Origin of the sequence: Leifsonia sp. 563, assembly GCF_040545055.1 — a bacterium.
Taxonomy (GTDB): Bacteria; Actinomycetota; Actinomycetes; order Actinomycetales; family Microbacteriaceae; genus Leifsonia.
This window is the reverse complement of sequence record NZ_JBEPLE010000001.1, coordinates 1,343,283-1,400,299: the sequence shown is the minus strand read 5'-3', so window position 1 is coordinate 1,400,299 and position 57,017 is coordinate 1,343,283. Positions and strand designations below refer to the sequence as shown.

55 protein-coding genes and 3 tRNA genes (1 of these 58 only partly in view) are annotated in these 57,017 nt (G+C 67.1%); 32 read left to right on the top strand and 26 right to left on the bottom strand.

Annotated elements, in window-relative coordinates; translation table 11 throughout:
• Positions 1-487, top strand: the 3' portion of a protein-coding gene (locus ABIC47_RS06815; RefSeq protein ID WP_354478572.1) for a hypothetical protein. It extends 83 nt beyond the left edge of the window; the window shows 487 of its 570 coding nt (coding positions 84-570); the start codon falls outside the window, past its left edge; it ends in the stop codon at positions 485-487.
• A 71-nt stretch (positions 488-558) separates the two neighbouring features.
• Here the strand turns inward: ABIC47_RS06815 and ABIC47_RS06810 are convergent, their stop codons facing one another.
• A complete protein-coding gene (locus ABIC47_RS06810; RefSeq protein ID WP_354478569.1) occupies positions 559-2,340 on the bottom strand; it encodes a glycoside hydrolase family 3 protein in 1,782 nt (593 codons plus the stop codon).
• Complete coding sequence (locus ABIC47_RS06805; protein ID WP_020076163.1) at positions 2,337-3,641, bottom strand: MFS transporter; 1,305 nt, start codon at positions 3,639-3,641, stop codon at positions 2,337-2,339. The genes ABIC47_RS06810 and ABIC47_RS06805 overlap by 4 nt, the downstream gene beginning before the upstream one ends.
• Before the next feature lie 121 nt (positions 3,642-3,762).
• Between ABIC47_RS06805 and ABIC47_RS06800 the strand changes: the two genes are divergently transcribed.
• Complete coding sequence (locus ABIC47_RS06800) at positions 3,763-5,031, top strand: TetR/AcrR family transcriptional regulator (RefSeq protein WP_502910221.1); 1,269 nt, start codon at positions 3,763-3,765, stop codon at positions 5,029-5,031.
• 73 nt (positions 5,032-5,104) lie between these two features.
• Here the strand turns inward: ABIC47_RS06800 and ABIC47_RS06795 are convergent.
• A tRNA-Leu gene (locus tag ABIC47_RS06795) sits at positions 5,105-5,188 on the bottom strand.
• 142 nt (positions 5,189-5,330) lie between these two features.
• On the opposite strand from ABIC47_RS06795, the gene ABIC47_RS06790 reads away from it, so the two are divergent.
• The 7 genes from ABIC47_RS06790 to pknB all read left to right on the top strand — a co-directional run bounded on the left by ABIC47_RS06790 (position 5,331) and on the right by pknB (position 14,270).
• Positions 5,331-6,068 (top strand): FHA domain-containing protein, encoded by a 738-nt coding sequence (locus ABIC47_RS06790; protein WP_354478562.1) that lies wholly within the window; start codon positions 5,331-5,333, stop codon positions 6,066-6,068.
• Positions 6,065-6,655 (top strand): FHA domain-containing protein FhaB/FipA, encoded by a 591-nt coding sequence (locus tag ABIC47_RS06785; protein ID WP_018189057.1) that lies wholly within the window; start codon positions 6,065-6,067, stop codon positions 6,653-6,655. The genes ABIC47_RS06790 and ABIC47_RS06785 overlap by 4 nt, the downstream gene beginning before the upstream one ends.
• Before the next feature lie 3 nt (positions 6,656-6,658).
• On the top strand, positions 6,659-7,909 hold the full coding sequence (locus ABIC47_RS06780) for a Stp1/IreP family PP2C-type Ser/Thr phosphatase (protein ID WP_018189056.1): 1,251 nt from the start codon (positions 6,659-6,661) through the stop codon (positions 7,907-7,909).
• Entirely contained in the window at positions 7,893-9,299 is a 1,407-nt protein-coding gene (locus ABIC47_RS06775; protein ID WP_018189055.1) for an FtsW/RodA/SpoVE family cell cycle protein, read from the top strand. The genes ABIC47_RS06780 and ABIC47_RS06775 overlap by 17 nt, the downstream gene beginning before the upstream one ends.
• 1 nt (position 9,300) lies before the next feature.
• Entirely contained in the window at positions 9,301-10,755 is a 1,455-nt protein-coding gene (locus ABIC47_RS06770; RefSeq protein WP_354478557.1) for a peptidoglycan D,D-transpeptidase FtsI family protein, read from the top strand.
• On the top strand, positions 10,752-12,497 hold the full coding sequence (locus ABIC47_RS06765; RefSeq protein ID WP_354478554.1) for a serine/threonine-protein kinase: 1,746 nt from the start codon (positions 10,752-10,754) through the stop codon (positions 12,495-12,497). Before ABIC47_RS06770 ends, ABIC47_RS06765 begins: the two co-directional genes overlap by 4 nt.
• Before the next feature lie 78 nt (positions 12,498-12,575).
• Entirely contained in the window at positions 12,576-14,270 is a 1,695-nt protein-coding gene (gene pknB, locus ABIC47_RS06760) for a Stk1 family PASTA domain-containing Ser/Thr kinase (RefSeq protein ID WP_354478551.1), read from the top strand.
• 48 nt (positions 14,271-14,318) lie between these two features.
• Here the strand turns inward: pknB and ABIC47_RS06755 are convergent, their stop codons facing one another.
• Genes ABIC47_RS06755 through ABIC47_RS06745 form a run of 3 tightly spaced genes read right to left on the bottom strand, consistent with a single transcriptional unit; the run spans position 14,319 to position 15,875 of the window.
• Entirely contained in the window at positions 14,319-14,957 is a 639-nt protein-coding gene (locus ABIC47_RS06755) for an anthranilate synthase component II (RefSeq protein WP_354478548.1), read from the bottom strand.
• A complete protein-coding gene (locus ABIC47_RS06750; protein WP_018189050.1) occupies positions 14,954-15,112 on the bottom strand; it encodes a hypothetical protein in 159 nt (52 codons plus the stop codon). The genes ABIC47_RS06755 and ABIC47_RS06750 overlap by 4 nt, the downstream gene beginning before the upstream one ends.
• 1 nt (position 15,113) lies before the next feature.
• On the bottom strand, positions 15,114-15,875 hold the full coding sequence (locus tag ABIC47_RS06745) for a class E sortase (protein ID WP_231371155.1): 762 nt from the start codon (positions 15,873-15,875) through the stop codon (positions 15,114-15,116).
• A 109-nt stretch (positions 15,876-15,984) separates the two neighbouring features.
• Here ABIC47_RS06745 and ABIC47_RS06740 point away from each other — a divergent pair, with 109 nt between their 5' ends.
• Positions 15,985-16,245: a cell division protein CrgA gene (locus ABIC47_RS06740; RefSeq protein WP_018189048.1), complete on the top strand. Its 261-nt coding sequence runs from the start codon at positions 15,985-15,987 to the stop codon at positions 16,243-16,245.
• 212 nt (positions 16,246-16,457) lie between these two features.
• Here the strand turns inward: ABIC47_RS06740 and ABIC47_RS06735 are convergent, their stop codons facing one another.
• On the bottom strand, positions 16,458-17,315 hold the full coding sequence (locus tag ABIC47_RS06735; protein ID WP_354478543.1) for a rhomboid family intramembrane serine protease: 858 nt from the start codon (positions 17,313-17,315) through the stop codon (positions 16,458-16,460).
• Between the two features lie 23 nt (positions 17,316-17,338).
• Complete coding sequence (locus ABIC47_RS06730) at positions 17,339-17,878, bottom strand: peptidylprolyl isomerase (RefSeq protein WP_018189046.1); 540 nt, start codon at positions 17,876-17,878, stop codon at positions 17,339-17,341.
• A 121-nt stretch (positions 17,879-17,999) separates the two neighbouring features.
• Here ABIC47_RS06730 and ABIC47_RS06725 point away from each other — a divergent pair, with 121 nt between their 5' ends.
• A complete protein-coding gene (locus ABIC47_RS06725) occupies positions 18,000-18,578 on the top strand; it encodes a hypothetical protein (protein ID WP_354478540.1) in 579 nt (192 codons plus the stop codon).
• 78 nt (positions 18,579-18,656) lie between these two features.
• The gene (locus ABIC47_RS06720; protein ID WP_029042900.1) at positions 18,657-18,860 is read left to right on the top strand and encodes a PspC domain-containing protein; all 204 of its coding nucleotides are present in this window, start codon (positions 18,657-18,659) and stop codon (positions 18,858-18,860) included.
• On the opposite strand, the gene ABIC47_RS06715 is transcribed toward ABIC47_RS06720, so the two are convergent.
• Positions 18,857-19,282 carry an NUDIX hydrolase gene (locus tag ABIC47_RS06715; RefSeq protein ID WP_354478537.1) on the bottom strand — a complete coding sequence of 142 codons (426 nt, stop codon included), beginning with the start codon at positions 19,280-19,282 and terminating at the stop codon, positions 18,857-18,859. The genes ABIC47_RS06720 and ABIC47_RS06715 overlap by 4 nt on opposite strands.
• 48 nt (positions 19,283-19,330) lie before the next feature.
• Between ABIC47_RS06715 and ABIC47_RS06710 the strand changes: the two genes are divergently transcribed.
• Positions 19,331-20,194, top strand: coding sequence for an Fpg/Nei family DNA glycosylase (locus ABIC47_RS06710; protein WP_354478534.1), 864 nt, complete (start codon positions 19,331-19,333; stop codon positions 20,192-20,194).
• Positions 20,195-20,200: 6 nt separating this feature from the next.
• Here the strand turns inward: ABIC47_RS06710 and ABIC47_RS06705 are convergent, their stop codons facing one another.
• A complete protein-coding gene (locus ABIC47_RS06705) occupies positions 20,201-20,623 on the bottom strand; it encodes a rhodanese-like domain-containing protein (RefSeq protein ID WP_354478721.1) in 423 nt (140 codons plus the stop codon).
• Between the two features lie 101 nt (positions 20,624-20,724).
• On the opposite strand from ABIC47_RS06705, the gene ABIC47_RS06700 reads away from it, so the two are divergent.
• Positions 20,725-21,189, top strand: a complete 465-nt coding sequence (locus tag ABIC47_RS06700) for an Lrp/AsnC family transcriptional regulator (protein WP_089879431.1) — start codon at positions 20,725-20,727, stop codon at positions 21,187-21,189.
• Between the two features lie 21 nt (positions 21,190-21,210).
• On the opposite strand, the gene ABIC47_RS06695 is transcribed toward ABIC47_RS06700, so the two are convergent.
• From ABIC47_RS06695 to dnaA, 10 genes are all read right to left on the bottom strand, one after another.
• A tRNA-Ala gene (locus ABIC47_RS06695) sits at positions 21,211-21,283 on the bottom strand.
• 11 nt (positions 21,284-21,294) lie between these two features.
• Positions 21,295-21,371 (bottom strand) — tRNA-Ile (locus ABIC47_RS06690).
• Between the two features lie 50 nt (positions 21,372-21,421).
• On the bottom strand, positions 21,422-21,835 hold the full coding sequence (locus ABIC47_RS06685) for a DUF3566 domain-containing protein (protein ID WP_018189039.1): 414 nt from the start codon (positions 21,833-21,835) through the stop codon (positions 21,422-21,424).
• Positions 21,825-24,377, bottom strand: a complete 2,553-nt coding sequence (gene gyrA / locus ABIC47_RS06680) for a DNA gyrase subunit A (RefSeq protein WP_354478530.1) — start codon at positions 24,375-24,377, stop codon at positions 21,825-21,827. Before gyrA ends, ABIC47_RS06685 begins: the two co-directional genes overlap by 11 nt.
• A gap of 47 nt (positions 24,378-24,424) precedes the next feature.
• The gene (gene gyrB, locus ABIC47_RS06675) at positions 24,425-26,425 is read right to left on the bottom strand and encodes a DNA topoisomerase (ATP-hydrolyzing) subunit B (RefSeq protein ID WP_018189037.1); all 2,001 of its coding nucleotides are present in this window, start codon (positions 26,423-26,425) and stop codon (positions 24,425-24,427) included.
• Positions 26,426-26,548: 123 nt separating this feature from the next.
• Complete coding sequence (locus tag ABIC47_RS06670; protein ID WP_354478527.1) at positions 26,549-27,058, bottom strand: DciA family protein; 510 nt, start codon at positions 27,056-27,058, stop codon at positions 26,549-26,551.
• Positions 27,051-28,217: a DNA replication/repair protein RecF gene (gene recF, locus ABIC47_RS06665; RefSeq protein WP_354478524.1), complete on the bottom strand. Its 1,167-nt coding sequence runs from the start codon at positions 28,215-28,217 to the stop codon at positions 27,051-27,053. Before recF ends, ABIC47_RS06670 begins: the two co-directional genes overlap by 8 nt.
• 21 nt (positions 28,218-28,238) lie before the next feature.
• Entirely contained in the window at positions 28,239-29,126 is an 888-nt protein-coding gene (gene gnd / locus ABIC47_RS06660) for a phosphogluconate dehydrogenase (NAD(+)-dependent, decarboxylating) (RefSeq protein ID WP_018189034.1), read from the bottom strand.
• A 38-nt stretch (positions 29,127-29,164) separates the two neighbouring features.
• On the bottom strand, positions 29,165-30,310 hold the full coding sequence (dnaN, locus tag ABIC47_RS06655) for a DNA polymerase III subunit beta (protein WP_020076179.1): 1,146 nt from the start codon (positions 30,308-30,310) through the stop codon (positions 29,165-29,167).
• 413 nt (positions 30,311-30,723) lie between these two features.
• Entirely contained in the window at positions 30,724-32,154 is a 1,431-nt protein-coding gene (dnaA, locus tag ABIC47_RS06650) for a chromosomal replication initiator protein DnaA (RefSeq protein WP_020076180.1), read from the bottom strand.
• 447 nt (positions 32,155-32,601) lie between these two features.
• Here dnaA and rpmH point away from each other — a divergent pair, with 447 nt between their 5' ends.
• The 8 genes from rpmH (at position 32,602) to ABIC47_RS06610 (ending at position 40,360) form a co-directional block, all read left to right on the top strand.
• Complete coding sequence (rpmH, locus tag ABIC47_RS06645; protein WP_018189031.1) at positions 32,602-32,739, top strand: 50S ribosomal protein L34; 138 nt, start codon at positions 32,602-32,604, stop codon at positions 32,737-32,739.
• A gap of 9 nt (positions 32,740-32,748) precedes the next feature.
• Entirely contained in the window at positions 32,749-33,135 is a 387-nt protein-coding gene (gene rnpA / locus ABIC47_RS06640) for a ribonuclease P protein component (protein ID WP_354478519.1), read from the top strand.
• Positions 33,132-33,461, top strand: a complete 330-nt coding sequence (yidD, locus tag ABIC47_RS06635) for a membrane protein insertion efficiency factor YidD (RefSeq protein ID WP_018189030.1) — start codon at positions 33,132-33,134, stop codon at positions 33,459-33,461. The genes rnpA and yidD overlap by 4 nt, the downstream gene beginning before the upstream one ends.
• A 9-nt stretch (positions 33,462-33,470) precedes the next feature.
• Positions 33,471-34,433, top strand: coding sequence for a membrane protein insertase YidC (yidC, locus tag ABIC47_RS06630; RefSeq protein ID WP_018189029.1), 963 nt, complete (start codon positions 33,471-33,473; stop codon positions 34,431-34,433).
• Between the two features lie 16 nt (positions 34,434-34,449).
• Complete coding sequence (locus ABIC47_RS06625; RefSeq protein WP_354478515.1) at positions 34,450-35,007, top strand: Jag family protein; 558 nt, start codon at positions 34,450-34,452, stop codon at positions 35,005-35,007.
• Between the two features lie 14 nt (positions 35,008-35,021).
• A complete protein-coding gene (rsmG, locus tag ABIC47_RS06620) occupies positions 35,022-35,648 on the top strand; it encodes a 16S rRNA (guanine(527)-N(7))-methyltransferase RsmG (protein WP_354478513.1) in 627 nt (208 codons plus the stop codon).
• Positions 35,649-38,396: 2,748 nt separating this feature from the next.
• Positions 38,397-39,383, top strand: coding sequence for a ParA family protein (locus tag ABIC47_RS06615; RefSeq protein WP_089879398.1), 987 nt, complete (start codon positions 38,397-38,399; stop codon positions 39,381-39,383).
• Positions 39,383-40,360, top strand: a complete 978-nt coding sequence (locus ABIC47_RS06610) for a ParB/RepB/Spo0J family partition protein (RefSeq protein ID WP_354478508.1) — start codon at positions 39,383-39,385, stop codon at positions 40,358-40,360. The genes ABIC47_RS06615 and ABIC47_RS06610 overlap by 1 nt, the downstream gene beginning before the upstream one ends.
• Here ABIC47_RS06610 and ABIC47_RS06605 read toward each other — a convergent pair.
• The 6 genes from ABIC47_RS06605 to ABIC47_RS06580 all read right to left on the bottom strand — a co-directional run bounded on the left by ABIC47_RS06605 (position 40,351) and on the right by ABIC47_RS06580 (position 48,083).
• A complete protein-coding gene (locus ABIC47_RS06605) occupies positions 40,351-41,316 on the bottom strand; it encodes a D-alanine--D-alanine ligase family protein (RefSeq protein WP_020076185.1) in 966 nt (321 codons plus the stop codon). The two genes, ABIC47_RS06610 and ABIC47_RS06605, sit on opposite strands and share 10 nt — an antisense overlap.
• Before the next feature lie 14 nt (positions 41,317-41,330).
• The gene (locus tag ABIC47_RS06600; RefSeq protein ID WP_354478505.1) at positions 41,331-42,656 is read right to left on the bottom strand and encodes an aminotransferase-like domain-containing protein; all 1,326 of its coding nucleotides are present in this window, start codon (positions 42,654-42,656) and stop codon (positions 41,331-41,333) included.
• A 135-nt stretch (positions 42,657-42,791) separates the two neighbouring features.
• On the bottom strand, positions 42,792-43,136 hold the full coding sequence (gene trxA / locus ABIC47_RS06595; RefSeq protein ID WP_481299496.1) for a thioredoxin: 345 nt from the start codon (positions 43,134-43,136) through the stop codon (positions 42,792-42,794).
• The gene (gene trxB, locus ABIC47_RS06590; protein WP_018189021.1) at positions 43,133-44,119 is read right to left on the bottom strand and encodes a thioredoxin-disulfide reductase; all 987 of its coding nucleotides are present in this window, start codon (positions 44,117-44,119) and stop codon (positions 43,133-43,135) included. The genes trxA and trxB overlap by 4 nt, the downstream gene beginning before the upstream one ends.
• An 84-nt stretch (positions 44,120-44,203) precedes the next feature.
• Entirely contained in the window at positions 44,204-45,811 is a 1,608-nt protein-coding gene (gene murJ / locus ABIC47_RS06585) for a murein biosynthesis integral membrane protein MurJ (RefSeq protein WP_354478500.1), read from the bottom strand.
• Positions 45,804-48,083, bottom strand: coding sequence for a DUF6049 family protein (locus ABIC47_RS06580; RefSeq protein ID WP_354478497.1), 2,280 nt, complete (start codon positions 48,081-48,083; stop codon positions 45,804-45,806). The genes murJ and ABIC47_RS06580 overlap by 8 nt, the downstream gene beginning before the upstream one ends.
• Positions 48,084-48,178: 95 nt before the next feature.
• Here ABIC47_RS06580 and ABIC47_RS06575 point away from each other — a divergent pair, with 95 nt between their 5' ends.
• From ABIC47_RS06575 to ABIC47_RS06530, 10 genes are all read left to right on the top strand, one after another.
• Positions 48,179-49,603 (top strand): CCA tRNA nucleotidyltransferase, encoded by a 1,425-nt coding sequence (locus ABIC47_RS06575; protein WP_354478494.1) that lies wholly within the window; start codon positions 48,179-48,181, stop codon positions 49,601-49,603.
• Positions 49,588-50,490, top strand: a complete 903-nt coding sequence (locus ABIC47_RS06570; protein ID WP_354478491.1) for a carbohydrate ABC transporter permease — start codon at positions 49,588-49,590, stop codon at positions 50,488-50,490. Before ABIC47_RS06575 ends, ABIC47_RS06570 begins: the two co-directional genes overlap by 16 nt.
• Positions 50,477-51,310 (top strand): carbohydrate ABC transporter permease, encoded by an 834-nt coding sequence (locus ABIC47_RS06565; RefSeq protein ID WP_354478488.1) that lies wholly within the window; start codon positions 50,477-50,479, stop codon positions 51,308-51,310. The genes ABIC47_RS06570 and ABIC47_RS06565 overlap by 14 nt, the downstream gene beginning before the upstream one ends.
• 13 nt (positions 51,311-51,323) lie before the next feature.
• Positions 51,324-52,661, top strand: coding sequence for an ABC transporter substrate-binding protein (locus ABIC47_RS06560; protein WP_354478485.1), 1,338 nt, complete (start codon positions 51,324-51,326; stop codon positions 52,659-52,661).
• A 242-nt stretch (positions 52,662-52,903) separates the two neighbouring features.
• Complete coding sequence (gene rpsF, locus ABIC47_RS06555) at positions 52,904-53,275, top strand: 30S ribosomal protein S6 (RefSeq protein ID WP_018189014.1); 372 nt, start codon at positions 52,904-52,906, stop codon at positions 53,273-53,275.
• A gap of 4 nt (positions 53,276-53,279) precedes the next feature.
• Positions 53,280-53,792, top strand: coding sequence for a single-stranded DNA-binding protein (locus ABIC47_RS06550; protein WP_018189013.1), 513 nt, complete (start codon positions 53,280-53,282; stop codon positions 53,790-53,792).
• An 81-nt stretch (positions 53,793-53,873) separates the two neighbouring features.
• Entirely contained in the window at positions 53,874-54,137 is a 264-nt protein-coding gene (gene rpsR, locus ABIC47_RS06545) for a 30S ribosomal protein S18 (protein ID WP_018189012.1), read from the top strand.
• An 11-nt stretch (positions 54,138-54,148) separates the two neighbouring features.
• Positions 54,149-54,601, top strand: a complete 453-nt coding sequence (gene rplI / locus ABIC47_RS06540; RefSeq protein WP_018189011.1) for a 50S ribosomal protein L9 — start codon at positions 54,149-54,151, stop codon at positions 54,599-54,601.
• Positions 54,602-55,062: 461 nt separating this feature from the next.
• Positions 55,063-56,436: a replicative DNA helicase gene (gene dnaB / locus ABIC47_RS06535; protein WP_018189010.1), complete on the top strand. Its 1,374-nt coding sequence runs from the start codon at positions 55,063-55,065 to the stop codon at positions 56,434-56,436.
• Between the two features lie 75 nt (positions 56,437-56,511).
• Positions 56,512-57,003, top strand: a complete 492-nt coding sequence (locus tag ABIC47_RS06530; protein ID WP_354478478.1) for a hypothetical protein — start codon at positions 56,512-56,514, stop codon at positions 57,001-57,003.
• The last annotated feature ends 14 nt before the right edge of the window (positions 57,004-57,017 follow it).

Genomic DNA, 57,017 nt, shown 5'->3' with positions numbered 1-57,017 from the left:
CGCGCCCGCTGCCGCTGCCGAGCCACCCGCGCAGTCCTGCTCATACGACCTGGGCACGCGCACGCTGGTGTGTGTGGATGCCGGCGAGGATCTCAACCGGGCCGTGCTGGAGCAGACCCACCTGCTGGTGGTCACGCCGCCGAGCTGGCCGGTCGCCGCCACCGACGCCGCACCCGCCGCCCGCCTCCTTCCCGAGGGTGTGCGCGCCACCTTCGTGCAGAGCCAGCTCTTCGACGACGCCGGGTACGGCGGTTCCTTCTTCCAGGTCACCAACTCGAGCGCCTGCAACGGAAGCACCACCTGGTACTTCGGCCCGCTCGGGAACGTCGGCTGGTCGGGCCGGGTCAGCTCGTTCAAGAGCTTCTCCGGATGCACCACCAAGCTGTGGCAGGGCACGGCGTACACGGGTGCGTCCTACGGCTACGCCGTCAACGCGTCGTCGCTCGGCAGCATGAACGACCAGGCCAACTCGGTGACCCTCCGGTAGCCCGGCACACGAAAGCGGGACCCCCGGGAAGATGGGGGTCCCGCTCGGGCAGGGCGTGCGACGCGGTCGCGTCAGTAACGCAGCCCGTCGCCGAACCGGAACAGCGGATCGGCGGTGTCGAACGGCACATCAGGTCGCGACTCCTCCACGGCGCGCATCGAGCGCGGCAGGTCGAACGGCAGCGACCCCTGCGGCGAGAACCGGCCGGTGAGCACATCGAGCAGCGCTTCGGCGCTTGCGCCCCAGTTGACGGTCAGAGCGCTGGCCGCATCCACCAGGGACTCGAGGATCGCCGGCCGGTCGGCGTATACGTCGACGATCGTCGGCGCGTGCTCGGCGAGTTCCCGCACATGGTCGACGACCTCGGCGGGGAACTCCAGTGACCCCGAGTGGAACAGGCTCTCGAACACCGTCGGACGCTCCTCGTACGGCGCCTGCAGCCGCACCACGATCACGTCGGCGTCGTCAGGCGTCGCGACGACATCGCCATAGGCTGCAGCGCGTTCAGCGTCGATGCCCTCGACGTAGAGCCGCGGCCGCCCGCGCAGCGGCAGCACCGGCTCACCATCGTGACCGTTGACCAGCAGGGTGATGGATGCGCGCTGCGCCTTCTCACCCTCGGCACGGAAGTCGTCCTTCCCGACGATCGCGTCGGCGGCCTCCGCGTCGACCAGGCTCGATTCGAAGAGTCCGAGCGCGAACTTCTCACGCAGGATGCGCCGCGCCGACTCGTCGATCCGCGACTCGGGGACATCGCCGGACTCGACCAGGTCGATCAGCAGCTCCGGGCACGCCTCTCCCCCGAACTGGTCGGCGCCGGCGTCGATGATCTTCTTCATCCGCTCGCGCGGCGTCAGGTGCTCCACACCCCAGGCCCGCGCGGGGAACGGCTGGCCGAAGATCTCGGCATCGGTGATCAGTCCCCAGTCCGTGCACACGAGCCCGTCGAATCCCAAGCGCTCGCGGAGCAGACCGGTGATGACCGACCGGTTGAAGCCGAATCCCACCTCTTCGTACGCGGTCCCGACCGGCATCCCGTAATAGGGCATCATCTGGCGCGTGCCCGCCTCGATGAGCGCCTCGAACGGCCGGAGGTGCAGCTCGAAGGCGTCGCCGGGATAGACCTGCTCGCGTCCGTGGGCGAAATGCGGGTCCTCCCCGTCCTTCTGCGGACCGCCGCCCGGGAAGTGCTTCGTCATGGTCGACACGGATCCTGCGCCGAACGATCGGCCCTGGAAACCGCGGACGTATGCGGCGCCCAGGCGGGAGGTGAGCTCGGCATCCTCGCCGAAGGTCGCCGCCTGGCGCGACCAGCGCGGTTCCGTGGCCAGGTCGACCTGCGGGTGGAGTGCCACGCGGAGCCCGACCGCCAGGTACTCCTGGCGTGCGATGTCCGCGAAACGCTCGACCGTGTCCTCGTCGCGGATCGCCGCGAGCCCGAGCGGCTCCGGCCACTGCGAGAACGGCCCGGACAGCATCGCGGTCCCGGGGTTGTCGGTGAAGGAGTGCCGCGGGTCCGTGGACAGGGTCACGGGGATCCCGAGCCGAGTGGATGCGGCCAGCCGCTGCAGAGCGTTGTGCCATTCCGCGATCTCCCGCCCGGTCGGCGCGACGCCGAGCAGGTTGAAGTGCGACATGTGCCGGCGCTCCACATACTCCACCGCGGAGGGGAGCGAGAACGTCGGGTTCGGCTCGTCGAGCGGTCCCATCCCGATCATGGTGTGGAAGAAGAGGCCGGCCTTCTCCTCGAGGGTCATCTCGGCGAGCAGCAGCTCCACGCGCTCGGCGACGGGACGCTGCGCGTCCAGCCAAGGGCGGGTGGCGATGGCGGTGTCCGTGGCGGTGTCGGTCATTTCACTCCTTTGATCCGGTAGACGAGCACGGCGCCGAGCAGTGCGATGAGGGCGCCGAAGAGGTACCACACCGAGTAACCGCCGATCGCGGTGGCCGAGCCGAGGGCGATGATCCCCGGTGCGATGGCGGGAGCGATCGACTGCGGAAGGGCGTTGGCGATGTTGAGCACGCCGAGATCCTTGGCCGTGTCGTCGGGGCTCGGCAGCACCTGGGTGGCGAGGGCGAGGTCGACGGAGAAGAACGACCCGGCTCCGAGGCCGATCACGGCCTGCGCGAGGATGACGATCGCCACCGTCGGCGCGAACGCGAGAACGACCAGTCCGACGACCATGATGACGCCCGCCGCCGCGACGAACGGGCGGCGCTTGCCGAGCCGGTCGGAGAGGTAGCCGCCGATGGGGCTGGAGATCACCATGCCGACGGTGGAGGCCAGGTTCGCCAGCAGGATCGTCGAGATGGCGCCCTGCTCGTCGAGGTGGAACTTCTCGGTCAGATAGAAGGGGAGGAAGGTCGCGATGCCCGCGTAGCCGAACATCACGAAGAACTTGGTCAGCCACGTCCAGCCGAAGTCGCGGTGCTTGACCGGATTGAAGACGAATGAGCCGAAGAACTGCCCGACGGTGAACTTCTGCCGCGGCTTCTCGGTGAGGCGGCGGTCCTTGAGGACGGCGACGAAGATCACCGCGAGCACGAGTGCGATGAGGCCGGGGATGAGGAAGCGCAGGAGGTCGTCGCCGATGAAGTTGATGAGGAAGCTGCCCGCGAGGATCGCAAGAGGAGTGGTCACGCCGACGAGGCCCGAGACCTTGCCGCGGCTGGCCGCGGGAACCTGATCGGGAAGCGTCGCGTTGGCGGCTGCTAGGACAGCGTTGAGCGACGCCTGCACCAGGCACCATCCGATGAGCACGACCCAGATGGACGTCGCCGCACCGATCAGCAGGAACGCGCCGACGCCGACGATGCTGCCGCCGAGGATCCACGGGCGACGCATCCCGTACCGGGAGGTGGTGCGGTCCGACAGCCGGCCTGCGAGCGGGTTCGCCACCAGCGCGAACAGGGCTCCGACGCCGAGCACGAGCCCGAGCTGCGCCGTCGCCTCCTCCGTGGATGCGCTGAGGTGCTGCACCTTGAAGGCCATCGACACGAGCACCGGCGTGAGGAGCGCCAGGAGGACGCCGAAGTTCACGGCCGAGAGCGCCGGCGTGTAGCCGCGGGGAGTTCGCGCCGGCGTGGTGCCGGGCGTCTTGATACCGGTGGTCCCGGTTGCCGCCGCTGTCGCGGCGGGAGACAGCTCTGTCATTTCTCGAGTCCTTTCGTACCGTCGTCTTTGACGATGGCGGCCAGCATACACACAAAAGCGACCGTGTGGTAACTGAAATCCGACGCTACGGTAACCTGGCTACGATGATGAGGTCGGGGAGGTGCACGTGACGTCGGTCATCGATGGGACACGGTTCGCCCGCGCCGCCGCGACACGGCAGGCGATCCTCGACGCCGCCACCGATCTGTTCTGCCGCAACGGCTACCGGTTCGTGTCGCTGCGCGACATCGCGGCGGAGGCCGGCATCACGCATCCCGCGCTGTTGAAGCACTTCGCCGGTAAAGAGGAGCTGCTGGGCCAGGTCGCCCGCCGACTCGATGCCTCCGCAGCAGCAGCGGCGACCCCGTCCGACGCGCTGCCGTTCGCCGCCACAGCGCACCGACAGGACGCCGTCCGGGGTCACGCACCTCTCTTCGCCGCACTGACCGGCGAGGCCTCAGCACCCTCGCATCCCCTGCACGAATGGATGCGCGACCGCGCCTCCGAGCTGCGAGCCCGGCGCGCAGAGGCCCTCACCGCGGGCGTCGGCAGCGGTCTCGTCGCGGCCGACCGTTCGGTCGAGGACGAGGCGCTGCGCCTGACCGCAGCTTGGGACGGCCTGCGGATGCTGCAGCAGTACCTTCCGGACCGCGTCGATGTCGCCGCCACCCTGGACCGCCATCAGGAGCTGATCGCGCGTCCACTCGGCTGGCGGGAGCCTGGAACGCACCCGGCGACGCATCCGCTTCCGCCTGCGCCCCCGCTCCCCCCGATCGCCGAGGAGCCGTCCGCCGCTGAGACGGGCTACCGCACCGGACGGGAGCGCCGAGCGAAGATCGTCGACGGCGCCATGGCCTTGTTCGCGCGGGAGGGCTACGGCGACACCAGCCTCCTCGACATCGCCACACGTGTCGGCGTCTCGAAGTCGGCGCTGTACCACCACTTCTCCTCGAAGGACGCCCTGCTGCACGAGGTCATGCGGGAGCGCGACCGCCGCATCGACGACCGCGGTACGCCGGACGCGGGGGCATCCGCCGCCGATGTCCTCCGCAGCTTCGCCGACGGAGCCGCCACCAACGAGGCGGAGCAGCCCGGACTGATCGAGCTCTACGCCGTCATCTCCTCCGAGGCGACACCGCGCACCCACGACGCGCACGCCTACTTCGAGCACCGCTTCGCCGTCGCGCTCGACGGCTTCGCGACCCTTCTCCGGGCCGCCGCGGACGACGGCGTCCTCCCGCCTCACCGCGATCCCGACCACGAAGCGCTCTGGCTCCTCGCCCTCTGGGACGGCCTGCAGTACCAGTGGCTCTACGACCACGACACCGTCGATGTGGCTGCCCAGCTGCGCGCACACTTCGCGGACATCCTGCCCGAAACGCGAAGCTGACCGGTTTCGCGCACGCCTGCCGGACATGCGGAAAGGGCCGGATCGATGTCTCGATCCGGCCCTTTCACGTCCGTGCGCGAGGGGGGACTTGAACCCCCACGCCCTTGCGGGCACTGGCACCTGAAGCCAGCGCGTCTGCCAATTCCGCCACTCGCGCGAACCCAGGAACTCTAACACGACGCCGGGATCGTTCACGAATCCGGGCGTCCTCCGCAGGGCTGATCTTCACCGTATAGCCAGTCCCTTTTCCAGGGTTCCGACTAACATGCATGTAGTCATCGAGCCGGAAGCGGGAGACTGTGGGCATTCTGGACAACTTCGAGCGGGGGCTCGAGCGCGCCGTCAACGGCGCGTTCGCGAAGACCTTCCGCTCCGGGCTGCAGCCGGTCGAGCTCACCAGCGCGCTCCGCAAGGAACTCGACACGAAGGCCGCCGTGGTCGCGCGCGACCGCGTCCTCGCCCCCAACAGCTTCGTGCTGCGGATGTCGTCCGCCGACTACGCGCGCATGCGATCGATGGGCGCCGCCCTCACCGACGAGCTGATCGACTTCGTTCAGAAGCACGCGGCGAGCCAGCACTACGCGTTCGCCGGCGGCATCTCCATCGACCTCGCGGAAGACCCGGACCTGTCGGTCGGGATGCTCCAGGTCGAGTCCGAGAACGTGAAGGGCGACGTCGCCTGGACCCCGGTCCTCGACATCAACGGCAAGCACTACCCGCTCACCCACTCCCGCACCGTCGTCGGGCGCGGGGCGGACGCCGACATCACGGTCGACGACACCGGCATCTCCCGTCGCCACGTCATGATCACGTGGGATGGCCGCCGCGCCCAGGTGGAGGACCTCGGCTCGACCAACGGAACCAAGCTCGACGGAGAGCCCCTGCGCAAGGCGATCCTGGAGCCCGAATCCGTCGTGACCCTCGGCCGCACCCGCATCGTGTTCCGCGTGCTCCCCCAGGCGGCGCCCACCCCGCGTGGCCGTGCGGAGGATGCCACCCGGCGGCACGACGTCGGCAACTTCTGGAGCCCATCGTGAACCCGAGCGAGCTGACCCTGCTGGTGCTGCGGTTCGGCTTCCTGCTGGTCCTCTGGCTCTTCGTCTTCGGCATCGTCTACGCACTCCGCAGCGACATGTTCGGCCAGCGTGTCCGCAAGCTGCCCGAATCGGCGCAGCCCGCACCCGCCTCGCCGTTCCCGGCCGGAGCCGCGGCGAGCGCCCCCGCTGCCGCTGCACCCGCCGGCCCGACCGAGCCGGTGATGAAGTCCGCACCGGTCTCGTCCCTGCCGTCGGGCGCCAACCGCGCGGGCGGCCACACGAACGCCAGTGTCCAGAGCGCGCACCGCCTCGTCATCACCTCCGGACCGCGCGCCGGCACCGAGCTCGCCCTCGGCCGCGATCCCATCACCATCGGCCGCTCCGGCGAGTCGAACCTCGTCATCCGCGACGACTACACCTCCACCCACCACGCCCGCCTGCTCCTCTGGAACGACGAGTGGATGATCCAGGATCTCGACTCCACCAACGGCACGTTCCTCGACGGCCGCCGGGTGACCGTCCCGACCCAGGTCCCGCTCGACACGCCGATCAAGATCGGCACGACCACGTTCGAGTTGCGGCGGTAGACGGTGGCGGCGAACAAGGCGGCGGCCCTCTCCCACGTCGGGAAGATCCGCTCGAACAACCAGGATTCGGGCTACGCCGGCCGGGATCTGTTCGTCGTCGCCGACGGCATGGGCGGTCACGCCGGCGGTGACGTCGCCTCGGCGATCGCGGTCACCCGCATCCGCGAGGCCGACCGTGAGTACGCCTCCGCCTCCGAAGCCGAGTTCGCCCTGCAGTCCGCGTTGATCGCCGCCAACTCGCTCCTCGCCGAGACCGTGTTCGAGCATCCCGAACTCACCGGGATGGGCACCACCGTCAGTGCGATGGTGCGCGTCGGCGACCAGATCGCGTTCGCCCACATCGGCGACTCCCGCATCTACCTCTACCGCGACGGCGAGCTGAAGCAGGTCACCACCGACCACACCTTCGTGCAGCGTCTGGTCGACAGCGGACGCATCACCGAGGAGGAGGCGATGGTCCATCCCCGCCGCTCCGTGCTGATGCGCGTTCTGGGCGATGTGGATGCGTCCCCCGAGATCGACACCTGGACGCTTGACACGCGCCCGGGCGACCGCTGGCTGATCTGCTCCGATGGCTTGAGCGGCGTGGTGAAGCACGACGACATGCTGGCGGCGCTCGCGTCGAAGGACGGCCCGAAGCAGGTCGCCGACCGGCTGCTGAAGCACAGCCTCGACGCCGGCGCCCCTGACAACGTCACCGTGGTCATCGTCGACATCGCCGACACGTCCCGCGGCGAGGTGCTCAAGGAGCCGGTCACGGTCGGGTCGGCCGCGTCGCCGCTCCAGTTCGGCACCGAGCCGAAGCCGACCACCCGCGCGGCGCGCCTTCCCGGACTGCGCCTGCATCCCATCCGCCCGGCCACCGGCCCCACCCACTTCGAGCCGCAGTCCGAGGACTACCTCGACGAGCTGATCGAGGAGGACGCCCGTCGCGTCCGTCGCCGCCGGCTCACCTGGATGATCGGCCTCATCCTGCTGGTCGTCGCCATCGTGCTCGCCATCTTCTTCGGCTACCAGTGGACACAGTCCCGCTACTTCGTGGGCATGTCACCGGACCGCCACGTCGCGATCTACCAGGGGGTCCAGCAGGGCATCGGGCCCATCAGCCTCTCTCACCTGTACGAGGAGTCCGACGTGAAGGTGGACGACCTCCCCGAGTACGACAAACAGCAGGTGGAGCAGACCATCAACGCCGACGACCTTCCGGCGGCCAAGACGATCGTGGAGCAGTTGAGCGATGCCGGCGGACAGTAGAACGGCCGCGCGCGAGCAGGCGACGCCGCCCCGGAACGCGACCGGGCCGGTCAAACGGCTGCGCCTGCCCGCGAAGCTCCGCAACCGTGAGCTGTTCCTCCTCGTCATCGCGTGCGCGATCAACGCGGCGGCGGTCGTGCTGGTGCAGCTGGGCGCGCTCGGCCACGTCGATCTCACGCTGGTCTACCTCGGGGCCGGCCTCTCGGCTCTGGTGCTGGGCATGCACATCGCGCTCCGGTTCGTCGCCCCGCAGGCCGACCCGTTCTTGCTGCCGATCGCGACGCTGCTGACCGGCATCGGCATCGCCGAGATCTACCGCATCGACATCCATTACAAGGACGCCGGATGGGACAGCGCGGGCGTCAAGCAGATCGTCTGGAGCGCCATCGCGATCATCTGCGCGATCCTCGTCGTGGTCCTCATCCGCAACCACCGCATCCTGCAGCGCTACACCTACCTCTTCGGGTTCGCCGCGCTCGTGCTCCTGCTGCTGCCCATGCTCCCGGGCATCGGCCGCGAGATCTACGGCGCCCGCGTGTGGATCGGAATCGGCCCGTTCAGCTTCCAGCCCGGCGAGATCGCGAAGATCTGCCTCGCGATCTTCTTCGCCGGCTACCTGGTCCAGGCGCGCGACTCGCTCTCCATGGTGGGCAAGAAGTTCCTCGGAATGCGATTCCCGCGCGCTCGAGACCTCGGACCGATCCTCATCGTCTGGCTGATGTCGATGGCCGTCATCGTCTTCCAGCGCGACCTCGGAACCGGTCTGCTCATCTTCGGCCTGTTCCTCGTCATGCTCTACGTCGCCACGGCGCGCATCAGCTGGGTGATCCTCGGCCTCCTGCTCATCGTCGGCGGCGCCGTCGTCGCCAGCCAGGTGCTCCCGTACGTGCACGACCGGTTCGCGAACTGGCTCACGCCCTTCTCCCAGGGCGTCTACGACGCGCAGGGCGGCAGCTTCCAGCTGGTCCAGGGGCTGTTCGGGCTCGCGCACGGCGGGCTGATCGGAACCGGGCTCGGCCAGGGCCAGCCGTGGATCACCCCCGTCTCGCAGAGCGACTACATCATCGCGAGCCTGGGCGAGGAGCTCGGCCTCGCCGGCATCTTCGCCATCTTCGCGCTGTACCTGGTCTTCGTGGCGCGCGGCCTGCGCATCGGGTTCGCCGGCGCGGATGACTTCGGCAAGCTCCTCGCCGTCGGCCTGTCGTTCACCGTGGCGCTGCAGTGCTTCATCGTGATCGGCGGTGTGACACGCGTCATCCCCCTCACCGGCCTGACGACGCCGTTCCTCGCCGCAGGAGGGTCGTCGCTGGTCGCCAACTGGATCATCGTGGCGCTGCTTCTGCGACTGTCCGACACCGTCCGCAACCAACCCCGGCTGGTGGTGAGCTGAGATGAACCGCGAGATCAAGCGCGTCAGCACGATCGTGCTGGCGATGTTCCTGGCGCTGCTGGTGTCCACCTCCATCCTCCAGGTGTTCCAGGCGGATGCGCTGGGCGCCGATGCGCGCAACACACGTGCCCTGAACGACAGCTATTCGGCGCAGCGCGGCGCGATCCTGGTCGCCGGGCAGCCGATCGCGCAGTCCGTGCCGTCCAACGACGTCTACAAGTGGCAGCGCGTCTACAGCAACGGTCCCCTCTACTCGGCCGTGACCGGGTTCTTCCCGATCAACGGCGAGCCGACCGGCCTCGAGGGCGCCCTCAACTCCAAGCTGAGCGGTTCGTCGAACTCCCAGTTCTTCGAGCGCGTGAACGCCATCCTGACCGGCAAGAACCCGCAGGGCGCGACGGTCGAGACGACGATCGACCCCGTCGCGCAGCAGGCGGCGTGGGATGCGCTGGGCGACTACCAGGGCGCCGTGGTGCTGCTGCAGCCCAAGACCGGGAAGATCTTGGCGATGGTGTCCAAGCCCACGTACGACCCGAACACGCTGGCGTCGCACGACGGCAAGACAGTCGAGTCGACCTACAACCAGCTCCTCGCCGCCCCGGGCGACCCGCTCATCAACCGGACGATCGGCGGAGACCTCAACCCGCCCGGTTCGACGTTCAAGCCGGTGATGAGCGCTTCCGCCTTCGGCACCGGGCAGTACACGAAGGACAGCCAGCTCCCCAACCCGGCCTCCCTCCCACTTCCCGACTCCCCGACCGTCGTCAAGAACGACTCGCTCACGACCTGCGGGCCGGGCGCGACGGTCTCGATCGCGACGGCGCAGATCCTGTCGTGCAACATCCCGTTCGCCGAGCTCGGGATGCAGCTGAAGCCCGAGGTCATCAAGGATCAGGCCGACAAGTTCGGGTTCAACCAGTCGTTGAGCATCCCCATCCCGGTCGAGAAGAGCGTGTACCCGCTCTATCCCGACGCGGCGGAGCGCGCTCTGGGCTCCTTCGGACAGAAGGACGACCGCGCGACGCCGCTGCAGATGGCGATGGTCTCGGCGGCGATCGCCAACGGCGGCACGCTGATGACCCCGAACCTGGTGGACTCCATCCGGTCACCCGATCTGCAGACGCTGGAGAGCTTCCAGCCCAAGGAGTTCTCGCAGCCGCTGAGCCAGCAGAACGCCGACACCATCAAGCAGATGATGGTCGACGGCGTCGATCACGGCGTGGCGAGCAATGCAAGAATAGGTGGGGTTCAGGTCGGCGGTAAGACGGGCACGGCGCAGAACGGGGATGACGACCCCTACTCGCTGTGGTTCACCGGTTTCGCGCCGGCGAACGACCCGGAGTTCGCTGTGGCTGTAGTTGTCGAAAATGGCGGTGGACAGGGTCAGAGCGGCACGGGTAACTCCATCGCCGCTCCGATCGCGAGGAAAGTACTAGAGGCGGTGCTGAATAAATGAGACCCACAGCAGGGCTCACCTTCGGGGGACGTTACGAGCTGCAGTCGCGGATCGCGATCGGCGGTATGGGCGAGGTGTGGCAGGCCACCGACCTCGTCATCGGCCGTACCGTCGCCATCAAGATCCTGAAGGACGAGTACCTCGGCGACCCGGGCTTCCTCGAGCGCTTCCGCGCGGAGGCGCGTCACGCCGCCCTCGTCAACCACGAAGGCATCGCCAACGTGTACGACTACGGCGAGGAGGAGGGCAGCGCCTTCCTCGTCATGGAGCTCGTCCCCGGCGAGGCGCTCTCGAGCATCCTGGAGCGGGAGCACGTCCTCAGCACCGACCGGACGCTCGACATCGTCGCTCAGACGGCCGCCGCCCTGCACGCCGCTCACGCCGCCGGTCTCGTCCACCGCGACATCAAGCCGGGCAACCTCCTCATCACGCCCGACGGCCGCGTCAAGATCACCGACTTCGGCATCGCCCGCATCGCCGACCAGGTGCCGCTCACCGCCACCGGTCAGGTCATGGGCACCGTGCAGTACCTCTCGCCCGAGCAGGCGTCTGGTCACCCCGCCTCGCCGACCACCGACATCTACTCGCTCGGCATCGTCGCGTACGAGTGCCTGGCCGGCCGTCGGCCGTTCACGGGCGAGTCGCAGGTCGCCATCGCCATGGCGCAGATCAACGAGGCGCCGCCGGAGCTCCCCGCCACCGTCGCGGAGCCGGTTCGCAACCTGGTCTTCGCGTGCATCGCCAAGAACCCGGCCGACCGCCCCGCCTCCGCCGCCCACCTGGCACGTGCCGCCCAGGCGCTCCGCCGCGGCGACGTGCGCGCCGCCGCTCAGTCCGTGCCCGCGATCCTCGGCGGCGCGGCCATGACCGATGCCGCGACAGTCCTGATGCAGCCGCCAGCGGCACCGACGGCCGCGACCACCGTGCTCCCCGCGACCGCCGTCGCGCCCGTCGTCGACGAGGAGGCCGCCGCCCCCGTCGAGGAGCGCAAGCGCAGCCGCTGGACATGGCCGCTGATCGCCCTCATCGCCCTGCTCGCGCTCGTCCTGATCGGCACGATCATCACCCTGGTCGTCGCACCCAAGGCGCCCCCGACGCCCACGCCGTCGAACACTCCGACGCAGACGCAGCCGACGACGCCGAAACCCACCCCGACGCCCACCAGCAACACGGTCCAGATCACCGAGAGCGACTTCCTCGGCCTCACCGCCGACCAGGCCCGCGACAAGCTGCAGGGTCTCGGAATGGTCGCGGACGTCTCGCAGGGCAACGCGGCGACCACCAACGACCAGGCCAACAAGGTCTACTCGGTCAACCCGACCGGTCCGGTGCCGAAGGGCTCGACCGTCTCGGTGAAGGTCTACGGTCCTGTCGCGCCGATCCCGACGCCGACCGACACCGTCTCGGCCACGCCGCCGTCGGGTCAGGGCACCCCGAACTCGCAGATCACGGTGAACTTCGGCTCGGCCACCTGCCCAGCAGGGCAGAACCTGGTCGGCCGCCGCCTGTACATCAACGGGCAGCCGCAGACTCCGGTAAACGACACCAAGATGGTGTGGTCGCCGAGCACCGCGGCCACGTACCAGCTGACGTACACGATCTTCTGCGGCGAGTCGGTGGAGTCGAGCCAGTCGCCCGCAACGTCGTACGAGGTCGTCGCCGCACCGCCGACCTCTGGCGGTGGAGGCGGCGGCACCGGAGGAGGGACCGGCGGCGGCGGGACCGGCGGCGGCAACGGCTGAGCAGCCGAATACGCCCGAGGAGACATCCAGAATCGCCCCGCTACACTAGCCGGAGTCGTCACCGAGAAGGAGTTCGCATTGAGCCCAGATAGCCGCCTGCTCGCAGGCCGATATCAGGTGGGCGAACTCATCGGCCGGGGCGGTATGTCGGACGTCCATCGCGGCACCGACACCCGCCTGGGCCGCACCGTGGCCATCAAACTGCTCAAGCCGTCCCTCGCGACCGACCCGGCGTTCCGCACCCGGTTCCGGCAGGAGGCGCAGGCCGCCGCCCGCATGACGCACCCGACGATCGTCCGTGTCTTCGACGCCGGCGAGGAGACGGTGCGCGAGCCGAACGGCCACGAGGCGCAGCTGCCCTTCATCGTCATGGAGTACGTCGACGGCGTCCTCCTCAAAGACCTGATCAAGAAGGGCCCGCTGGAGCGCTCGGAGGCTGTGCGCATCACCGAGGGCATCCTCACCGCCCTCGAGTACTCGCATCGCGCCGGCGTCGTGCACCGCGACATCAAGCCGGGCAACGTGATGATCACGAAGGCCGGCCAGGTGAAGGTGATGGACTTCGGCATCGCCCGGGCCATCAGCGACTCCTCGGCGACCGTGGCGCAGACCACCGCGGTTCTGGGCACGGCCAGTTACTTCTCTCCGGAGCAGGCCAAGGGCGAGTCCGTCGACGCCCGCACCGACCTGTATTCGACCGGCGTGGTGCTGTTCGAGATGCTGACCGGGCGTCCGCCGTTCCGCGGTGACACCCCGGTCGCGATCGCGTACCAGCACGTCAGCGAGACCGCCGTCCCGCCGAGCACCATCAACCCCAAGGTGTCGCCGGCGATGGATGTCGTCGTCGCCCGGGCGATGACGAAGGACCGCTTCGAGCGCTACCAGACGGTGGCGGAGTTCCGAGCCGACCTCGAAGAGGCCGCCGCAGGCCGCATCCCGAAGCGCAAGCATGAGGACGAGCTGGCCGAGACCCTGTTCGGCGCTCCGCCGAGCGCCGTCTCCGGTCCGGAGGCCGCGTTCCGTCAGCTCGCCGAGGACCAGACCATGACGCGCACCCAGCGTCGCCCACCCGTGATCTGGATCTGGGCGGGCATCGCGATCATGGCGGTCGTCATCGTGGCCGTTCTCGCCTGGGTGCTGCGGCTCGCGCCGAGCACGACAATGCCGGACTCGTCGCACAAGGTGCCGAACCTGTCGGGCCAGACACTCGACAAGGCGACTGCGCAGCTCGACGACATGAAGCTGAAGTGGGCGCAGGTCACCGAGGCGAGCCCCACTTACGCCGAGGGCCAGGTGATCCGGACGGATCCGGGTGCCGGCATCGTGGTGGCGTCGGGCGACACCATCACGCTGTATGTCTCGACCGGCAAGAAGACCGTCACCGTCCCGGATGTCCACAACATGACCGTGGATGCTGCAACGCAGGCGCTGCAGCAGGCCGGTCTCACCGTCGGTCCGACGACCTCGGAGAACTCTGCCAGCGTGCCTGCAAACGTGGTGATCAAGACGGATCCCGCCGCCAACACCTCGGCGCACGAAGGCGACGCGATCGGGCTCCATGTGTCGAGCGGCAAGGTGACGCTGACCGATCTGACCGGTCAGACCATCCAGGCCGCCACGGGGATCCTGTCGCAGCTCGGACTGACCGGTAATCCGAAGCCAGACCCCAGCTGCCCGCAGGACAAGGGCGCGACGATGGTGCACACACAGTCGGTCGCTCCGGGCGACGTGCCGCAAGGCACCACGGTCGACCTGACGTACTGCTCGGGTTGAGTCCGAGCGGCCGGCGGGGTTCGGCTCGCGTCTAGGTCCGCGCCTGGGTCAGCCCAGCTTGACGAGCGGGTTCAGTGAGCGGGATGCCTCTGCGGCGCCCGCCAGACCGGCGACCTCGAGCCAGTTGCCGAGCATCCGGTAGCCGCCCTCGGTGAGCACCGACTCGGGGTGGAACTGGACGCCGTAGATCGGCGCATCCGTGTGCTGCAGGGCCATGATCACGCCGCCGGCCGTGCGCGCGGTCACGTGAAGATCCTCGGGGAGCGTCCCGTCGACCACGGCCAGCGAGTGGTACCGCGTGGCCGTGAACGGCTGAGCGACACCGTCGAACAGGGCGCTGTCGTCGTGGGTGACCTGCGAGGTCTTGCCGTGCATGAGTTCTTCGGCGTTGGTGACCACGCCGCCGAACGCCTCCGCGATGGCCTGGTGACCGAGGCACACCCCGAGCAGCGGCTGACCGGTGCGGAGCGCCTGCTCGACGACCGGGATGGAGACTCCCGCGTCGGCCGGCTTGCCCGGGCCGGGTGAGACGAGCACGGCGTCGTACTCGGCCAGCTTCGCCGGAAGGTCGGCCACGGCGACGTCGTCGTTGCGCACGACGTCGGTCTCCGCGCCGAGTTCGCGCAGGTAGCCGTTCAGCGTGTAGACGAAGCTGTCGTAGTTGTCGATGACGAGTACGCGAGTCACGGGCCCACGGTACCTTCCTGCGGCCCGAGGAGCGAATCCACCCAGGGGAATACCCAGGTCACCAAGGCGAACAGCACCACGGCCACGAGAACGAGCAGCAGGATGATGCGCAGCCAGACCGGACCGGGCAGCACGCGCCACAGAGCTCCGTACATGTCAGCCTCCCTGCCCGACCGCGGCGGCGATCTCGCTCGGAACGTCCTGCGGCGGCGCGAACGACTGGAAGACGTTGTAGGCGATGAGCCGCTCCCCCGCGTGGAACGGCGGATTGCAGGTCGTGATGGTCATGAGCCGCTCGGTCGGGGTGGCCTGCGGCTGACGGGGCACGGGCAGCAGGACTTGCACGGCTGAGGGCTGCACGTACTCGAAGTTGCGGAAGGTGTAGGTGTACCAGCCGTCGGCGGTCTGCACGTAGATCCGGTCGCCGATCCGCAGCTTGGAGAGGTCGATGAAGGTGTTGCCCCATCCCGAGTCGTGGCCGGCGACGGCGAAGTTGCCGACCTGACCGGGCAGCTGCGTGTCGATGTAGTGGCCGACCCCCGCGGTGTAGCTGTTGAGCACGCGCTCGACATCGACGGTCTGACGGATGGTGCGCTTCCAGTCCGGGCCGAGGCGCGGAACATAGATGACCGCGAACGGCTGATACGGAGCGGGCTTCGCCATCACGGGCGGATCGACCTGAGCGGTGGAGGTGTCGGGCGTGGGCTTCGGCGCCTTCACTGCGTCGTCGATCCACTTCTGGCTCTGCTGCGCCGCCGCGTTCGTCTGCTGGCCGGCCAGCACGAGGTTGTTCCACCAGATCTGCCAGCCGAGGAACAGCAGGACCAGGACTCCCGCCGTGATCAGCAGCTCGCCGAGGACGCCGAGCACCGTCGGGCGGCGATGCGGCCGTCCGGCGCGGGTTTCCCTCGAAGTCACGTCGCTGATTCTAGGGATCCTCGCTGAGAATCGTCACGGTTGTCCACAGGCCCTCCCCCGGACGGGGGGATCAGCGTCCTCCGGAGCTTCCCCGCTACACTGTGGTGCTATGGCACGCAGCAAGTCCAAGACCAGAACCGAGCGCCCCGTCCGCGCCGAGCGCAGCGCCGCGGCATCCGGCGAAGAGGCTCCGAACCCCGTCTGGTTCAAGCCGGTCATGTTCGGCTTCATGCTGCTGGGCCTGATCTGGATCATCGTCTTCTACGTCAGCCAGAACCAGTACCCCATCCCCGCGCTCGGCGCATGGAACATCCTCGTCGGCTTCGGCATCGCGTTCATCGGCTTCCTGATGACCACGCGCTGGCGGTAGCCGGCGACTCTCCGTGTCTTTTCGGGCCCGGGACGGCGTCAGCCGCCCCGGGCTTCGTGTTTTCCACAGTTGTCCACAGGCACCCTGTGAACAGTTGCCGCGCGTTCCGCGGTGATTTCCCCAGTGTTAATAAGCCTGTGGAGAGTTACAGGCGTGTAATTCCTCACAGTGTTAATAAGCCTGTGGATAACTTATCCACGCCGTGTGGGGAACTACACGAAGAAGTGGATGAGGCTTACGGCGACGAAGATGAGGCACAGCAGCACGAGGAGCGGCAGCTGCCAGCGTCGGCGCTGCGGCTGCCGGGTCTCCACGTAGATGAGGCCGACCAGGACGCCGCCGATCAGTCCGCCGACGTGCGCCTGCCAGGCGATGTTGAACCCGGGGAGGAATCCGATGCCGAGGTTGATCGCCAGCAGCACGAGCATCTGCGTCGCGCTCCCGCCCAGACGGCGCTGGATGATGAAGAATGCGCCGAACAGACCGAAGATGGCGCCGGACGCTCCGAGAACCGGCTGGACCGGCGACGCGAGCAGCAGAACGCCGAGAGATCCCGCGAACCCGCTGATCAGGAAGAGCGCGAGATAACGCGCACGACCGAGCAGGGGTTCGAGCGCCATCCCGAAGATGAACAACGTGTACATGTTCAGGGCGATGTGGATGATGTTGGCGTGCGCGAACACGCTGGTGAACATCCGCCACGGCTCGAAGGCCACACCGAACGTCCCGCTCGGGTACGAGTAAGCCCCCGCGTACACCAGGGCCGAGTTGACCGGGAGGTTGAGCAGCGATCCCAGGGTCTGGACGATGAAGACGAGCACGCAGACCGCGATGATCGCGTACGTCACGACCGGTGCGCCGGAACCGGTGAGCCGCGTCACCCACGCCGGCTTCGTGCGAGGGTGGGTGGCACGCTGCTGCGCCATGCACTCCGGGCAGACGACCCCGACCGCAGCCGGGGTCTGGCACTCAGGGCAGATCGTCCGCCCGCACCTCTGGCAGAGCACATAGCTCTGCCGATCGGGATGCCGGTAGCAGTAGTTCGCGCGCGCGTCGACGGGCTGAGTCATGTGTCCTGCTCGCCCGTCCTTCCTCAGACCTGCTCGATGTCGATGGACTCGATGACGACGTCGTCCAGCGGCCGGTCGCGAGCGTCCGTCGGGACCTCGGCCAGCTTGTCGACGATCTTGCGCGACGCGTCGTCAGCGACCTCGCCGAAGATGGTGTGCTTGCCCTGCAGCCAGGTGGTCGGCGCGACGGTGATGAAGAACTGCGAGCCGTTGGTACCGCGGCCGCCCTGGATGCCGGCGTTCGCCATGGCCAGGATGTACGGCTGCGTGAAGTCGAGGTCTGGGCTGATCTCGTCGTCGAACTGGTAGCCCGGTCCGCCGACGCCCTGTCCGAGCGGGTCGCCGCCCTGGATCATGAAGCCCGGGATGATGCGGTGGAAGACCACGCCGTCGTAGAGAGGAGTCTTCGACTTCTCGCCCGTGGCGGGGTGCGTCCACTCGATCTCGCCCGTCGCCAGCCCGACGAAGTTCCGCACCGTCTTCGGCGCGTGGTTGCCGAAGAGGTTGACCTTGATGTCTCCGTAGTTAGTGTGGAGCGTGGCGACAGCGGTGTGCTTAGACATGGCATCAATTCTTGCACAGCGCGTATAGCTGACTTGGGCGGGCTCGAGACCTCTCGGGCCATCCCCAGCCCTTTCGGTGGCAAGATGGAGTCAGTCGCCACCCCGACCAACGGAGGAACAGATGAGCCTGACACGGAAGCGCAAGAAGGAGCTCAAGCGACTGCGCAGCGGAGCCGAGGACCTGTGGACTCAGCAGCAGGAGGTACTGGCCACCGCCAACGCCCTCGCTGCCGAGGCGCGCAAGCAGGCGGCCTACTACACGCGTGAGGAGATCGCGCCGCGCGTCCGTGACGGCTACGACCTGTACGTGCGCCCCGCGGCTCAGACCGCGAAGGAGACGGCGAGCCACTACGCGGGCCAGGCACGCCAGCGCGTCGTGACGGACGTCATCCCCGCTGTTGGCACGGCCGTCGGCACTGCGCTCTCGGTCGTCGATCACGCGCGCGCCGCTCGTGCGGCCGCCTTCTCCGGCGACTTCAAGAAGGCGGGCAAGGAGCTCTCGAAGAAGCCGAAGGCTCCCGCGAAGAAGTCCGGCCCCGGCGCCGGTGGTGTGATCGCGATCGGTCTCGGCATCGTGGCCGCCGTCGGCCTCCTCTACGCCGTGTGGCAGACCTTCCGCGCCGACGACGAGCTGTGGGTCGCCGACGAGGAGCCCACGACCCCGACGACGCCCGCGGCCACCGACACGGCGCAGCAGTAGGGTCCGACCACCCGCTCAGGGTCTGTTCGGGGGTTACCCCGATGGTGCGGCGTGCGCGCCGCTGCGAGTCTGGGATGCATGAGCACTTTGATGCGTCCCCGTGATGGTCGTGTGATCGCCGGCGTGTGCGCCGGCTTGGCGAACCGGTTCGGCCTCCGGCCGTGGACCGTCCGCGTCCTGTTCCTGCTGTCGTGCCTGCTTCCCGGCCCGCAGTTCATCGCTTACCTGGTGATGTGGATCGTCATCCCCGGCGAGCAGGGACGCGGCGCCGCGACGGTCTAGCGACGGCCGGTCAGTCCCGCCATCTCGAGTGCCGTGTCGACGAGCTCGACGCGGCGACTCGGGATGCGGTCGAGTGGGAACCACGCCGCCTCATCGGTGGTGCCGTCGAGTTCGTTGGTGAGCGATCCGCCGACGACCTGCGCGCGGTAGACGATCCGCAGGGCGTGCAGCGGCCCCGCATCCGGTATGAACCGGTGTTCGGCCGGAATCACTTTCGAGTCGATCCCCAGCAGGTCGCCGGCTTCGGCGATATAGCCGGTCTCCTCCGCGATCTCGCGGACCACCGCATCCACCGGGTCCTCTCCCGGGTCGATGCCGCCGCCCGGCAGGGTCCAGCCCGAGCGGCCGCCCTCGTTCCAGTGCGCGAGCAGGATGCGGTCGCCGTCGACGATGACGCCATATGCAGCCACTCTGATATCCATCGAACCAACGTACTGCCATTGTCGGTGGTCGAGGGCAGACTAGGGGTGATGCCCGAACTGCCGGAAGTCACCGCCCTCGCCGCCGACCTCGATGGCCGGCTGAAGCAGCGTGTCATCGACCGGTTGAGCATCGTCGCCTTCTCCGCACTGAAGACCTTCGACCCTCCGGCCGACGCTTTGCACGGCTTGACGATCACGGGAGTGAGCCGCCACGGCAAGTTCCTCGACATCGCCGCGGGAGAGCTCCACATCGTCGTGCACCTTGCGCGCGCCGGCTGGATCCGTTGGCGCGACTCCCCTCCGCCACCGCCCAACGGCCGGCTGGGCAAGGGTCCTCTCGCTTCCCGGCTGGTTCTGGACGACGGTTCCGGACTCGACATCACCGAGGCCGGAACGAAGAAGAGCCTCGCCATCTACGTCGTGCGCGATCCGGCCGAGGTGCCCGGCATCCAGCGCCTCGGACCCGACCCGCTCGACCCGTCGTTCACCGAGGAGGCGTTCGCAGGCATCCTCGCCGGGCAGGGGCGCGCGCAGATCAAGGGCGTGCTCCGCAATCAATCGCTCATCGCGGGGATCGGGAACGCCTACTCCGACGAGATCCTCCACGTCGCCAAGATGTCGCCGTACAAGCCGGCCAACATGGCGGCCGACGACGTCGCCCGCCTTTACGAGGCCATGCAGTCGACGCTGCGGGAGGCTCTCGCCCGAGCGGACGGCCTGGCCGCCTCTGAGCTGAAGAGCGAGAAGAAGTCGAACCTGCGCGTGCACGGGCGCACCGGTCAGCCGTGCCCCGTGTGCGGCGACACCATCCGGCAGGTCATCTTTCACGACTCCACCTTCCAGTACTGCCCCACGTGCCAGACCGGCGGCAAGCCGCTAGCCGATCGTGTGCTCTCCCGGCTCCTGAAGTAGTCCGGTTCAGCAGGCGCACGCGAACCCGGGAGGCGCGGTGAGCGGGTCGACCGACCGCTCGATCGGCCCGGAGTCATCCACGGTCGGGAGTCCCTCTCGCGCCCAGTACTCGTAGCCGCCGATCATCTCCCGCACCTCGTAACCCAGCCGGCTGAATGCGAGGGCTGCGCGGGTGGAACCGTTGCATCCCGGACCCCAACAGTAGACGACAACGGGCATGTCCAGGGGAATCGACCCCGGCGCCCGTTCTTCGATCTCCGCGGTCGGGAGGTGAACGGCTCCCGCCACGCGTCCGTGACTCCATGCGGCCGCGGCCCTGCTGTCGATGAGGACGAAGCGCTCGCCACGCTCGAACGCGGCGTGCACGTCGGACGGATCGGTCTCGAAACGGAGCTTCGCGGAGAAGTGCTGGATGGCGTCTTCGGTCATTGTCGTCATGCCACGAGACTAGGAAAACCCGGCGGTCGGCTGAAGGACCGATCCACGGCCTTCAGCCGCTTCGACCGTCGATCTCATGGCAGAATCACGCCATGACCGTCACTTCCACGTTCGCCGTCGACAGCACCGACCGGAGCATCCTGGCGGAGCTGCAACGCGACGGCCGCCAGTCGATCGCCGAGCTGGCCCGCACCGTCCACATGTCGAACAGCGCGGTGGCTGAACGCGTGCGGCGGCTGGAGGAGGCCGGGGTGATCACGGGCTATCGGGCAGTGATCGACCCCGAGCGGCTGGGCTACGGGATCCTCGCCTACCTGCGACTGCGCTACCCCAGCAGCCAGTACAAGCCGCTCCACGACCTGCTCGCCGAGATCCCTGAAGTCGTCGAGGCGCACCACGTCACCGGAGACGACTGCTTCATCCTCAAAGTGGTCGCAACCTCCATGCGACACCTGGAGCAGATCAGCGGTCGCGTCGGAACACTGGGAAGCGTGACAACGAGCGTCTCGTACTCGAGCCCGTTCCCGACGCGGACGATCGTCCCGCCGCAGTCGTGAACCGCGACAGACCCGTAAGGGTGGAGCCTAGGAGATTCGAACTCCTGACATCCTGCTTGCAAAGCAGGCGCTCTACCAACTGAGCTAAGGCCCCGTATGAGGTGATGGTGGGGATACGAGGACTTGAACCTCGGACCTCTTCGTTATCAGCGAAGCGCTCTAACCGCCTGAGCTATATCCCCGAATGGGCAGATACGAGACTACCCGATCTGCCCGAGCATTGCGAAATCGGTCAGTTGTTGGTGAAACCGACCAGGAGACCGCCGGTGATCTTCACCGAAAGGTTGTAGAGCAGCGCGAATACGGCGCCCAGAGCGGTCACCACGACGATGTCGAGGATGGCGACGATGAGCGAGAAGCCCATCACCTGACCGAGCCCCAGGATCGAGCGGAGGTCGCTGCCGCCGGCACCCGAGATGTCCTTGAACAGGCTGTTCACCTGGTCGAAGATGCCGGTGCGGTCGAGCACGGTCCAGATCAGGAACGTGCCGACGATGGCGATGATCGCGAGGCAGATCCCGGCGAGGAACGACAGCTTCACGGTCGACCAGAAGTCGATGTACACCAGCTTGAGCCGCACCTGCTTGGCGGATGCGGGTCGGCGGGACGACTTCTTGGCCAACTTCTCGGCGACGCTACTGCTCATCTGCGGTTTCATCCTTCCCGACGGCCTCGGTATCCTCCGCGGGAAGGGAGGATTCGAGATCACGTTCGGTGTTCTTCGCCAGAGCGATGATCTTGTCGGACTCGGCGAAACGTGCAAAGACGACACCCATGGTGTCGCGGCCCTTGGCTGGTACCTCGGCCACGGCAGAGCGTACCACCTTGCCGCTGGCAAGAACCACAAGGACCTCGTCGTCTTCGCCGACGATCAGCGCGCCCACCAGGTCTCCCCGGTCGTCGTTGAGTTTGGCCACCTTGATGCCCAGACCACCGCGGTTCTGCAGTCGGTACTGGTCCGCAGCGGTGCGCTTCGCATACCCGCCCTCGGTGACGACGAAGACGTAGCCCTCGTCGGAGACCACCGAGGCGTCGAGCAGCCGGTCGTCGCCGCGGAAGTGCATTCCGATGACACCGGAGGTCGACCGACCCATCGGACGGAGGGCCTCGTCGGACGCCGTGAAGCGGATGGACATGCCCTTGCGGGAGACCAGGAGCAGGTCGGAGTCCTCTTCGACCAGCAGCGCGGAGACGAGCTCGTCGTCCTCACGCAGCTTGATCGCGATGATCCCGCCCGTACGGTTGGTGTCGTACTCCTCGAGCGCCGTCTTCTTGATCAGGCCGTCGCGCGTGGCGAGCACGAGGTACTTCGCCGCCTGGTAGTCGCGGATGTCGAGGATCTCGGCGATCTCCTCATCCGGCTGCATGGCGAGCAGGTTGGCGACGTGCTGACCCTTGGCGTCGCGGCCGGCCTCCTGCACCTCGTAGGCCTTGGCGCGGTAGACGCGTCCCTTGTTCGTGAAGAAGAGGAGCCAGTGGTGCGTCGTCGTCACGAAGAAGTGGTCGACGACGTCCTCGCCGCGCAGCTGCGCGCCCTTCACGCCCTTCCCGCCGCGGTGCTGGCTGCGGTAGTTGTCGCTGCGTGTCCGCTTGATGTACCCGCCGCGGGTGACGGTGACCACCATCTCCTCTTCGGGGATGAGGTCCTCGACGCTCATGTCGCCGTCGTAGCCGAACATGATCTCGGTGCGGCGGTCGTCGCCGAAGCGGTCGACGATCTCGGTGAGCTCCTCGCTCACGATCGAGCGCTGGCGCATCGGGTCGTCGAGGATGGCGTGGAACTCGGCGATCTGCTTCTCGATCGCGTCGGCCTCGTCCACGATCTTCTGCCGTTCGAGGGCGGCCAGGCGGCGGAGCTGCATGGCGAGGATCGCATCCGCCTGCACGTCGTCGACGTCGAGGAGCGTCTTCAGACCTTCACGTGCGTCGTCGACCGTCGGCGAGCGGCGGATGAGCGCGATGACCTCGTCGAGCGCATCCAGCGCCTTGAGGTAGCCGCGCAGGATGTGGGCGCGCTCCTCCGCCTTCCGCAGACGGAAGCGGGTGCGCCGGACGATGACCTCGATCTGGTGGTCCACCCACGCGGTGATGAATCCGTCGAGCGCCAGGGTTCGCGGCACGTTGTCGACGATCGCGAGCATGTTCGCGCCGAAGTTCTCCTGCAGCTGCGTGTGCTTGTACAGGTTGTTCAGCACGACCTTGGCGACGGCGTCGCGCTTCAGCACGATCACGAGGCGCTGGCCGGTGCGGCCGGAGGTCTCGTCGCGGATGTCGGCGATGCCGCCGATACGACCCTCCTTGACGAGGTCCGCGATCTTGATCGCGAGGTTGTCCGGGTTCACCTGGTACGGCAGCTCGGTGACGACGAGGCAGACCCGACCCTGGATCTCCTCGATCGTGACGACGGCGCGCATCGTGATCGAGCCACGTCCGGTGCGGTAGGCGTCGTGGATACCCTTGACGCCGAGGATCTGCGCGCCGGTCGGGAAGTCCGGTCCCTTGATCCGCTTGATGAGCTCCTCGAGCAGCTCCTCACGGGAGGCCTCGGGATGCTGCAGGTGCCACAGAGCACCGTCGGCCACCTCGCGCAGGTTGTGCGGCGGGATGTTGGTGGCCATGCCGACCGCGATTCCGACGGAGCCGTTGACGAGCAGGTTCGGGAACCGGCTCGGCAGGACCGCCGGCTCCTGGGTGCGTCCGTCGTAGTTGTCCTGGAAGTCGACGGTCTCCTCGTCGATGTCCCGCACCATCTCGAGCGCGAGCGGGGCCATCTTCGTCTCGGTGTACCGCGGGGCCGCGGCGCCGTCGTTGCCCGGCGAGCCGAAGTTGCCCTGGCCGAGGGCCAGCGGGTAGCGCAGGCTCCACGGCTGGACGAGACGGACCAGCGCGTCGTAGATCGCCGAGTCGCCGTGCGGGTGGAACTGTCCCATCACGTCGCCGACGACGCGCGCGCACTTCGAGAACGCCTTGTCCGGGCGGTAGCCGCCGTCGAACATCGCGTAGATCACGCGGCGGTGCACCGGCTTCAGCCCGTCGCGCACCTCGGGCAGTGCACGCCCGATAATGACCGACATGGCGTAGTCGAGGTACGACCGCTGCATCTCCGACTGCAGGTCGACCTGGTCGATCCTGCCGTGGATGCCGAAGCCGGCCCCGCTCTCGCCCGACACGTTCTCTTCGTCCGTCACAGTCTTCTCTCCCTCGCAATCCCTCGTCGTTCACCCATGCCGGAGCATCAGATGTCGAGGAACCGCACGTCCTTGGCGTTCTTCTGGATGAACGAGCGGCGCGACTCGACGTCCTCGCCCATCAGCGTGGCGAAGATCTCGTCCGCGGCGGCCGCGTCGTCGAGCGTGACCTGGAGCAGCGTCCGGGTCTCCGGGTTCATCGTGGTCTCCCACAGCTCCTGATAGTCCATCTCGCCGAGACCCTTGTAGCGCTGCACACCGTTGTCCTTCGGGATGCGCTTGCCCGCCGCGAGCCCCTCGGCCAGGAACGCGTCGCGCTCGCGGTCGGAGTACACGTACTCGTGCTCGGCGTTGGACCACTTGAGCCGGTAGAGCGGCGGCTGCGCCAGGTAGACGTAGCCGAGCTCGATCATCGGGCGCATGTAGCGGAACAGCAGGGTGAGGAGCAGCGTGGTGATGTGCTGGCCGTCGACATCGGCGTCGGCCATGAGCACGATCTTGTGGTACCGCGCCTTCTCCGGGTCGAAGTCCTCGCCGATGCCGGCGCCGAACGCCGTGATCATCGCCTGCACCTCGTTGTTGCCGAGGGCGCGGTCGAGCCGCGCCTTCTCGACGTTGAGGATCTTGCCGCGCAGGGGCAGGATCGCCTGCGTCTCCGGGTTGCGGCCCTGCACCGCCGAGCCGCCGGCCGAGTCACCCTCGACGATGAAGATCTCCGAGATCGTCGGGTCCTTCGACTGGCAGTCCTTCAGCTTGCCCGGCATCCCGCCGCTCTCCAGCAGGCCCTTGCGGCGGGCGGTCTCACGCGCCTTGCGGGCGGCGAGGCGCGCGGTCGCGGCCTGGAGCGCCTTGCGGATGATGTCCCTCGCCTGGTTCGGGTTGCGGTCGAACCAGTCGCCGAGCTGATCGCCGACGACCTTCTGTACGAAGGCCTTGGCCTCGGTGTTGCCTAGCTTCGTCTTGGTCTGGCCCTCGAACTGCGGCTCGGAGAGCTTCACGGAGATGACAGCCGTCAGACCCTCGCGCACGTCGTCGCCCGAGAGGTTGTCATCCTTGTCCTTGAGGATGCCCTTCTCGCGCGCATACCGGTTGACCAGCGTGGTCAGCGCAGCGCGGAAGCCCTCTTCGTGCGTGCCGCCCTCGTGCGTGTTGATCGTGTTCGCGTAGGTGAACACGCTCTCGTTGTAGCTGGTCGTCCACTGCATGGCGACCTCGAGAGCGATCTTGCGGTCGGTGTCCTCCGACTCGAACGAGATGATCTCGTCGTGGACGACCTCCACCTTCTTCGCGGAGTTCAGATACTGGACGTAGTCCATCAGACCGCGCTCGTAGAGGAAGACCTCGTGACGCGGAGTGTGCTCCTCGTCGACCTCGCCCTCGACGTGCTCGATCTCGGGCGCGCGCTCGTCGGTGATCGCGATGCGCAGTCCCTTGTTCAGGAAGGCCATCTGCTGGAACCGCGTGCGCAGCGTCTCGTAGTCGAACACGATCGTCTCGAAAGTCTCGGCACTCGGCCAGAACGTGATGATCGTTCCGGTGCGGTCCGACGCCTCGCCCTTCTCGAGCGGAGCCTGCGGGACACCGTTGCGGTAGCTCTGCCGCCACACGTGACCCTGTCGGTGCACCTCGACGTCGAGGCGGCTGGACAGCGCGTTCACGACCGAGCTGCCGACGCCGTGGAGTCCGCCCGACACCGCATACCCGCCGCCGCCGAACTTCCCGCCGGCGTGCAGGATGGTGAGGACGACCTCCACCGTGGACTTCTTCTCGACCGGGTGCTCATCGACCGGGATGCCACGACCGTTGTCGTCGACGCGCACAGCGCCATCCGGGAGGATCGTCACCTCGATGTTGTCGGCGTGACCGGCGAGGGCCTCGTCGACCGAGTTATCCACGATCTCGTAGACCAGGTGGTGAAGACCGCGGGGACCGGTGGAACCGATGTACATCCCGGGTCGTTTGCGGACGGCTTCGAGACCCTCGAGGACCTGGATCTCATTCGCGCCGTATTCGTGTTCCGTCCCGGCCGCGTTCGGTTCCATCGTCATATGAAATTAGGCTCCTGACCGCACTCAACAGTGACGTTCCATTCTACCAAGAGACGGGGGCCGAAATCCCCGAAAACGGCCGTCTGAGGCTTTTTCCGCACTGTGGCGACCTCTTTTGCGCTCTCAGCCGTAAGTATCGCGCGGGCCACGCCCTGGAATCGACCTGGGGCCTCTTTTCCAGGAGGGGGCGTCCGGTCCCTGAAAACGGATGGACTCGATGCCCGCCTCGGGGAATCGCTCCGCGATGCGCGCGAGCAGCTCCGAGCGCATCATCCGCAGCTGCGTCGCCCACGCCGTCGACTCGCATCGGACGACAAGGACACCGTCGGTGATCTGGTCCGGTTCGGCGTGCTTCGCGGTCTCTTCGCCGGCCAGTTCGCGCCATCCCTCCAGCAGGTCGGACTTCGCGAGGGCGGAGGTCCAGCCGAGCTGCGCCGCGAGCGCGTCGACGACGTCACCGACACCGCGCGGGTCGCGCCCCGACCCGAAGGGCTGGCTGCCGGTCGTGCTCTCTTCGCGACGTGGGCCGCGCCGGCTTCGCGAGGTCGTGCCGGTGAAGAGCGCCTTCAGCCGCAGATAGACGGCCGATGCCTCGCTCTCGCTCGGTGTGTTCCGGGTTGTGCGATCAGGCATCGGGCGTCTCCACGATGCTGCCCGCCTCGATGCGGATGGTGTGCGCGGTGAGTTGGTCCGGCACGTCGTCGTAGACGGCCGCGGTGATGAGCACCTGCTCGTAACCGGCCACGGCGGTTGCGAGCATCCGTCGCCGAGCCTGGTCGAGTTCGGCGAAGACGTCATCGAGGATGAGCACCGGGTCGCCGGTCGTCGACTCCTGGCGGAGCAGTTCCGCAGACGCCAGCTTGAGTGCCAGGGCGAACGACCACGATTCGCCGTGGCTGGCATACCCCTTCGCCGGGAGAGCATTCAGCTCGAACAGCACGTCGTCGCGGTGCGGTCCGACCAGGGTGAGACCGCGATCGAGCTCTTTGCGGCGCACGGCCGCCAGCGCCCGGCGGAAGGCCTCAGGGGTCGCGACACCGGCTGAGCCCGTTACATCCTCTTCCGTCGCGCCTTCCTCCTCATCGACGTGCGCGCCGTAGATGGTGAGCTGCGGGAGAAGCCGTGGATGGTGGTCGTCCCCTGCGACCGAGCGGTACGCCGCGACGAGGGGATCGCTCAGTCGCGCGACAAGGTCGAGCCGAGCATCCATCAACTCGGAACCGAGCTGGACGAGCCGGTCGTCCCAGATCTCGAGGGTGCCCAGCTGGTCCTCTCGGACACGGGAGGCGCGCGCCGACTTCAGCAGCGTGTTCCGCTGCTTCAGTACGCGCTCATAGTCGGCGATGACCGCCGAGAAACGCGGATTCCGCTGGATGAGAAGCTGATCCAGGAACCGCCGGCGGATCCCCGGCTCCCCACGGACCAGGGCGAGGTCCTCGGGTGCGAACAGAACGCTGGAGAAGTACCGCGGCAGCTCACGCGGCTTGATGGCGCCCCGATTCACCTGGGCCCGATTCGGTGAGCTGCGGTTCAGCTGCACCTCGACGAGGATCTCCCGGCCGTCGTGCTGGATCCGTGCCCGGACGATCGCCGCGTCGGCATCTTTCCGGATCATCGCCTGATCGCTCGACACCCGATGCGACCCGAGGGTGCTCAGGTAGCCGAGCGATTCGACGAGGTTCGTCTTTCCCTGGCCGTTGCGGCCGACGAAGAGGTTCGCGCCGGCCGCGAACGGCACCTCCGCAGTGCGGTAATTGCGGAAGTCGGTCAGGGAGAGATGAGTGACACGCACAGAGTTTTCAGTTCACGCGTCTCAGTCGACGGCCTTGACGGCGTGGCCGCCGAACTGGTTCCGCAGGGCGGCGACGGCCTTCATGGCCGGCGAGTCCTCCTGGCGCGAAACGAACCGCGCGAAGATCGAGGCACTGATCGTCGGAACGGGGACGGCGTTGTTGAGCGCCTCCTCGACGGTCCAGCGGCCCTCACCGGAATCCTGCACGTAGCCTTCGATGTGCTCGAACTCCGGGTCCTGCTCCAGAGCGCGGACGAGCAGGTCGAGCAGCCAGGACCGCACGACGGTCCCGCGCTGCCACGCCTTGAAGGTCCCGGTGACGTCCTTGATGATGTCCTTGCGCGTGTCGAGGAGCTCGTAGCCCTCGGCGTACGCCTGCATCAGCGCGTACTCGATGCCGTTGTGCACCATCTTCGCGTAGTGACCGGCGCCCACCTCGCCGACGTGGACGAATCCCTCGTCGCGCGGACCCTCCGGGCGCAGCGCGTCGAAGACGGGCATGACACGCTCGACCTGCGCGGCCGAACCGCCGACCATGAGGCCGTAGCCGTTCTCGAGTCCCCAGATGCCGCCGGAGACACCGACGTCCATGAAGTCGACACCGCGCGGCGCGAGGAGCTCGGAGTGCTTGAAGTCCTCGGTGAACTTGGAGTTGCCGCCGTCGATGACGAGATCGCCCTTCTCGAGCAGCGGTTCGAGCTCACGGATCACCGAGTCGGTGATCTGGCCTGCAGGCACCATGACCCAGATCGTGCGCGGCGCGGGGAGCGCCGCGACGAGGTCGGCCACGGTCGCGACGTCAGAGACCTCGGGGTTCGTGTCGTAGCCGGTGACGTCGATGCCGTTCTTCTCGAGCCGGGCACGCATGTTGTTGCCCATGCGTCCGAGACCGATGAGGCCGATGTGCATGATTGTCCTTCTCTTCCTTGCTTCAGCGGCGCCGGGTTCTAGCGCAGGAGCAGGTTGGGCTGGAGCAGATACTTGTAAGAGTCCGCGCCTGCCTGATCCTTGGACGTCTGGCTCGTGATGAGCACAGGGCCCGGCTTGTTGGGGTTCTCGGTCTTGGTGAACGAGATGCGCACGAATTCCGAGTGCACCGCACCGAGACCATCGAGCAGGAACTGCGGCTTCAATGAAACCACCGTCTCCTGGCCAGTGAGAAGAGCGTCGATGCTCTCGGATGCCTGCGCCTGCTCGGATCCGATCGCTTCCAGCGTCAGCCCGTCGGCGGTGAAGGTGTAACGGAGCGCGGCCTCGCGCTCGAGGACGAGCGCGACTCGGCGGGTCGCCTCGATGAGCTCGGCGGTGTTCATCACCGCGTAGTTGTCGACCTGCTCAGGGAAGAGCCGGCGGACCGGGGGGAAGTTGCCCTTGATCAGGAGCGACGTGACGGTCTTCCTGTCCGCGGTGAACGCGATCAACTCGCGGTCGTCGCGGTTGGTGATGGAGATCGAGACGTTGCCGCTGTGCCCGAAGGTCTTGCCGATCTCGGTGAGCGTCCGGGCCGGAACGAGCGCGGTCACGGGCTCACCGGACGTCGTGCCGTTGTCCCAGTCGATCTCGCGAACGGCGACACGATACCGGTCGGTGGCGACGAGCCCCAGCGTGTTGTCGCCGACCTCGAGCTGCACACCGGTGATGACGGGGGTCACATCGTCGCGCGAGGCGGCGACGCCCACCTGGGCGACGGCTTCGGCGAATTCCTCCGCGGGCACCAGCCCGGCATCGCCGCCGACCTGCGGGATGCTCGGGTATTCCTCGACCGGCATGGACAGCAGGGTGAAGTTCGCCGATCCGGCACGGACGACGATCTTCGACTCCTCGGTCGAGAACTGCACCGGTGCGTTCGGAAGCTTCGAGGCGATCTCGGCGAGGAGGCGACCGGAGACCAAGACACGTCCGGGCTCTTCGACCTCTGCGGCGATCTCGGTCTGCGCAGATACCTCGTAGTCGAATGACGACAGCTGGAGTCCGTTGTCCGTCGTCTCGATGAGGACACCACTCAGGATGGGCAGGGTCGTCCGCTGCGGCAGGAGCTTCACCGCGAAGGAGACAGCCTCGCTGAACACATCCCGATTGGCTTGGAACTTCACGAAGTCACCTCTGTCGGCTTGACGGTCACGGACGTCACAAATCCTAGCGCCTGCCCTGTGACGCGGATGCGGTGCTCCCTCGACCCCTTGAGGTTGTCGTCTGCCCTCATTGAAAAGAGTTAAGGAGTAATCGTGTTAACCGCTGTGGAAAATGTGGATAACTCTGTTGAGGCCGCGCGATCACAGGGAACTACACGTCGGTGACTTGTTGATGACCTGAGGATTCCGGCTGTTCACAACGATCCGCAGGGGTGGGGCCGAGCGACGCCTTTTCACAGCATCGCGAGCGCAGTCCCCATTAAACGTGTGGTTCTCCGGAAGCTCTCCACAAGTTATCCACAAGTGTTAATAACGCTTTGTCCCCACTCTGGGGATGGATATGTGGATAAGTTCTGCGCTAGAGGGGCGCGTCGCTACTTGCCGTAGCGGTGATTCTGCTTGATCCGGCTCGTGAGCTCGGTGACCTGGTTGTAGATCGAGCGCCGCTCCTTCATGAGCTCGCTGATCTTCTTGTTCGCGTACATGACCGTGGTGTGGTCGCGGCCGCCGAACAGCTGGCCGATCTTGGGCAGAGAGAGATTCGTCAGCTCGCGGCACAGGTACATGGCGATCTGCCGGGCGGTGGCGACCGCCTGCGACCGGCTTGAGCCGTAGAGGTCGTCGACGCTGAGCTTGAAGTACTCGGCGGTGTTGGTGATGATGTCCGTCGGCGCGATGACGTTGTCGTCGTCGAGCGTGATCAGGTCCTTCAGGACGGTCTGAACGAGCGGCATGTCCACCGGGGTGCGGTTGAGGCTCGCGAAGGCGGTGACGCGGATGAGCGTCCCCTCGAGCTCGCGGATGTTGCTCGAGACCTTCGAGGCCATGAACTCCAGGATGTCGTCGGGCACCTGGATCTTCTCGCTCTGCGCCTTCTTGCGGAGGATCGCGATGCGGGTCTCGAGGTCGGGCACCTGGACATCGGTGATGAGGCCCCACTCGAAGCGCGACCGCATGCGGTCCTCGAAGCCGGTGAGGTGCTTCGGCGGGAGGTCGGAGGTGATGACCACCTGCTTGTTGTGGTCGTGGAGCGTGTTGAAGGTGTGGAAGAACGCCTCCTGCGTCTCGACCGCCCGCTGGAGGAACTGGATGTCGTCGATCAGCAGGATGTCGATGTTGCGGTAGCGCGCCTGGAACGACGAGCCGCGGTTGTTCGCGATCGAGTTGATGAAGTCGTTCGTGAACTCCTCCGACGAGACGTATCGGACGCGGATCCCCGGGTAGAGACTCATCGCGTAGTGGCCGATGGCGTGGAGGAGGTGTGTCTTGCCGAGGCCCGAGTCGCCGTAGATGAAGAGCGGGTTGTAGGCCTTGGCCGGCGCCTCGGCCACGGCAACCGCGGCCGCGTGCGCGAAACGGTTGGACTGGCCGATGACGAAGTTGTCGAAGCTGTACTTGGCGTTGAGCCGGGTGTCGCCGCCACGCGGCGGTGCCGTGATCTCGGTGGGCGTCGAGATGACCGGAGCGGCCTGCTCGACATAAGAGGGCGCCGATTCGGTCTCCGGCGCAGGGCCGGCCATCGTGTCCTGCTGGATCTCGGGGTTGACGACGATCGCGAAGGTGTTGACCTGCAGCTCGTCGTCGAGCGAGCCGATCGCGTGGAGGAGCGGGACCCGGCTGCGCTGTTCGATCATTCCCCGAGTGAACTCGTTGGGCACCTCCAGATAGAAGGTGCCGGCCATGATGCCCTTGGGCTCGACCAGGCTGAGGAACCCGTACAGCTGCGGGGTGATCCGGTCGTCCGTCTCGAGCTTTCCGAGCACGTCCTGCCATGCCGCAGCTATGGACTCTTCGCCGCCTGCCATCGTTCCCCGTCTTCGTCTGTGTTGCGGATGCCGTCAGCCCGACGAGGGGACGAGTCGACCCCCGGTGACTCTCGTCGGGTTGGCGGCTTCGGATGCCGCCGGTGGGTATTCACAGAGTTATCCACCGCTGTGTGAGCAATACCGTAGCGATCTCCGGCCAGAATTGGCATGGCCTGGGGATAACTTTCGACCTCACGGTAACTTGTCCACAGAAGAGCGATCAAATCCGATCGGCGGCATACGTCGGCGCGTCGGCCATCGCTTCCCTGCTAATACCGTGCATAATCAGTGGATTTGACTCGATCGGTTTGACCTCGTCCCACCCCAGGCCGTAGTTTTAATCAGTTGACTTGCGGCCGTTCCGGCTGCCCTGTAACTTTCCTGGCCTCCCCGTGCTGGCTCTTTCTCTCAGCACAGGCCTGTGAAGAGACCACCACGGAGATAGATATGAGCAAGAGAACTTTCCAGCCGAACAACCGCAAGCGTGCGAAGACCCACGGTTTCCGTCTGCGCATGCGCACCCGCGCGGGTCGCGCCATCCTCTCCGCTCGCCGCCGCAAGGGCCGCGAGAAGCTCTCGGCGTAACCGCTTCCGGTGCTCGCGAAAGCCAATCGCATCACGCGGGGGGCGGACTACCGGGCGACCGTACGACGCGGTGCTCGCTTCACTGGAGCGTCCACCGTCACGTACGTCCGCCCGAATCCGGACTCCAGTGTGGTGCGATTCGGCTTTATCGTGAGCAAGACGGTCGGTAACGCAGTCATGCGGAACCGGGTCCGGCGCCGGCTCAAGGCCGCTGCCTACGATCTGCTTCCGCTCTACTCTCCGAGTCCGGGCGATACTGCCGGGCTCGACGTGGTCGTGCGCGCATTGCCAGCCTCCGTTCAAGCACCGTGGGCTAGCCTGCACGAAGAGCTCTCACGGGCATCGTCCCGTTTCACCAGCCGCAGTCATCTCAGTAAGGGCAGCGTCCGTTCATGAACACCGCGCTCGCAGCAGTGCTCCTCGCGCCGCGCAATGCCGCGGTGCTGGTGCTGCGTGCGTATCGGGCCGTGATCTCGCCGCTCTACGGTGACGTCTGCCGGTACTACCCGTCGTGTTCGGCCTATGCATTGCAGGCCATCCAGCAGCACGGCGTGGTCGTGGGCTCGTTCCTCGGCATCCGGCGCATCGCCCGGTGCCACCCGTGGGCGGCCGGCGGGGTCGACGACGTCCCCCCGGCGAAGAAGCCGCGGTATCGGGTGACCCCGTTCGGATTCGTCGTCGCCACCACGCACGGCAGCGTCATCAGTCAGCGAAGGGCCTAGCAACAACACATGGACATCATCGGTACCATCCTCTGGCCCATCAAATGGGTCGTGGAGCTGATCCTCGTCGCCTTCCACTGGCTGTTCACCCAGATGGGGCTGGACCCGGCTGCGGGCATCACCTGGGTGCTTGCCATCGTCGGACTGACGGTCGTCGTGCGCGCCGCGCTGATCCCGATCTTCGTGCGCCAGATCAAGAACCAGCGACGAATGCTGGAGATCGCGCCGCAGCTGAAGAAGATCCAGGACAAGTACAAGGGCAAGAAGGATCAGTTCTCTCGTGAGGCCATGTCGCGCGAGACGATGGACCTCTACAAGAAGACCGGCACCAACCCGCTGAGTTCGTGCCTGCCTCTTCTGCTCCAGATGCCTGTCTTCTTCTCGCTCTTCCAGGTGCTCAACGGCGCCCAGAGCGGCAAGGCGGGTGTCGGTCCTTTGAACGAGACGCTCGCCCAGCAGTTCGGAAATGCGACGCTCTTCGGGGTCGCGCCGCTGCACCAGAGCTTCCAGGGTGCGATGAACGCGCACCCGCCGCAGGTCGCCGTCATGATCATCGCGGCCGTTATGGTTATTCTGATGACCGGGTCGCAGTTCCTCACGCAGCTGCAGATCGTCTCGAAGAACATGTCGCCGGAGACCAAGGCGAGCCCGCAGTTCAAGCAGCAGCGCATTCTGCTGTACCTGCTCCCCTTCGTCTTCCTCTTCTCCGGTTTCGCCTTCCCGCTCGGTGTCATGTTCTACTGGCTGACCTCGAACCTGTGGACCATGGGTCAGCAGTTCCTCGTCATCCGCAACATGCCGACCCCCGGATCGGACGCGGCCAAGGCTCGGGAGGCGCGCCTCGCGAAGAAGGGCAAGCTGGTCCAGCCGGATGGCGCGACTGTGCTGACCGTCGAGGAGCAGCCCAAGAAGCAGGTCCAGCGCGTTCAGCCGGTGAGCAAGGCTCGCGCGAAGAAGCAGGCCGGAAAGTAGTTAGGATCTTCAACCGATGACCGACGTGCAGACCTCCTCCCCCGATCCCGCCGACCTCACCGAGGTGGTGGCGGACGACGCTTCCGTCTCTGTCGAGACGTCCGAGCCGACCGCTGCCGACCTTGACCGCGAGGGTGACATTGCGGCCGACTACATCGAGGAGCTGCTCGACATCGCCGACATCGACGGCGACATCGACATCGACACCCGCAACGGTCGTGCGTACATCTCGGTCAACACCGACGACGAGTCGTCCAACCTCTCGCTCCTGGCCAACGCCGACACCGTTGCCGCGCTTCAGGAGCTGACGCGCCTGGCCGTGCAGAACCAGACCGGCGGCTACTCGCGCTTGATCCTGGACATCGCCGGCTCGCGCGATGCACGCCAGGCCGAGCTGGCACGTCTCGTCGACCGCGCGATCGAGCGGCTCGATGAGGGGGCAGCGGAGGCTGCCCTTCCTCCCATGTCGTCGTACGAGCGCAAGCTTGTCCACGACGTCGTCTCGGAGCGCGGCTACGTGTCGACCTCGCGTGGCGAAGGCCGCGACCGCTACACGGTCATCACGGCCAGCTAGTTTCACGTGAAACTGTGACCGACGTCGAGCACGAACCCGAGGCGGCGGCCGTCCTCTTTGGCGACCGCATCGACCTCGCCCGCGAGTTCACGCGCAACCTCGCGCAACAGGGTGAGGAACGCGGTCTCATCGGACCCTTGGAACTCCCCCGCCTGTGGTCACGCCACATCCTGAACTGCGCGATCGTCGCTCCCCTGCTTCGGCCGGGGCGAGTTGGGGATGTCGGAAGCGGGGCCGGACTGCCGGGACTGGTGCTCGCCATTGCCCGGCCTGACGTGTCTTTCGTCTTGATCGAGCCGATGGAGCGTCGAGTCGCTTGGCTGAATGAGCAGGTCGTGGAGCTGGGTCTCGACAACGTGGTGGTCCTTCGTGCGCGCGCCGAGGACGCGAGGATCGATGATCCGCTCGACCAGGTGACGGCTCGTGCCGTGAGCGCTTTCCGTAAGCTCATTCCGTTGACCGCTCCCCTCCTCCGGGATGGCGGTGAGCTTGTCCTCATGAAGGGCGCGGCGGCGGCGGCCGAGGTCGAAGCCGCGACCAAGGAGATCCGGAAGTACAAGGTGACCGATGTCGAGGTTCTGACCCTCGGTGAGGGTGTCTTGACAGAAGTCACGCGCGTCATTCGCGCTCGCGTGCGCTGATCTCGGCCGCCCGGCGGCGCTGCGATCGGGCTTAGGATCCCTCTCTGACAACCGGAGCACGTGCTTTCGTTGCGTCAGAGCCATTCTAAGGCGATGTTCGACGATGGCTCCGGCCTCAATTTCGGGTCTGCGGGGCATGTCTCGCGGTCGCGACAGGGACAGAGCGTGTTCGCGACATCGTTGACTCTCCCCCCCGGAGCTGACTGACCGGCGGCTGGGTTGTTCTTTCGGAGAGTGGCAGCGCTCGAGTGACGCCAACGTCGACGACCTGGGGCGTGCTCTCGTTTCAGATGGCCGCGTCTACCGATGATGGGACCCGGGAAACATAGTCAGGCCTTCCGGCATGTGCAGCACGAGTGCCTTCGTGGGCGGAGTGCCGCAACGCACTTGTCCCAGTCCAGGCTCTACTCGTTCCCTATGGTCGCCCTCGCATGTTCAGGCAAGAGGCCGGGCACGACCGGCCCGAACGCGAGTTCGGCGGCTGTATGGAGAGCGGGCTGCGCTGTTCGGCGCCCGTAGACCCTTGGATACTCGCCGCCCCGGCGAGCCCATATTCGGACGCGTCGGCGTTTCACGTGAAACGCCGACGGGGCGCGCTGGTCGGCCGTCATTCTCACGCTCGCTGGGTTGGGCGGCAACCGTTCAGTCGCTTTACCGTGCTGCGAGTCCGGCCCCGGGACAGCATGCCTAAAAGCGCAACCGCGGCGTGTCTCGTATCAGGGATGAGGAGCGAGGGGTCAGGACTCTGACTGTATCTGTTGGTCGCCTCCGCAGGCAGGAAGTGAGGCTCGCGGCCGTAGGAGGCGCGAGTCTCAGCTTCGTCTTCCCCCGACCGGACGTCGAAGAGCTGAGTCCTTCGAATGGATTGGCTCCCCCGAACCGTAACTTCCAGGCCGACCCATCATCTGAGCTAGCGTGCTATCTCCCCGGAGGCGCCGCTGCAGGTGCTCCTCGGGGCGACGGAAGGCGCGATGACAGGTTGGCGCGATGACAGGTGAGCGCGCTATCGGCGGCACCAGAGTGCAGTGAACGACGGGAGTTCACGAGCTCGCGAGCTCATGGTGACCGATGTCTCGATGTACGGAAAGAGGGCGGGCGGCCTCGTAGCGGCGCTGGGCCCGCCCAGTCGGCGTCATTGTGCACGGTCGACCGCAAGCCGTGCGGCATGCGGGGCAAGTTTCACGTGAAACAGTCGGCCGTGAGCGCCGGAAGAGACCGTATTCGGGGCTCTTGCCAGTCGTTACCGGCCGACAGTCGCGACCTCAAGTAGAAGCCGCGCTCTGTAGCGAGCTTCGTGCCGGATCTTGGTACCGGGCTTGGGTGCTGGGCTTCCGCGGACGGCTTTCGTGGTGGCCTGCGTGAGGCGAGTGTGGCGGGGCTTCCGCGGCGAGCTTTCGTGGAGGGTTGCGTAGGGCGTTCGTGGCGGGGCTTAGCGGGACTTCGGCAACGGGGTGTCGAGGGACTTTTGCTGCGGGCTAACGTCGGGGGTTGTGCGGCGCTTTCGCAGCGGGGTTTCGCGGCGGCCTTGTTGTGGGGCGGCGGTGCGCGACCAGCACGTCCCCGCGGGTTCTCGAGAGGACTAGGGCGGGACTCCGCGGCCTGCAGCCGCGGCGGGCTTCGCAGGCGTGATGTCGTTTCACGTGAAACAGTGCCGATTCCTGACACATCGCCATGCGATCGGCGGAGCCTGACCGTAGGTGCAAGGGCTTAGGGAGCTTGGCAGACCATTCGACGCGCGCCGCTCAGCTCTCCATAAGAGCTAGCGCTCCGTTCGCCATCGGCCCTCGTCGGGAATTGAGCCGGACAGGCCCTCCGCTTTCGAGGCCGATCGGGTGCGCACAGCAGTGGGCCAGCGCAGGACGCGGGAGGATTCCGGGACAGACACAAGGTCCCTCTCGACTCGATAACGGCCGTCCGGACGTGGATGCGATCTGCGATTGCTGACGCGGATCCCGTCAAGTCACGAGTGAGTCACCGATCGATCGATCGATCTGCCAGGCAAGCCCGTCCGGATGCTCTTGGAAGGTTAGGGCGGCGCGACTCAATCGGGCGATAGGGCTGCCGCCGGTAAGGATGGATGACCGAGTGGATCCCGGAACAGCTGGCGCACGGGGCAACGTGACGAGCGCTGGCCGCTAGCCGTTGAGCACTGTCGGGCCCGCTCCGCGTCAACCCCTGGGAGCCGAAGTACGGCGCGCGCCTCACAGCATCAACTGCCGTTCATGGACAGCGATCACCCCATGTGTGGAGGCTGTTGGACCGCGGGTCCATTCCAACCGGGGCGCCCGGTTCCCGCCCACTCCCCCGGGCAGAACGTGCGATTTCGCCTATTCCCCAGCGGCTCCCCGACGTTGCCTTTGGCAGTTCGGGACTCGAGATACTCAAACCCGCGGATCACTCGGGGTACGCGCGGAGCGTAAAGGCGTGCGGTGCTGGACGGCTGGTGTTCTTCGCTCCAACGTTTCACGTGAAACGCGCGCAACGCGCGCAACACGAGGCCTCGCCCCGGCGGATATCAGCGGACGAGCCACCGAGCGATACAGGCGATCCTCCGCGCTGAAGACCGCGACGGAAAAGGCCAACGTTTCACGTGAAACAGACGACGCCGCACTACCCATGCGCGCGATCGGAACGACACTTCTCCACAGGTTGCGCGCCGCGCGGAAAGCGTCGGACATCCGAGTTAGAGTGGTTCACGGGTGCGCTGCTGGTGTGCCGACGACCAGCCGGAAGCCGGTGCCACGCATTATGGAGCGACGCGAGTTTCACGTGAAACAACCCCATCAGGACGAGCACGATCAGGACGAGCACGGCGGAGTAGGTGAGATCGACAGCGTGACGGATGCCGACACGACGGACGACAGCTTTGACGTGGGCACTCCCCTGGCGGAGGAGATTCAGGACCTGGCCCGCCGTCGGCAGGTGATCGCATCCACAACGTTGCCGCTTCCCTCTCAGACGCGCATCTTCACCATCTCGAATCAGAAGGGTGGCGTCGGCAAGACCACCACAGTGGTCAACCTGAGCGCGGCGCTCGCCAAATCGGGCGCGCGGGTGCTGGTGATCGACCTCGACCCGCAGGGCAACGCATCGACGGCCCTCAGTGTCGAGCACCGCGAAGGAACGCCCAGCGTCTATGACGTAGTGGTGAACGACCGAGAGCTCGAAGAGGTGATCCAGAAGAGCCCGGAGTTCGATGGGCTCTTCGTCGTTCCGGCGACCATCGACCTCGCCGGCGCCGAAATTGAACTCGTCTCCATGGTGGCGCGGGAGCAGCGGCTGTCGCGCGCCCTCAACCGCTTCCTCGACGAGTACGACATCGACTACGTGCTCATCGACTGCCCGCCGTCACTCGGGCTCCTCACGATCAACGCGTTCGTTGCTGCCAGCGAAGTGCTCATCCCCATCCAGTGCGAGTACTACGCGCTGGAGGGCCTCAGCCAGCTGCTGAAGAACATCCAGCTGATCGAGCGTCATCTGAATCCCCGGCTGCAGGTGTCCACGATCCTGCTGACGATGTACGACTCCCGCACGAACCTCGCTCACCAGGTCGCTGCGGATGTTCGTGAGCACTTCCCCAACGAGGTCCTCGACACGATCATCCCCCGCTCCGTCCGCATCTCCGAAGCACCCAGTTACGGCCAGAGCGTCATCAGCTACGACACCAACTCCAGCGGTTCCCTCTCCTACATGGAGGCGGCCGCCGAGATCGCACGAAGAGGAGTACCCCGCTAATGGCAGCGAAGCGCACCGGACTGGGCCGAGGAATCGGCGCACTCATCCCCACCAGCGATCAGTCCGCCCGTCCCGTCGACGTCTTCTTCCCTGATAACAGCGCGGGAGGCGCCGCCGCCCGCTCATCGGCCGCGGTCGCCGTCGCGGAGCGCGAGGACGACCTGGTCGCGGTTCCCGGCGCTCTCCTCGCCAGCATCTCCCCCGCCGACATCGTCCCGAACCGCGTGCAGCCGCGCACCGAGTTCGACCGAGATGCCCTCGACGAGCTGATCGCGAGCATCCGCGAGGTCGGGGTCCTCCAGCCGGTCGTCGTGCGTCCACTCCCCGACGAGCCGGGCCGCTACGAACTGATCATGGGCGAGCGCCGCCTGCGGGCGACCAAGGAGCTCGGGCTGGACTCCATCCCCGCGGTGGTCAAGGACACCGGGGACGAGGACATGCTGCGTGACGCGCTGCTGGAGAACCTCCACCGCAGCCAGCTGAACCCCCTCGAGGAGGCGTCCGCCTACCAGCAGCTCCTGGCCGACTTCGGCATCACCCAGGAAGAGCTGGCGACCCGGATCGGACGCTCTCGTCCGCAGATCACCAATACCATCCGGCTTCTCAAGCTGCCCGCGTCGGTGCAGGCGCGGGTCGCCGCCGGCGTGCTCAGCGCAGGGCACGCCCGCGCGATCCTGTCACTCGGTGACGACCAGGAGGCGATGATCCGCCTCGCCGACAAGATCGTCAACGAAGACCTCTCCGTGCGGGCGGCCGAGGCGGCCGCCAGCAAGACCCCGAAGCCGCCGCGCACCAAGGCGACGGCAGGTCGGCACCGCGGCCACTTGGATGAAATTGCTGGTCAGCTGGGAGATCGGCTGAACACGCGGGTGAAGATATCCCTGGGTGCACGCAAGGGCCAGATCGTCGTCGACTTCGCGACCATCCAAGACCTCAACCGGATCCTCGACGAGATCGGGCAACCCAGCTACAGCTGAGAGGCGTCGGCGATCGCCGCGGCAGCCAGCGCCGCGTACACCTCGGCCGGCTCGCGCCCAGAGGCGCTGATGGCCTGCGGCATGATGGACGTCTCCGTCAGTCCCGGCAATACGTTCGCCTCGAGGAACCAGGGCGTGCCGGCGCCATCGACGATCAGGTCGATTCGCGAGAGATGCCGCAGGCCCAGCGCGTTGTGGGCGGTTCGCGCCGCTTCGGCCACCGCCTCCAGGACCTTCTCGTCCAGCCGTGCGGGCACGTAGAACCGGGTCTCCCCCGCGTTGTACCGCGCGTCGAAGGTGTACACGCCGTCGACAGGTTCGATCTCCACCGCGGGCAGAGCCTCCGGACCATCGCCGGTGTCCACCACCGCGACCGAGACCTCCACGCCCTCGACCTTGCGCTCGATCAGCGCGACATCCGAATACGTGTACGCGTCGACCATGGCGCGCGGCAACTCCTCGGCCGACGTCACGATGGTGACGCCCTGCGCGGACCCGCCCTGGGCGGGTTTCACGACCACCGGGAGGTCCAGTCCCGAGAGCACGGTCGTGAGCACACTGCCCGCCCCGAGTTCACGGAAGGTCTCCTGCGGAAGGGTGACCGACTCCGGTGTCGCGACTCCGGCACGGGCGACGATCGTCTTCGCTGTCGGCTTCGACCAGGCAAGACGGGAGGCGTCGGCCCGCGAACCCACGAAGGGCACGCCGGTGATCTCCAGCAGGCCGCGCAGTGCCCCATCCTCTCCACTGGCGCCGTGCAGCGCAGGCCACACGACGTCGGGTGCGGACTCCTCCAGGAAGGCGAGCAGCGAGGCATCGGGGTCGCGGAAGGTCACCGTGTGGCCCAGCGCGTTCAGCCCGTCCGCCACTCGGCGCCCCGTGCGCAGGGAGACGTCGCGCTCGTGCGAGATCCCCCCGGCGAGGACGACGACATTCAGTGCTGCTTTTTCAGCCATGATCAGGTCTTTCTCTAGCGCAGATCGGTCGGGGGGTTGGCGCTCGTGCGGCTGCGGCGCTGAGAGGCTTCGAGCGGGCCGGTGCCGGCGAAGGTGTCAAGCAGGTCCTGCTCCCCGCCGATCACGTTCGCGAGCCGCCGCACACCGACCCTGATGTTCTCCGGAGTCGGGTAGCAGAACGACAGCCGGATGTTGTGAGCACCAGAGCCATCGGCGTAGAAAGCCGTGCCCGGCGTATAGGCCACGAGCTCGGTCACGGCGCGAGGGAGCATGGCCTTCGAGTCGAGGTGCGGCGGCAGGGTGAGCCAGACGTAGAACCCACCGTTGGGATCGGTCCAGCTCAGCTCGGGCAGGTGCTCGTTGAGAGCGGAGATCATCGCCTCCTTGCGCTCCCGGTAGACGCCGCGGAAGGTGTCGATCTGCGCCTTCCAGTCCGCGTCCTGCAGGTACTCCGAGATCACCAGCTGACTGAACGAGCTCGGGCTCAGCACAGCCGCCTCGTTGGCGAGGATGAGCTTCTCGCGGATGGCGTGCGGCGCCAGGGCCCAGCCCACCCGGAACCCGGGAGCCAACGTCTTGGAGAACGTCCCCAGGTAGACGACGCCGTCCTTCTCGACCGACCGCATCGCCGCGGGCGGCTTCTCCTCGAAGTAGAGCAACCCGTATGGGTTGTCCTCCAGCACGAGGATGTCGTTCTCTCGCGCGATCGCGAGGATCTCCAGCCGCCGCTCCCAGGTCAGGGTGACGCCGGCGGGGTTGTGGAAGGTCGGCACGGTGTACAGGAACTTCACGCGTCGTCCGGCCGCCTTCAGCCGCGCGATGTGCTCGCGCAGCGCCTCGGGGATGAGGCCGTGCGCATCCATCGGGACGTGGTCCACCTCGGCCTGGTACGACTTGAAGATGACCATCGCGGTCACATAGCTGGGCCCCTCGGCGAGCACGACGTCGCCCGGATCGATGAAGAGCTTGCTGAACAGCTCCAGGGCATGCTGCGAGCCGGTGGTCACGACGACATCGTCAGCGCTGCCGCTGATGCCCTCGAGCGCCATGACCTCGAGGATCTGCTCGCGCAGCGCCGGAACGCCCTGACCGGAACCGTACTGGAGGGCGACCGCTCCCTGCTCGCGCATGACGCGATCCATCGCGCCGACCACCAGGTCTTGCGGGAGGGCGGAGACGAACGGCATGCCGCCGGCCAGCGAGACCACCTCGGGGCGGCTGGCGACGGCGAACAGGGCTCGGACCTCACTGGCGGCGAGGCCGCTCGTACGCTGCGCATAGTGGTGATACCACGGGTCCAGATTGTTGCCCCGCTGCTGCGGAGTGCCCTGTTCGATCACGTGTGAGTTCCGTTTCTCTGCCGTTGAGCCATGCTATGGGGGCGACGCACTGCGGAGAAAATCGTGCGTCGCCGGGTACGAAAAAGACCCGCCCGGCGGGTGAGCGCCGGACGGGTCTGAAGAGGACGGGTCGCGCTACGCCAGGTAGGCGGCCAGGTCGGCCTCGAGGGCGGGCTTCGGCTTGGCGCCGATGACGGTCTTGACGACCTCGCCACCCTGGTAGACCTTCATCGCGGGGATGGAGGTGATCTGGTACTTCGCAGCGGTCTGCGGGTTCTCGTCGACGTTGAGCTTGACGATCTCGATCTTGTCGGCGTGCTCGGAGGCGATCTGGTCGAGGATCGGGCCGACGGCGCGACACGGACCGCACCACTCAGCCCAGAAGTCCACCAGAATGGTCTTCTCGCTGTTGAGGACGTCCTGCTCGAAGCTGGAGTCCGTAACCGAACGTGCTGCTGACATTTTCTTGTATCTCCTTATGCGGTGGTCGTGAGTTCGAGGTCACCCGACGCGCCATCCGCTGCGCTGTCGAGCAAGTTCTGGGGAAGCGTCGTCAGGTAGTGCTCCGCGTCGAGCGCGGCGACGGTACCGGACGCCGCGGCGGTGACCGCCTGGCGGTACGTCGGGTCGATGACATCACCCGCGGCGAACACGCCGGGCAGGTTGGTCTTCGAGCTCCGGCCGTCGACCGCGATCGTACCCTCGGGGGTCAGGTCGAGCTGACCGTGGACCAGGTGGACGCGCGGGTCGTTGCCGATCGCGATGAACAGACCGTGCAGCTGCAGCTCGCTCTCCTCGCCCGTGACCAGGTTGCGGAGGGTGATGTTCTGCACCTGCTCGTCGCCGCCGATCGCCACGACCTCGGAGTTCCAGATGAACTCGATCTTGTCGTTGGCGAACGCGCGGTCCTGCATAATCTTGGAGGCGCGCAGCGAGTCGCGACGGTGGATGACGTACACCTTGTCGGCGAATCGGGTGAGGAAGGTGGCCTCCTCCATCGCCGAGTCTCCGCCGCCGACGACAGCGATCGTGCGCTGGCGGAAGAAGAACCCGTCGCAGGTGGCGCACCAGGAGACGCCGTGGCCGGAGAGGCGCTCTTCGTCCTCCAGGCCCAGCTTGCGGTACGCGGACCCCGTCGCGAAGATCACGGCGAGAGCCTCGTGCACGGCGCCCGATCCGAGCGTGACGCGCTTGACCTCACCGGTCAGGTCGACGGAGACGACGTCGTCGAGGACGATCTCGGTGCCGAACTTCTCGGCCTGCGCCTGCATCTTGAACATGAGGTCCGGGCCCATGACGGCCTCCGGGAACCCCGGGAAGTTCTCGACCTCCGTGGTGTTCATCAGCTCACCGCCGGCCTCGACAGAGGAGGCGATCAGCAGCGGCTTCAGATTGGCGCGGGCCGCGTAAATGGCCGCGGTGTAACCGGCAGGGCCGGAACCGATGATGATGATCTGCCGCACGGCGGAACTCCTTGACCTGATCGCGACACCTTCGTCTGGAGGCGTCGACCTGTAGAACACATCCTAGGCGGATGCTATTCCGTGTCACCTGGGCGTGCGTGAACGCCTTCCGGCGCGGCCCAGAAGGGGCGCAAGACCGGCCTCCAGGTCGGGCGATCGCAGCATCCCCAGGAAGCCGACGTAGACGACGAGCATGACCACGCCGACGATCGCCGTGGCGACGACGGCCGCGATCGGGCCGCTCACCGGGAACGCCCCCTTCTCGACACCGCCGAGGATGATGAGGAAGCCCGCGCCGGCGGCCATGGCGGCGAGGGCGGCGACGAGGAAGCGCCAGAGCGAGCTCAGGATGCGCGCCCCATCCACTCCCCCGGTCCGCCGGCGCAGCAGCGCGAACGCCAGGATCGCCTGCACGAAGCTGGCGATCGAGACGACCAGGGCGACGGCGGCAGCCCGGTTCGGGGCGGGCACGAGGAAGCAGAGCAGTACGCCGGCGAGGATGACGGCGACCTGGGCCAGGGTGAAGAAGAACGGCGTGCGCGTGTCCCCCAGCGAGTAGAAGGCCCGCTGCGCCATGAAGACGAGGGAGAAGGGCACGAGACCGACCAGGTACGCGATGAGGACGAGCCCCATCGCCTGGTAGTCGCCGGTGAACACGCGAGCGATCGGGTAGGCCGTGACGATGAGGGCCGCGGACGAGAAGACGATGAGGAACATGATCGACCGCGCCGCTGACGAGAAGTCCTGACGGAAGTCGGCTGTGGCGCCCCGATGCGCGTGCTCGGCCATGCGCGTGTAGAAGGCGGTCACGATGGAGACGGCGATGATGCCGTGCGGGAGCATGAAGATCAGCCACGCGTTCTGCATGACGAAGGGACCGGCGTTGGCCTCCCCCGCCGAGTTGGAGACGTTCGTCTCGACCAGCCCGGCGATCTGGGTGGCGATGAGCATGGCGAACGTCCAGCCCGCGGCCTTGCCCGCCGTCCCGAGGTTCACCCCGCGCCAGCCGAAGTCGAACCGGAAGCGCAGCCCGACCCGCCGCCAGAAGACGAACAGGATGAGCGCCTGCACAGCCACGCCCAGGGTGGCACCGCCGGCGAGCAGGGCGATCATCCAGAACGACCAGCCGCTGTCGTGCTTGCCGGAGGCGGCGGTGCCGAAGGCGAGGATGAAGGCCGCGAGCAGCACGATGGCGATCACGTTGTTGACGACCGGCGCCCAGGTGAACGGCCCGAAGGACTTGCGAGCGTTCAGCACCTCGCCGAGCAGAGTGTAGAGGCCGAGGAAGAAGATCTGCGGCAGCGACCAGTAGGCGAACGCGGTGGCGAGGTCCCTCTGGGCGGCGGGGATGCCGAAGAGGGAGACCAGGACCGGTGCGAGGAATGTGGCGACCACCGCGACCGCGGCGAAGACGACCATCCCGAGCGTGACGAGCTTGTTGATGTACGCGCGGCCGCCGTCTGCGTTGACGGAGGCGCGGATGATCTGCGGGACGAGGACGGCGTTGAGGATCCCCTGCGCGATGATCGCGTAGACGCTGTTGGGGACGATCGTCGCGGTGCCGTAGGCGTTCGCGGCGAAGCTGATCGCGCCGATCGCCTGCACCAGGAGCCACGCCTTCGCGAACCCGAGAAGACGCGACACCAGGGTGCCGGAGGCGAGGAGCGCGCTGGCGCGGCCGACGCTAGCCACCGGGGCGCTCCTCCGGGGGCGATGCGGGCGTGGAACCCTCTGACGGGGTTACGTCCTCGTCGCCCTGCGCGTCGGCCGCCCCGCTCCCGGCCGCATCTGCGGCATCTTCCTCGCGCTTCGACCGCCGCCGCAGGATGTTCCGCACGATCCCGAAGCCGAACAGCAGCACCAGCAGGATGCCGAAGATCAGCGCGCCGATGCCCTCCCAATCGGCGTGCACATCCACCGTCACCGAGGTCGGATCGCCGATGGGCACACCGGTCGGGCTGTACAGATGCAGCGACAGCACGACCTGGCCGTTGCCCACCTTGGCCTTGACGGGGATGAGGACGGTCGCGCGCGAGTCCTTGACGATGCGCTTGGTGGTCGACTGGTCGACCTCGAGCCGGCCGTTGGAGGGAGCGGCGGTCAGCACGATCGTCACGGCTTCGTCGGTGAGGCCGTTGCTCACCGTGAAGGGGATGGACCCCTGGGCGCTCACGAGGTTGACGTTCTCCGTCGGCAGGATGCGGATGGAATGAAGCGTCTTGTCCGTCGTTGCCCGCTCCTTCGCGACGGCGGTATTCCAGTCCGTCCGCGGGTTCAGCCACGAGACCGCCAGCAGTGTGAGCAGATCCGAACGGGTACGGCCGGTCAGCGTCGTGGGGTCGTCGAGCACCGTGGCGAACTGGCCCAGCGCGACCTCGTCCTGGATGAGCGCGCGGATACCGGTGATGCGATCGGCGCTCTCGGGGGTGTCGACGAGATCGAAACCGGCGGTCTGGGGTGCGCCGGCGATCGCCGGGAAGGAGGCGGGAGCCGACCACGGCGAGGAGAACAGCGCGTTGAGCGTTCGCTCGAACTGCGTTCCGCTCGACGGCCAGGAGCGGTCGAGTGCCACGAGGAGCCGGCGCGCGTCGCCGGACTCCTGCGCGATGAGCTCAAGCTGGGCGTTCACCTTCGACATGGCCGAGTTCCACGCGACGTCGCTGGGCGCGGAGATCGCCTGCCGCAGCGCGTCGCTCAACGGCTGGTCGGAGGCCAGGATGCGGCTGTCTCCCGAGCTCAGGGTCGCGTTCGGGGTCGTGCTCAGGTCGTTCGCGTTGGTGTTGCTGCCGGAGACGATGGTGGTCTTCAGGCCGGCGGCCGCGAGCGGTGCGAGGTCGGCTCGACGGACCGTCTTGTCGCCCGGCCAGCCGATGCCGGTGAGGGTGTAGTCCCAGGCGAGCAGCTCATCCATCGTCGGCAGGACGGGCCCGGGGCTCGTCGTCGGCGTGGGGCTGGGCGTCGACGTCGAAGTCTTCGGTGTCGGCGTGGGCGTCGCCGTGGCGGGCTCCCCCACGGGTGTGGGCGCCGGCGTGAAGTTCTTCGGGTCGATCGCGTACGAGAGCGAGGTCGGTTGCAGCGGCGTCGGGAGGCCCGCCTGGAGTTGGCCGGCGAGGTCCGCATCCCCGTAACCCAGTGAGAAGGTTTCGTTGGGCAGGTCGGCCAGCCGCTCCAGCCAGTCGAGCGCGCTCGCCGGGGCAGCGTTGCCGAGGGCTCGGATCGAGGCGATGATCATCGGGTCGATGCCGACCGTGACGGTGGTGTGCCCGGCGAGGCCGTCGAGTTCGCGGGTGAGGATGCCGTTGGGCGCCGTGTAGGTCGCGAGGTCGTCTGCCGCGATGATCCCGTTCGTGCCGGACGGCGTGACGATCGGCAGAGCGACGTTGACGCTGGCCTGCTTTGCGGTGCCGCCCGGGTACCAGACGGCGGAGCCGCGCGCGGTCGTGTCCGAGGATCCGGCATGCACCGAGGCGCCGATTCCGAACACGGCCGACGACGTGCGACCGGCGAACGGGAGCGAGGCCGCGGGCGCGCTCACGCGCACCACCGTGCTCGAGCCCGGCTCGAGCGTGTTCAGCTGGGCCTTGCCGAGATCGAGGGCGCCGGACACCGAGTCGGTGGATGCGAGCCACGAGGCCAACGCCTTCCGGTCGTTCTGCGCCGCCGGATCGACCCAGAGCGAGACGGTGCCCGACTGGAAAGCGGTGTCGGTCGGGTTCGAGACGGTGACCGAGACTCCGAGGTCTTTGCCGGGCGTCAAAACCCCCGCGTCATCAGCGGTGATGGATGCGGCCAGCTCCGTCCCGGCCGCGGCCTTCGGAGCCGGCGTGACCGCTTCCGCTGCACCTGCGGGATGCGCGACGCCTGCGAGAACGGCGAGCGCCCCGACGGCGACGGCTGCCGCCGTCACACGCAGACGGGCGCGGAGCGACGCACCCCTCCGGAGGGTGGGGGAGGTTGCCGTCATGCGTCGACGCGCGATCCCGACTCGGCCTCCATGTGGTCGATTGTAGAGGCCGCCTGCTGAGAGGCCGGCGAGGAGGGCCGTTAAACTGGGGCACCATGCAGAGCGTCGCCGAATCCCTCGAACGCCTCGGCGACCTCGCACACACGCCGTCGGTCGCCCGCCTCGCCGACGCCTTCCAGGCCGCGGGGCACGAGCTCGCGCTCGTCGGCGGCCCTGTGCGGGACGCCCTGATCGGCCGGCCGGTGCACGATCTCGACTTCACCACGGACGCCCGGCCCGACGACATCGTCCGGGTCGTCGGGCCCATCGCCGATGCGATCTGGGATGTCGGCCGCAAGTACGGCACGATCGGTGCACGCCTCGGCGACGACACGGTCGAGATCACGACCTACCGGAGCGACAGCTACGACGGCGCCACCCGCAAGCCGGAGGTCGAGTTCGGCGACACCCTCGAAGGCGACCTGCTGCGCCGGGACTTCACGGTCAACGCTCTCGCCCTCCGGCTGCCGGAAGTGCGCCTGGTGGATCCCTCCGGCGGGGTGGAGGACCTCATCGCCGGGGTGATCACCACACCGAGCAGCCCCCAGATATCCTTCGGCGACGACCCGCTGCGGATGATGCGGGCCGCGCGCTTCACTGCACAGCTGGGCTTCACGGTCGACGAGGCCACGCGGGAGGCCATGTCGTCCATGGCCGAGCGGATCGAGATCGTCAGCGCCGAGCGCGTCCGCGACGAGCTGAGCAAGCTGCTGATGGCGGACGAGCCGCGGCGGGGGCTCGAACTGCTCGTGGAGACCGGCCTGGCCGATGAGGTGATCCCCGAGATCCCCGCGCTCCGGCTGGAGGCCGACGAGCATCACCACCACAAGGACGTCTACCAGCACAGCCTCACCGTGCTCGACCAGGCGATCGGATACGAGAAGGAGCGGCATCCCGGCGAGGCGCCCGATCTGGTGCTGCGTCTGGCCGCGATCCTCCACGACATCGGCAAGCCGGCGACCCGCCGCTTCGAGCCCGGCGGGGCGGTCAGCTTCTATCACCACGACGTCGTCGGCGCGAAGCTCGCCAAGAAGCGGCTCACCGCTCTGCGGTTCGACAAGTCGACCATCGACTCCGTCGCCCGGCTGATCGAGTTGCACCTGCGGTTCTTCGGCTACGCCGACGCGCACTGGACCGACTCGGCCGTGCGCCGCTACGTCCGCGACGCCGGCCCCGAGCTCGAGCGCCTGCACATGCTCACGCGGGCCGACGTCACGACCCGTAACCGGCGGAAGGCCGACCGTCTGGGCTTCGCCTACGATGACCTCGAAACGCGCATCCGCGAACTCCGCGAGCAGGAGGAGATGGATGCGGTGCGCCCGGATCTGAACGGAGAGCAGGTGATGAGCATCCTCGGCATCCGCCCCGGCAGGGAGGTGGGTCAAGCGATGAGGTTCCTCCTCGAACTCCGACTCGACGAGGGACCCCTGGGCGAGGAGGAGGCCACGCGGCGTCTCCTCACGTGGTGGGAGAACCGCTGACCCAGCGTTCCCGCTCCCGCGCGCTGCGCCGACGGGATGCCGTCACCGGCTACGCGCTGCTCGCGCCGAGTCTGTTCGGTGTCGCGTGCTTCCTCGTGCTGCCGGTGCTCGTGGTGGTGTGGCTCAGCTTCCAGAGCTGGGACCTCATCCACCCGCTGCGGTTCGCCGGGGTGGCCAACTATGCGTCGGTCCTCACCGACCCGGTCTTCGGAAACGCCTTGTTGGTGACGGCGGTGTTCGTGGTGATCGTCATCCCGGTCCAGACCGCGCTCGGGCTGTTCGGCGCATCGCTGCTGACGCGCGGACTCCCCGGCTCGGCCGTGCTGCGCACGATCTACGCCCTCCCCTGGATCTGCGCGCCCCTGGCGCTGGGGGTCGTGTGGAAGTGGATCTTCGCCCCGACGGGCGGTGCGCTCAACGCGCTGCTCGGTGTGCGTGTCGAGTGGCTGACGGACCCCGTGCTCGCGCTGCCCGCCGCGGCCGCTGTGGTCATCTGGACGAACGTCGGCTACGTCACTCTGTTCTTCCTCGCCGGGCTGTTGAACATCCCGAACCACATCGTTGAGGCCGCACGCATCGACGGCGCCGGTCCGGTCGCCCTGTTCTGGCGGATCAAGCTGCCCCTGCTCCGGCCGACGATGTTCTTCGTGCTGGTGACGAGCGTGATCGCCACCTTCCAGCTCTTCGACCAGATCTATGCGCTCACCGGCGGCGGGCCGGAGCACCGGACGGATGTGGTCGCGAATCGCATCTACACGGAGGCCTTCCAGTCGTTCGACCTCGGGCGGGCATCCGTCATGGCCGTGGTGCTGCTCGTGCTGCTGGTGGCGATCACCATCGGGCAGCAGCTGTACTTCCGCAGGAGGACGACCTATGACCTCGGGTAGGCGGGTCCTCCGGACGGTCGGCGTCTACCTCCTGCTGCTGGTCGGCGCGGCGGTGACGCTCGCGCCCTTCCTGCTCAGCGCGATGACGGCCTTCAAGACGCCGGCCCAGTTCGCTCGCACGCCCGCGTTGACGCCGCCCGATCCGTGGACGCTCGACAACCTCGTCTCGCTGTTCACCGGCCCGGCCGGTTTCGGCCGGGCGCTCCTCGTCACGGCGCTCGTCACCGTGTTCATCCTGGTGTTCCAGCTGGTCTTCTCGATCATGGCCGCCTACGCGTTCGCCCGCGTCGACTTCCCCGGACGGGATGCGCTGTTCTGGGTATATCTCGCGACGCTCATGGTGCCGGCGATCGTGCTCGTCATCCCGCTGTACCTGATGATGGCGCAGCTGGGACTGCGCGATACGTTCTGGGGCCTCGTGCTCCCGTTCTCCTTCGGGAGCCCGTACGCGATCTTCCTGCTCCGCGAGTACTTCCGCGGGATCCCGCAGGAGCTCATCGCCGCCGCCCGGCTCGACGGCGCATCCACCCTGGACATCCTCGTGGAGATCGTGGTCCCGCTCTCCCGGCCGATCATCGCGACGCTTGTGCTGATCACAGCGGTGAGCCAGTGGAACAACTTCCTGTGGCCGCTGGTCATCACAAGCGGTAACACGTGGCGGGTGGCCACCGTCGCCACTGCTAGCCTCCAATCCCAGTACAACGGCAACTGGACAGTTGTCATGGCAGCGACGACGCTGGCGATCGTGCCGCTCGTCGTGCTCTTCCTGATCTTCCAGAAGCGCTTCGTGCGGTCCATCACGATCACCGGCTTCCGGTAGAGGAGGATCTGACATGGCCAAGCGCTCGACCGTCATCGCAGCATCGGTGGCGGGTCTCGTCGTGCTGGTCGCCGCGGTCGGCATCACGACAGCTGTCGCGGGATCGGCACAGCCGGCCAAGCAGACGGTCACGGTGCGGCTGTGGGACGAGCAGGTGCAGAAGGCCTATCGAACCTCGTTCGCCGAGTTCGAGAAGAAGAACCCCGACATCGACGTGAAGACGGTGCTCGTGCCGTGGGCGGACTACTTCACGAAGCTGCGCACCGATGTCGCCGCCGGCGACGCCGACGACGTCTTCTGGGTGAACGCAGGCAACTTCGAGGACTATGCGACGGGCGGCGACCTGGTCGACGTCGGCAAGGCCCTGGGATCGGGAGCCTCGAAGCGCTGGCAGCCCAACGTCGTGAAGCAGTACACGCTCGACGGATCGCTGTGGGGTGTGCCCCAGCTCGCGGACCCGGGCATCGGAGTCTTCTACAACGCCGACCTGCTGAAGAAGGCGGGCGTCGACCCGGCGTCGCTGGGCAGCCTCCACTGGTCGCCCGATCGCGCGTCGGACACCCTCCTCCCCGTGCTGCAGAAGCTGACGCTGGATGCGGCGGGCCACACGGCGGCCGACCCCGGCTTCGACCCGCAGCACATCGTGCAGTACGGCTACAACGCGGCCAACGACCTGAACGCGATTTACATCAACTACCTCGGGTCGAACGGCGCCGCGCTGCAGAAGGGGGACCGCTTCGTCTTCGACACCCCGCGGGGCAGGCAGGCGTTCCAGTACGTCGTCGACCTGATCGACAAGTACCACGTCGCACCATCGGCGGCGGACACGAACACCAACGGCGACTTCAGCCGCGACCAGTTCACGCAGGGCCGCCTCGCGCTGTTCCAGACCGGGTCATACAACCTGGCGAACGTCGAACAGGGCGCGTCGTTCCAATGGGGCGTCGCTCCGCTTCCGGCCGGCCCTGCCGGCGCGATCAGCGTGACCAACGGCGTGATCGCCGCCGGCAATGCGCATTCGAAGCACCCGGACGCGGTCGACAAAGTGCTGCGGTGGCTCGGAAGTGCCGAGGGCTCGGCGGCGATCGGCGAGGACGGTTCCGCCTCGCCCGCCGTGGTCGCGGCCCAGCAGGGGTTTCTCGACTATTGGAAGAGGAAGGACGTCGACGTCTCACCGCTTTACGAGGTGCTGAAGAACGGCAGCGTGCAAGCACCGCAGGGCGCCGGGTGGGCGAAGGCGCAGGATGCGTTCGGGCCCGTGTTCGAGGAGATGTTCCTCGGGCGCATCCCGGTGTCGGACGCCCTGAAGAAGGCGCAGACGGCGGCGAACGCGGCGATCGGCGCCGACTGAGGGATTCCGTCCACAGATCTCCCGATCGCCCGGCTGTCCACAGATGCGGGTTTCCGGGCTCGCGGATGAGCCGGCCCGGCGAGGGTGGAGACATGACCGAGATCACCGCCGGCTGGCGCCCCGCACCCGCATCCGTTACGCTAGGGAAGTTGCCCGGGCAGAGTCCTGCCTTGGGCACGTCTATGACACCCTCCTGCTGCAGAACGTCTGCAGCCGCTGAGACCAGAGGAGGTGGGTTAGTCATGCATCAGTACGAGTTGATGGTCATCCTCGATCCCGAGATCGATGAGCGCACCGTGGCTCCGAGCCTTGACAAGTTCCTCAACGTCGTCCGGAACGACGGTGGAACGATCGACAACGTCGACATCTGGGGACGTCGTCGCCTGGCTTACGAGATCAACAAGAAGTCCGAGGGCATCTACGCCGTCGTCCAGCTCACCGCTGAGGGCGACACGACCAAGGAGCTCGACCGCCAGCTGAAGCTCAGCGAGGCCGTCATGCGCACCAAGGTCCTCCGCGCCGAGGAGGCGATCGCTCAGGTCGCCGCCGCTCAGAAGCGTGCCGACGAGAAGGCCGCCCGCAAGGCTGCCACCTCCGAGAAGGCCGGCGCCTAGTCCCATGGCCGGCGAGACCGTCATCACCGTGGTGGGGAACCTCACCGCCGATCCCGAGCTGCGCTACACGCAGAACGGGCTGGCTGTCGCCAACTTCACCATCGCGTCCACCCCCCGCACGTTCGACCGTCAGGCGAACGAGTGGAAGGACGGTGAGGCTCTGTTCCTCCGCGCCAGCGTCTGGCGCGAGTTTGCGGAGCACGTCGCCGGTTCGCTGACCAAGGGGTCGCGCGTCATCGCGCAGGGCCGCCTCAAGCAGCGCTCCTACGAGACGAAGGAAGGCGAGAAGCGCACCAGCATCGAGCTCGAGATCGATGAGATCGGCCCGTCGCTGCGCTACGCCACCGCTCAGATCACCCGCACGCAGTCGTCCGGAGGCGGACGTGGCCCGGGTGGCTTCGGCGGAGGTTCGCCTGCTGTCGAGGAGCCGTGGGCCGCATCGGCTCCGGCGGATCCCTCCGCCGGTGCGGATGTCTGGAACACTCCGGGCTCCTACAACGACGAGACCCCCTTCTAACGAGACTCGCTCCTCCGCAGAGGGGCACACATCATCAGCCCGCCGGCCGGAGGCCGGGTCGGGCGGAAAGCAAAGGAAACCATGGCTGGAAAGTCGAGCGGCGACCGCCGCAAGCCGATCCGCAAGGGCAAGGACGGCAAGAACGCCGCTCCCGCGAAGTCCGTTCGCGTGGGCGTCATCGATTACAAGGACGTCGCCACCCTGCGTAAGTTCATCTCGGAGCGTGGAAAGATCCGCGCCCGTCGCATCACCGGTGTCTCCGTCCAGGAGCAGCGACTCATCGCCCGCGCGGTCAAGAACGCGCGCGAGATGGCGCTCCTCCCCTACGCCGGCTCTGGCCGCTAAGGAGCAACGACATGTCGAAGGTTATTCTCACGCACGAGGTTACCGGCCTCGGCTCGGCCGGTGACGTCGTCGACGTCAAGAACGGCTACGCCCGTAACTACCTCGTCCCGCAGGGCTTCGCAATCGCGTGGTCGCGTGGTGGCGAGAAGCAGGTCGAGCAGATCAAGGCGGCCCGCGCCGCTCGCGAGCTGCACACCGTCGAGCAGGCTCAGGACCTCAAGGCCAAGCTCGAGGCGACCAAGGTCAAGCTGACCGTCAAGGCGGGCCGCGAGGGTCGTCTCTTCGGTTCGGTCAAGACCGGCGATGTCGCGGACGCCGTCAAGGCGGCCGGCATCGGCGAGCTGGACAAGCGCAAGATCGAGCTTCCGAACCCCATCAAGGTCGTCGGCGACCACGAGGCGACCGTGCGTCTGCACGACGACCTCTCGGCCGTCATCAGCCTCCAGGTGGTCGCTGCCAAGTAGGCGCGACGAAGCAGAAGTGTAGCGGCGGGCGAAGGCCCGCCGCTACCTTTCGTTAAGGCTGTTTTCCCCCGTTCTGTGCACAGGGCGTGATCGTTCCGAAGCAAGCTTGAACACAGGGTTCAAGGAAGTTTTTACACACAGCCTGGGGATAGTAAAACTGCTGTTCAGCGGATATATCCGCTCCGAAAGTTCTTTTTTCTCCACAGGGTTCCACACACCTTCTACACACGCTCTACGGCGTTTCGCCCACATTCTCCCCAGTTTTATCCACAGGCTGAGTTGTCACCGCGGACAGGGGTTCGTAGGGTTGATCGACGTCGACGGACGGCAGCCGCGAGGAGCGGCGATGTCGGAGGTCGTCCCGACAATCGACCCGAGGGAACTCGTCCACGCGAAAGCGTCGAACGACCCCACGACGGCTTCGTCGTGCCCCGAGGCAACGGACCAGTAGAGGAGTGAACGTGTCGATCGCCCATATCGGTCTCGCCGACGGTCGTGACCCGGGCGACGCCCGCTCGCCGGAGCGCACTCCGCCGCACGACCTCCTCGCCGAACAGAGTGCCCTCGGTGGAATGCTGCTCAGCAAGGACGCCGTCGCCGACGTCGTCGAGGTGATCCGCGGCACCGACTTCTACATCCCCAAGCACGAGATCATCTACGACGCGATCCTGTCGCTGTACTCGCACGGCGAGCCGACCGACGTCATCACCGTCACCGACGAGCTGACCAAGATCGGCGAGCTCTCGCGTGCCGGTGGCGCCGAGTACCTCCACACGCTGACGAGCCTCGTCCCGACCGCGGCGAACGCCGGCTACTACGCCAACATCGTCGGCGAGAAGGCGCTGCTCCGGCGGCTCGTCGAGGCCGGCACGCGCATCACGCAGATGGGCTACAAGGCCGAGGGTGAGGTTCTCGACCTGGTCAACAACGCGCAGGCCGAGATCTACTCGGTGACGGGAACGCAGGAGACCGAGGACTACGTCCCGCTCACCGAGGCCGTCACCGTCGCGATCGACGAGATCGAGGCGGCGAAGCACAAGGACGGCTCGATGACCGGTGTCCCCACCGGCTTCGCAGAGCTGGACGAGCTGACCAACGGGCTCCATCCCGGCCAGATGGTCATCGTGGCCGCCCGACCCGCACTCGGTAAGTCGACGCTCGCGCTCGACTTCGCCCGCGCCGCGGCGATCAAGCACGACATGCCAACTATCTTCTTCTCCCTCGAGATGGGGCGCAGCGAGATCGCGATGCGCCTCCTGTCCGCGGAGGCGACCGTCCCGCTGCAGAACATGCGCAAGGGAACCGTCGACAACCGCGACTGGACGACCATCGCATCCACCCGCGGCCGCATCAACGACGCACCGCTGTACATCGACGACAGCCCCAACATGACCCTCGTCGAGATCCGCGCCAAGTGCCGCCGCCTCAAGCAGCGCGTCGGTCTCAAGATGGTCATCATCGACTACCTGCAGCTCATGACCAGCGGCAAGCGCGTCGAGAGCCGCCAGCAGGAGGTCAGTGAGTTCTCGCGTGCGCTCAAGCTCCTCGCCAAAGAGCTGCAGGTTCCGGTCATCGCCCTGTCACAGCTGAACCGTGGTCCCGAGCAGCGAGCGGACAAGCTCCCCGCGCTGAGCGACCTCCGCGAGTCCGGCTCGATCGAGCAGGACGCCGACGTCGTCATCCTGCTTCACCGCGAGTCCGCCTACGAGAAGGACAACCCCCGGGCGGGCGAGGCCGACCTCATCGTCGCCAAGCACCGAAACGGCCCTACCCGAACGGTGACCGTGGCCTTCCAGGGCATGTACTCCCGATTTACGGACATGGCCCCGATCTGATTCGACGTTGTCGACCAGCGCACCGGTTGAAACCACCATCGTTTCCCGGTCGGCTTCGCCGCTAGAGTGACGTCGATGGCTCAACGCAAATCGCGTAAGCGCGGCAACCCGGCCTCCACCGGGCGGTCATCCAAAGCGCCCACGAAACGTCCGCCGCGCGGTTATCGGCTGAGCGCACGCACGATCAACCGGTGGACCCGCGTGGTGATCTACACGATGCTCAGCGGCTACGCGGTCGGCGCTGTCCTCGCGCTCATCGGCCTCCTCATCCACGACGACACGATGCCGGCACTCGGACTCGGCGTCGCCGCGCTCGTTACCGCAGTAGCGCTCGTCGGCGGAGCCTACCTGGGTGGCCAGAGCCTCGCCCGGTTCGGAGGCCTCGTCGCACTGGGGTTCCTCGCCGGCGTCGGGCTCGCCATCGGTGGCAAGGCACTCGCCCCCTGGGTTCCGGCGCTCGGAGTCGTCATCGCTGCGCTGTCCGCCATCGGTCTCATCCTTCTGGGAGTCCGGCGCCGCGTGCCGATGTGGCTCGGCGCTCGGAACGACGGCAGCCCCAACAATTGACCCAGCCTGCATTA

Bases quoted from the DNA above. Each gene is read 5' to 3' on its own strand.
- ABIC47_RS06735 (WP_354478543.1), bottom strand. From the start codon at position 17,315: ATGACTCAGCCCGTCGACGCGCGCGCGAACTACTGCTACCGGCATCCC.
- ABIC47_RS06730 (WP_018189046.1), bottom strand. From the start codon at position 17,878: ATGTCTAAGCACACCGCTGTCGCCACGCTCCACACTAACTACGGAGAC.
- ABIC47_RS06530 (WP_354478478.1), top strand. From the start codon at position 56,512: ATGGCTCAACGCAAATCGCGTAAGCGCGGCAACCCGGCCTCCACCGGG.
- ABIC47_RS06580 (WP_354478497.1), bottom strand. From the start codon at position 48,083: ATGACGGCAACCTCCCCCACCCTCCGGAGGGGTGCGTCGCTCCGCGCC.
- ABIC47_RS06700 (WP_089879431.1), top strand. From the start codon at position 20,725: ATGACCGTCACTTCCACGTTCGCCGTCGACAGCACCGACCGGAGCATC.
- gyrB (WP_018189037.1), bottom strand. From the start codon at position 26,425: ATGACGATGGAACCGAACGCGGCCGGGACGGAACACGAATACGGCGCG.
- ABIC47_RS06685 (WP_018189039.1), bottom strand. From the start codon at position 21,835: ATGAGCAGTAGCGTCGCCGAGAAGTTGGCCAAGAAGTCGTCCCGCCGA.
- ABIC47_RS06550 (WP_018189013.1), top strand. From the start codon at position 53,280: ATGGCCGGCGAGACCGTCATCACCGTGGTGGGGAACCTCACCGCCGAT.
- dnaA (WP_020076180.1), bottom strand. From the start codon at position 32,154: ATGGCAGGCGGCGAAGAGTCCATAGCTGCGGCATGGCAGGACGTGCTC.
- rpmH (WP_018189031.1), top strand. From the start codon at position 32,602: ATGAGCAAGAGAACTTTCCAGCCGAACAACCGCAAGCGTGCGAAGACC.
- ABIC47_RS06565 (WP_354478488.1), top strand. From the start codon at position 50,477: ATGACCTCGGGTAGGCGGGTCCTCCGGACGGTCGGCGTCTACCTCCTG.
- ABIC47_RS06770 (WP_354478557.1), top strand. From the start codon at position 9,301: ATGAACCGCGAGATCAAGCGCGTCAGCACGATCGTGCTGGCGATGTTC.
- rpsF (WP_018189014.1), top strand. From the start codon at position 52,904: ATGCATCAGTACGAGTTGATGGTCATCCTCGATCCCGAGATCGATGAG.
- rpsR (WP_018189012.1), top strand. From the start codon at position 53,874: ATGGCTGGAAAGTCGAGCGGCGACCGCCGCAAGCCGATCCGCAAGGGC.
- ABIC47_RS06560 (WP_354478485.1), top strand. From the start codon at position 51,324: ATGGCCAAGCGCTCGACCGTCATCGCAGCATCGGTGGCGGGTCTCGTC.
- ABIC47_RS06610 (WP_354478508.1), top strand. From the start codon at position 39,383: ATGGCAGCGAAGCGCACCGGACTGGGCCGAGGAATCGGCGCACTCATC.
- ABIC47_RS06740 (WP_018189048.1), top strand. From the start codon at position 15,985: ATGGCACGCAGCAAGTCCAAGACCAGAACCGAGCGCCCCGTCCGCGCC.
- ABIC47_RS06670 (WP_354478527.1), bottom strand. From the start codon at position 27,058: ATGCCTGATCGCACAACCCGGAACACACCGAGCGAGAGCGAGGCATCG.
- yidD (WP_018189030.1), top strand. From the start codon at position 33,132: ATGAACACCGCGCTCGCAGCAGTGCTCCTCGCGCCGCGCAATGCCGCG.
- yidC (WP_018189029.1), top strand. From the start codon at position 33,471: ATGGACATCATCGGTACCATCCTCTGGCCCATCAAATGGGTCGTGGAG.
- ABIC47_RS06715 (WP_354478537.1), bottom strand. From the start codon at position 19,282: ATGGATATCAGAGTGGCTGCATATGGCGTCATCGTCGACGGCGACCGC.
- ABIC47_RS06615 (WP_089879398.1), top strand. From the start codon at position 38,397: ATGGAGCGACGCGAGTTTCACGTGAAACAACCCCATCAGGACGAGCAC.
- ABIC47_RS06810 (WP_354478569.1), bottom strand. From the start codon at position 2,340: ATGACCGACACCGCCACGGACACCGCCATCGCCACCCGCCCTTGGCTG.
- ABIC47_RS06805 (WP_020076163.1), bottom strand. From the start codon at position 3,641: ATGACAGAGCTGTCTCCCGCCGCGACAGCGGCGGCAACCGGGACCACC.
- ABIC47_RS06625 (WP_354478515.1), top strand. From the start codon at position 34,450: ATGACCGACGTGCAGACCTCCTCCCCCGATCCCGCCGACCTCACCGAG.
- rplI (WP_018189011.1), top strand. From the start codon at position 54,149: ATGTCGAAGGTTATTCTCACGCACGAGGTTACCGGCCTCGGCTCGGCC.
- ABIC47_RS06705 (WP_354478721.1), bottom strand. From the start codon at position 20,623: ATGACCGAAGACGCCATCCAGCACTTCTCCGCGAAGCTCCGTTTCGAG.
- ABIC47_RS06725 (WP_354478540.1), top strand. From the start codon at position 18,000: ATGAGCCTGACACGGAAGCGCAAGAAGGAGCTCAAGCGACTGCGCAGC.
- ABIC47_RS06775 (WP_018189055.1), top strand. From the start codon at position 7,893: ATGCCGGCGGACAGTAGAACGGCCGCGCGCGAGCAGGCGACGCCGCCC.
- ABIC47_RS06605 (WP_020076185.1), bottom strand. From the start codon at position 41,316: ATGGCTGAAAAAGCAGCACTGAATGTCGTCGTCCTCGCCGGGGGGATC.
- ABIC47_RS06575 (WP_354478494.1), top strand. From the start codon at position 48,179: ATGCAGAGCGTCGCCGAATCCCTCGAACGCCTCGGCGACCTCGCACAC.
- gnd (WP_018189034.1), bottom strand. From the start codon at position 29,126: ATGCACATCGGCCTCATCGGTCTCGGACGCATGGGCAACAACATGCGT.
- ABIC47_RS06750 (WP_018189050.1), bottom strand. From the start codon at position 15,112: ATGTACGGAGCTCTGTGGCGCGTGCTGCCCGGTCCGGTCTGGCTGCGC.
- ABIC47_RS06710 (WP_354478534.1), top strand. From the start codon at position 19,331: ATGCCCGAACTGCCGGAAGTCACCGCCCTCGCCGCCGACCTCGATGGC.
- ABIC47_RS06720 (WP_029042900.1), top strand. From the start codon at position 18,657: ATGAGCACTTTGATGCGTCCCCGTGATGGTCGTGTGATCGCCGGCGTG.
- ABIC47_RS06765 (WP_354478554.1), top strand. From the start codon at position 10,752: ATGAGACCCACAGCAGGGCTCACCTTCGGGGGACGTTACGAGCTGCAG.